This window comes from Vibrio sp. T9, from assembly GCF_003123985.1.
Taxonomy (GTDB): Bacteria; Pseudomonadota; Gammaproteobacteria; order Enterobacterales; family Vibrionaceae; genus Vibrio; species Vibrio diabolicus.
In genome coordinates this window covers 57,444-115,114 of the sequence record NZ_NIGY01000009.1, presented here as the reverse complement: position 1 = coordinate 115,114, position 57,671 = coordinate 57,444, and the positions used below count along the sequence as shown (strand labels likewise).

Below are 57,671 nucleotides of genomic sequence, written 5' to 3'. Positions count from 1 at the left end.
AAAGCGGTAGAGGAAGTGTATCTGACGCAGAGCACATTCCATCAAAAGCTGGTTGATACTTTAGAAGAACACTTCAAATTAGAAGTCGAATATCACACGGAGTCTTTCGATTTCGCTTAATTTGGTTGTTTTCATTTAATACCAAACAAAAAGGTGCGAAAACGCACCTTTTCTCTTGTTAATTCCCTCTTTGATTGTTAAAACATCCTCTCTTTATTTGTTTTTCACTTCAGAAGACATCATGACAACGAATCAACAAAATGCAGTTGTTTCACAACCACAAACTGTCGTTGTGAAACTGGGTACAAGTGTGCTGACAGGCGGCACTCTGGCACTCGACCGTGCTCACATGGTTGAGTTAGCGCGCCAGTGTGCTGAGCTTAAAAAACAAGGCCATTCAGTGGTAATGGTTTCGTCTGGTGCTATTGCAGCAGGCCGTGAGCATCTTGGTTACCCCGCATTGCCCAACGAGATGGCGAGTAAACAATTACTTGCGGCGGTAGGGCAAAGTCGCTTGATTCAAACATGGGAGTCTTTGTTTGGTATTTACGGTATCAAGATCGGCCAAATGCTACTAACTCGTGCTGATTTAGAAGATCGCGAGCGATTCTTAAACGCACGTGACACCATCAATGCGCTCGTTGCGAACGATATTATTCCTATCGTAAACGAAAATGATGCCGTTGCGACCAGCGAGATTAAAGTGGGCGATAACGACAACCTTTCCGCTTTGGTGGGCATTTTGTGTGGCGCAGATAAGCTCTTGCTTTTAACTGACCAAAAAGGTCTGTTTACTGCTGACCCTCGTAAAGACCCGAACGCAGAGCTGATCAAGGAAGTAAAAACCATCGACGATACGCTGCGTAAAATCGCAGGAGGAAGTGGTACAACATTGGGTACAGGCGGTATGGCAACGAAGCTGCAAGCCGCAGACATCGCTCGCCGCGCTGGTATCGAGGTTATTATTGCTGCCGGTAGTGCACCGAATGTTATCTTTGACTCTTTGAGTGCAGAGCCACAAGGCACGCGCTTCCTACCTTGCGCTGAAGCTTTAGAAAACCGTAAACGCTGGATTCTGGCGGGACCTGCGGCATCGGGCGACATCATTATTGATGATGGTGCGGTAAATGCAGTGGTCGGTAAGGGCAGTAGCTTACTTGCTAAAGGGGTAATCAAAGTAAGTGGTGACTTTGCACGAGGCGAAGTGGCGCGTGTAACAAATTCTCACGGTAAGTTGGTGGCTCGTGGCATCAGCGCCTACTCAAGTGATGACCTAACTAAAATTACGGGTAAGCACAGTAAAGATATCATCTCTATTTTGGGGCATGATTATGGCTCTGAGGTGATTCATCGCGATGATTTGGTCGTCATTCAGGAATAGAATTAGAGGGAAGCAAAGTGGATTTAACGAATATGGGTAAAGCTGCTAAAGATGCAGCTTTCGAATTAGCGACAGCGTCAACTGCGCAAAAGAACCAAGCTTTAGCGATCATTGCTGATGAGCTAGAAGCAAACTCCGTTGCTATTTTGGCGGCAAACGCTAAAGACATCGAACTTGGCCGTGAAGCGGGTTTAACCGATGCACTGCTTGATCGCCTTTTGCTGAATGAAGAACGATTGACTGCTATTGCGAATGATGTTCGCAACGTCATTAGCTTGAACGATCCTGTAGGCAGCGAAATCGACAGTAAGGTACTGGAAAATGGGATGTCACTGTCTCGTCGCCGCGTACCACTGGGTGTTGTAGGCGTAATTTATGAAGCGCGTCCTAACGTGACTATTGATATTGCGGCGCTGTGCTTGAAAACCGGCAACGCAAGCATTTTGCGTGGCGGCAAAGAGACATTTTTCTCGAATATGGAATTGGTAAAGGTTATTCAGTCTGCGCTAGCAAAGGCGAACCTTCCTGCCGCTTCGGTTCAGTACATTGAAAAGCCAGATCGTGAGCTAGTCTCTCAACTGCTTAAACTGGACGATTACGTCGACATGATCATTCCACGCGGTGGTGCTGGCCTACACAAAATGTGTAAAGAAAACAGCACGATTCCGGTGATTATTGGCGGCTTTGGTATCAGCCATATCTTTGTCGACGAATCCGCTGATCTAGAGAAGTCCCTGAATGTGGTTGAGAACTCTAAAGTTCAACGTCCATCTGCGTGTAACTCACTAGATACGCTGCTCGTGCATGAAAAAATTGCAGCACAGTTTCTGCCAATGATCGTTGAGCGTATGGACGAAAAAGTGACGTTCGTGGCAGAGCCAAAAGCAAAAGAACTCATGGAGCAAGCGAAACAAGTTCGCGATGCTGTTGAAGGTGACTTTGATACGGAATGGTTGAGCTACACCCTTGGTGTAAAAGTCGTGTCTGATGTGAAAGATGCAATTGATCATATGCGTGTTCATAACGCGAGCCACTCAGATGCGATCATGACCAATAGTTTGGAGAACTCAGAACTGTTCATCAATTCTGCTGGTTCGGCGGCGGTTTATGTGAATGCTTCAACGCGCTTTACAGACGGTGCGCAATTTGGCCTTGGCGCAGAAGTCGCAGTATCCACGCAAAAGCTACATGCCCGTGGTCCAATGGGCTTAGAAGAGCTAACTAGCTACAAGTGGGTTGGTAAAGCGAATTACTTAGCACGCAGTTAACACATTCAACGAGATCTTGAGTGAAAAAGGGGCCTTTGCGCCCCTTTTTGTTTTGTCTAACATACCAATTCCGCTACACTACATGAGCTTTTATCTCGGTTTGAAAGCGTTATACCCAAATAGCTTTAATAGAGTCCGTATAACCATGAACGCGTGGTTATACGTGATTGCTCATGAGGTTATTTGGGTATAGATATGGAGGTGATATGCATTGTCCTTTTTGTTCCGAGAACGATACCAAAGTTATTGATTCCCGCTTAGTGGCTGATGGCCATCAAGTTCGACGTCGCCGTCAGTGCTTGGCGTGTAGCGAGCGTTTTACTACGTTTGAAAGCGCAGAGTTAGTGATGCCTAAAGTGATCAAATCGAATGGCAACCGTGAACCATTTGATGAAGATAAAATGGTTGGCGGTATTCAGCGCGCATTAGAGAAACGCCCAGTGAGTGCTGATTCTATAGAGTTAGCGATCAGCATGATCAAATCACAATTGCGTGCGACGGGTGAACGAGAGGTTCCGAGTGAAATGATTGGTAATTTAGTCATGGACCAACTCAAAGAACTCGACAAGGTCGCTTATATCCGTTTCGCCTCAGTTTACCGCAGCTTTGAAGACATTCGCGAGTTTGGCGAAGAGATTGCCCGCCTAGAAGACTGAGTAGCTCATGACTCAACACACTCCTGAAAGAGCGTTTTCTGATTTAGATTTCGCCATGATGTCACGAGCTATTAAGTTAGCGAGACGTGGCATTTATACCACAGCCCCAAATCCAAATGTGGGGTGCGTCATCGTTCGTGATGAAGAAATTGTTGGTGAGGGCTATCACCACCGCGCTGGTGAGCCGCATGCCGAAGTGCACGCGATGCGCATGGCGGGTGAAAAAGCAGTTGGTGCAACCGCTTATGTGACGCTCGAACCTTGCTCTCATTACGGCCGTACGCCGCCATGTGCTGAAGGGCTAATCAAAGCCAAAGTGGCACGTGTGGTTTGCGCAATGGTAGACCCAAACCCTAAAGTTGCGGGGCGGGGTATCCAGATGTTGCGTGATGCCGGAGTTGAAGTACAAATCGGCTTGTTAGAGCAAGATGCCCTTGCCCTTAACCCTGGTTTTATAAAGTACATGCGTACAGGCATGCCGTTTGTTCAATTAAAAATGGCAGCCAGCTTGGATGGGCAAAGCGCGCTCAGTAATGGGCAGAGCCAATGGATCACCTCCCCAGCGGCCCGCCAAGATGTGCAGCGTTATCGAGCAATGAGTGGTGGCATTCTTTCTACTAGCAAAACGGTGATTGATGATAATGCGTCACTCAATGTGCGTTGGGATGACTTACCTACCAGTGTTCAAGCGCAGTATTTACGAGAAGAACTTCGTCAACCAGTACGTGTAATCTTAGACCGTCAGAACCATTTAACGGATGCGCTCAAGCTGTTCCACACCGATGGAGAGCGAGTTATTGTTAGCCCAGATGGAGAATGTATCCCTCAATTGGACAGCGCTGACCAAATTGACTTATCAACAACATTAAAGCGTATCTCGGATGAGCACCACATCAATCACTTATGGGTTGAAGCTGGAGCCACGCTAGCGAGTGCGATGATAAAGGCTAATCTTGTAGATGAGCTCATTGTTTACCTTGCGCCAAAACTCATGGGCAGCGATGGTCGGGGGCTTATCGGTGCTTTAGGATTAAGCGCTATGGCTGACGTCATTGATTTAAACATTACAGACGTTCGTATGGTCGGGGTAGACATTCGTATCACCGCCACCATCAAACGTAAAGAACTTAGATAAGAAATAGTATGTTTACAGGAATAGTAGAAGCAGTTGGCAAGTTAGCTGCGATTACGCCGAAGGGTGAAGACATCACCGTCACGGTTGAAACTGGTACGCTTGATATGTCAGACGTTAAGTTAGGCGATAGCATTGCGACCAATGGTGTTTGCTTAACGGTAGTTGACTTCGGAAGCCACTATTACAGTGCTGATCTGTCATTAGAAACCTTGAAGAAAACTGGGTTTGCTGAATACCAAGTGGGCGATAAGGTGAATCTAGAAAAAGCCATGTTACCAACAACGCGATTGGGTGGACATATCGTTTCAGGTCATGTCGATGGGGTTGGTGAAATTGTCGAACGCAATTTAGTTGGCCGCGCGATAGAGTTTTGGGTTGCAATGCCTGCGGAAATTAGCAAGTACGTCGCAGAGAAAGGCTCGATTACCGTTGATGGTATTAGCCTAACTGTCAACGACTTACGTAAAAATGCTTTTAAGCTGACGATCGTTCCTCATACGAGTGAAGAAACTACGATTGACCAGTTTCAAGTGGGACGTAAAGTAAACTTAGAAGTTGATGTACTTGCTCGTTATATGGAGCGTTTACTGCAAGGGCAACAAGAAGATAAGGCCGAGTCTCGTATCACGATGGACTTTTTACAGCAAAACGGTTTTGCATAAGTCTTCGGAGTGGCTGCGTGAGGCATGCGATAAAGAGCAGACTCACAGAACACCGCGAGATTCATTGACTTGCTTGGTGCAAAGCTCAAACTATTGACCTAATTAGCATTCACTGCAACATGATTTTTCATTGCTGTCGCAATAACAAATTTAGAATAACGGGATAACAGACTATGCCAATTAGTACGCCACAAGAAATTATTGATGATATTCGCGCAGGCAAAATGGTCATCCTAATGGATGATGAAGACCGCGAGAATGAAGGTGACTTGATCATGGCTGCCGAGCATATTACGCCGGAAGCCATCAACTTTATGGCAACCTATGGCCGTGGCCTGATTTGTTTAACCATGACCAAAGATCGTTGCGAAAGCCTAGGTCTGCCACCAATGGTGCAAGACAATAATGCGCAATACACAACCAACTTTACCGTTTCTATTGAGGCGGCAGAAGGGGTAACGACGGGTATTTCAGCCGCGGATCGCGCACGTACGGTTCAAGCGGCAGTTGCGCCAAACGCCAAAGCTGCGGATTTGGTGCAGCCTGGTCATATCTTCCCGCTCGCGGCCCAAGATGGCGGTGTACTGACTCGCGCAGGTCACACTGAAGCTGGCTGTGATTTGGCTCGCCTTGCTGGTTTAGAGCCAGCATCGGTTATTGTTGAGATCTTAAATGACGACGGCACCATGGCTCGTCGCCCTGATCTAGAGGTCTTTGCAGAGAAGCACGGTATTAAACTGGGCACTATTGCCGACCTAATTGAGTACCGCAATAACACTGAGACAACGATTGAACGTGTGGCAGAGTGCAAGTTACCGACAGAGTTTGGCGAGTTCACGTTATTCACCTACAAAGACACCATTGATAACCAAGTGCACTACGCAATGTGCAAGGGCGATTTGAAAGAAAAAGCGCCACTGGTTCGCGTACATCTTCAAGACGTTTTTACCGACTTACTACGTAGCGATCGTAATGCAGAGCGCAGCTGGACACTAGATAAGGCAATGAAACGCATTGGTGAAGAAGGCGGTGTGCTGGTTGTTCTTGGCCATGAAGAATCGACCGATCTACTTATTCATCGCGTGAAGATGTTTGAAGCGCAAGACAAAGGTGAAGCACCAACGCTTGCTAAAAAACAAGGTACGTCTCGCCGTGTTGGTGTGGGGTCACAGATTCTTGCGGATCTCGGTGTACATGATATGCGCCTTCTGTCATCGACCAACAAAAAGTACCACGCATTAGGTGGTTTTGGTCTGAACGTGGTTGAGTACGTCTGCGAGTAACAACCGAACAATAAGTTCCTAGTCTTTTACGCACTCAACTCGTCAATGGCTAGGAACCGGTGATTTGCCTCCAATTTCCATTAGATATTGCTCACAAATTTGTGCTAGAATCCGGCGATTCTCACTTGATGAACATATTTCACTTATAAATAGAGTTAAAGGAAAGCTTATGAAAGTGATCGAGGGTGGCTTCCCAGCGCCAAATGCAAAAATTGCTATCGTTATTTCTCGTTTCAACAGTTTTATTAACGAAAGCCTACTTTCTGGTGCGATCGATACACTAAAGCGTCACGGACAAGTAAGCGAAGACAACATCACGGTTGTGCGTTGTCCAGGTGCCGTAGAACTACCTCTAGTAGCTCAGCGTGTTGCTAAAACTGGCAAATTCGACGCTATTGTTTCTCTAGGGTCTGTTATTCGCGGTGGAACGCCTCACTTTGACTATGTTTGTAGTGAAATGAACAAAGGTCTAGCACAAGTGTCTATGGAATTCAGCATTCCAGTAGCATTTGGTGTTTTGACTGTTGATACGATCGAACAAGCGATTGAACGCGCAGGAACCAAGGCTGGTAATAAAGGTGCAGAGGCTGCACTAAGCGCACTTGAAATGATTAATGTACTATCTGAAATTGATTCCTAATGGGGGCCAGTGTGAAACCAGCCGCACGTCGTAACGCACGTCAATTCGCTCTACAGGCGATCTACTCATGGCAAATTACTAAAGAGAATGTTGCCAAGATTGAAGAACAGTTTTTGTCTGGCGACAAATACGATGAAGAAGAACTTCATGCATCTGAGCCAGCGCTTGCTGCTCCAGAAACAGACGTAGCTTACTTCCGTGAACTACTAAGCGGTGTTGTACTTAGCCACGCTGAGCTAGATAGCAAAATTCGTCCATACATCTCTCGTCCTATGCAGGATTTAGATATGATGGAACTTGCTCTTCTTCGCCTTGCTATGTACGAGATGACTCGTCGCGAAGATGTTCCTTACAAAGTTGTTATCAATGAAGCGATTGAACTTGCAAAAGTCTTCGCAGCAGAAGATAGCCACAAGTTTGTGAACGGTGTACTTGATAAAGCAGCACCTCACATTCGTAAGAAATAACGATTTCTTCAATGAAAAGGTCAGCACATGCTGACCTTTTTTGTATCAAAAGCTTTTACATCAAAAAGTAAGTGAATTATGTCTGGTGAATTTAATCTGATAGACAAATACTTCGTCGGTCGTCAGAGCCAACGTAAAGATGTCCATCTAGCCGCTGGTGATGATTGTGCTTTGGTCAAAGCGCCAGCTAATGTTCAGATTGCGATTAGCACGGATACATTGGTAGCTGGAACGCATTTCTTAGCCGACGCGAACCCAGCATGGGTCGCACACAAAGCATTGGCTTCTAACATCAGTGATTTGGCTGCGATGGGCGCAACGCCTGCGTGGGTGAGCTTTGCATTAACGATGCCCGAGCCAGATGAAGAATGGCTTGCACCTTTCTGTGATGCATTTTTCGAACTGGCTGATTACTATGGTATCCAGTTAATAGGCGGTGACACCACCAAAGGACCTTTGTGCTTAACGCTGACGGTGCAAGGTTTTGTACCTGAAGACAAAGCGCTCACGCGATCCGGCGCAAAGCCTGGGGATTGGGTATACGTAACGGGAAACCTTGGCGATGCAAAAGCTGGCTTGGATGTGATTCTAGATGACTCTCTGCGCAGCAGAGTCGGCGCGGAAGCACTAGAGCGAGCTCATTACCTTAGTTCTCCGCGTGTGCTTGCTGGACAAGCTCTTGTTGGCTTAGCCTCGTCGGCGATAGATATTTCAGATGGTTTAATCTCTGATATTAAGCACATTTTACAGCGATCTCAGGTTGGGGTGAGTATTGATGTCTCTCAGCTACCGATCTCTTCAGAATTAGTCCAGTTTTTAGATGATAAGATCAGCGCGCAGCAGTATGCTTTAGCAAGTGGCGAAGAATACGAGTTGTGTTTTACCGTGCCGGAGCAAAATCGAGGCTCGTTACAAAGCGCTTTATCTCATACTGGCTGTAAGGTCACATGTATTGGTCAAATCCGACCAAATGGAACCTTCGAGCTGCATGATAACAATCAACCACTTGATTGGGACTTAAGTGGCTTCGACCACTTTAAATGATCTGAGCTAAGCTCTAGCCAAGAGCCTGTTACTATTGAGCAGCTCACAGGCATGACGATTGAAACCAAACTAGCAGTATAGGTTTAAGGATATGACCAACCCTCTTTCTCTGATTTCATTAAAGAACCCGTGGCATCTATTGGCGACGGGTTTTGGCAGTGGATTATCCCCGTTTATTCCAGGAACAATGGGGACACTGGCGGCCGTGCCCTTCTTTTTGTTGTTGGCGCAATTGCCATTTTCGGCGTACGTCATTGTTGTTCTGATTTCGTGTGTGATCGGTATTCAAATCTGCCAAGTGACGTCAGCAGACATGAAAGTACATGATCATGGTTCAATCGTATGGGATGAATTTGCGGGTTTTTGGATTACGATGGGCATCGTCCCTGCGTTAAATATTCCGTTGACCGAGTGGAAGTGGTTGCTCACTGGCTTCATCTTGTTCCGTTTTTTCGACATGGTAAAACCGTGGCCAATTGGGTGGCTAGATAAGCGAGTTCACGGTGGGCTGGGTATTATGGTTGATGATATCGTGGCGGGAATTATGGCCGGTGTTGCCCTGTTTCTAGTCGCAAAATACGCAGGCTGGATGAATTAAACGTTGGACATAAAAAAGGGATGCCATGAGCATCCCTTTTTAAATTCTATTTTGCTAAATAATCCAAGATGGATTTTTCAATCCCTTTTGCATCGAGACCAAGCTCTTCATGCAGTTCATCTTGTGTTCCTTGATGAATAAACTCATCGGGTAAGCCTAGGTTTAAGACTGGCTTAATGATTTTATCTTTCATCATAAACTCAACGACACCTGCACCTGCACCACCTGCGATAACATTTTCTTCTAACGTCACGAGCACGTCATGATCTGCGGCTAATTGACGAATTAATGCTTCATCGAGCGGCTTCACAAAGCGCATATCAGCAACAGTGGCGTTAAGGTATTCTGCCGCTTCTAGCGCGTTACCCAAGAAAGTACCAAAGTTCAGAATAGCAACTTTTTCACCTTGGCGAACCATGCGTCCTTTACCGATTTCTAACGCCGTAAACTCAGTTTCGATTTCTACGCCCATCCCGCTACCGCGAGGGTATCGAACCGCACTAGGGCCAGTATGTTTATGGCCAGTGTAAAGCATTTGTCGACATTCGTTTTCGTCACTTGGCGCCATGATCACCATGTTCGGAATACAGCGCATAAAGCTTAGATCGAATGCGCCTTGGTGAGTTTGGCCGTCTGCGCCAACGAGACCTGCACGGTCGATAGCGAACATTACTGGTAAATCCATGATCGCGATATCGTGGATCAGTTGGTCATAACCACGTTGCAAGAACGTCGAATAGATAGCTACGATTGGATGATCGCCAGCAATTGCCATACCTGTTGCAAGTGTCACAGCGTGTTGCTCAGCAATCGCCACGTCAAAGTATTGGTCTGGGTACTCTTTTGAGAAACGTACCATACCAGAGCCTTCACGCATTGCTGGCGTAATTGCCATTAGCTTAGGATCTTGGGCCGCCATGTCACATAAAAAGTCACCAAAGATCTTTGAGTAAGTTGGCTTACCGCCACTGCTTTTCGGTAGACAGTTATGCGTTGGATCGAATTTAGGAACACCGTGGTAGCCGATAGGGTCTTTCTCGGCAGGCTCATAACCTTTGCCTTTCTTGGTCATGATGTGCAGGAATTGAGGGCCTTTGAGCTCACGCATGTTTTTTAGCGTTTTGACGAGTTCATTGACGTCGTGTCCATCAATCGGGCCAATGTAATTAAAGCCGAACTCTTCAAACAGAGTGCCTGGCACTACCATGCCTTTTAGGTGCTCTTCCGTACGGCGAACCAACTCTTTAATAGGTGGAACACCAGACAACACTTTTTTACCGCCTTCACGGATAGAAGTGTACAAGCTGCCAGAAAGTACTTTCGCAAGGTGGTTATTCAGGGCGCCGACGTTTTCTGAAATAGACATTTCGTTGTCGTTCAAAATCACCAACATATCAGGATGAACGTCGCCAGCGTGGTTCATAGCTTCGAATGCCATGCCGGCTGTAATTGCGCCATCGCCAATCACACTGACAATTTTACGACCTTTGCCTTCTTTTTGTGCGCTGATGGCCATGCCAAGACCAGCACTAATCGATGTCGAAGAGTGACCGACAGATAAGGTGTCATATTCACTTTCTTCACGCCAAGGGAAAGGGTGTAGACCATCCTTTTGGCGAATTGTTGGCATTTTATCGCGACGTCCGGTGAGGATTTTATGCGGGTAAGCCTGATGACCAACATCCCAGATCAGTTTGTCGATAGGGGTGTTGTAAACATAATGCAGAGCGACAGTTAGCTCCACGGTGCCTAAGCCAGACGCTAAGTGTCCGCTAGATTGGCTCACTGAATTTAGCAGATACGTTCGCAGTTCATCACACAGATTTGGTAATGTTTCTTTCGGAAGGAGACGTAATTCTTCCGGTGTATTTGCTAACGCCAGTGTTGGGTACTTTGAAATATCAAGAGTCATATAAATGCGCGCTTATAGTGTTAATTTTTGCGCTCGATGACATATCGGGCGAACTCTTCGAGTAACTGAGTATTGTATGGGATAGCTTCCAATGCTTGAAGTGCTTCCTGTAACAGAGTGTGAGCTTTCTCTATGGCTCCCTCTAAACCCAGCAGGGAAGGATAAGTGCTCTTATTCAGACCTTGGTCGGAACCTTGAGGCTTACCCAGTGTTTCTGTGTCACTGATGATATCAAGAATATCGTCTTGAACCTGAAACGCCAAACCAATTGCTTTTGAGTAGCGCTCCAAGTGAGGTAGAACCTCGATACCTTTCTCACCAGCAGCTAATGCACCTAATTTTACCGCACAATCAATCAGAGCTCCGGTTTTTTTACGGTGTATCTCTTCCATTTCTTCAAGAGAAACTTGGCGATTTTCTGCGCCTAAATCTAAAGCTTGTCCAACACACATGCCGTTGGCGCCAGAAGAATGCGCCAACGCTTTGATCATATTGATGCGTTGAGTCTCGGCTGCCGGGTTTAATTGACCATCGGCAATAATGGTGAAGGCGAGAGTTTGTAGTGCATCACCTGTCAGTATTGCGGTTGCTTCATCAAACTTAATATGACAAGTTGGTTGACCTCGACGCAGTTCATCATCGTCCATGGCAGGCAGATCATCATGAATGAGTGAGTAGGCATGTATACATTCGATAGCAGCGGCAGGAGTGTCTAAGTCTTCTGGTTTACAGCCGAGCATTTGACCTGTGATGTAAACAAGAAAAGGGCGAACGCGTTTTCCACCTAGCAAAAGGCCGTATTTCATTGCTTGAATCAATGGCTGCTCTTGATATGGAAGCTGATCGAGCCACAAGTTCAATTGCTGATTGTTTCTTTGTTGAAAAGACGTCAATGTCTGTTGCATCACATTGCTCACTACTGATGGTTATTCTGAATCTGGTTTGAAGTCACTCAGTGGTGCTTCATCATCTTCGCTGAGAAGAATACTTACGCGCTGTTCGGCGTCGCTAAGTTTAGTTTGGCCAGCACGAGCTAAGGCAATGCCTCGTTCAAACTTACGTAGAGCATCATCTAGGGCAAGATCGCCATTTTCTAATTGATCAACCAAGCTATCAAGCTCTTCAATGGTTGCTTCGAAGGTCATGTTTTCTGGTTTCTTGACCGCCATCTTTTTTTTGCCTTAATCAAGCCTTGGAGAAGATGCACGAAAGTTACCTTAGCCTAGTAACTTGGTCAAATTTAACCTTATATAATTGTCACAAAATTAGCGTTAAACGAGCCTAAGCGCTGAAACCCCATATTTTGGTTAAGGTTGTTAAGTCTAATTTGTGATCCATTAGCTAAGATTTTTCTAAAAATTCTGCGCGAGTTGTCGATACAGGTAATAATCCGCCCAATGGCAGTATTTGAGTATAGCGTGAGGAGTGCTTTGTGGATTTAGCAACCCTATTAGGTTTGATTGGTGGTTTTGCATTCGTCATTATGGCGATGGTGCTTGGTGGCAGCATCGGCATGTTTGTCGATGTCACGTCGATCCTTATTGTCGTTGGTGGCTCAATATTTGTAGTACTGATGAAGTTCACAATGGGACAGTTCTTTGGTGCAACAAAGATCGCAGGCAAAGCCTTCATGTTTAAAGCGGATGAACCGGAAGACTTGATCGCAAAAATTGTGGAAATGGCCGATGCGGCACGTAAAGGTGGTTTTCTTGCTCTTGAAGAGATGGAAATTAATAACACTTTTATGCAAAAAGGCATTGATTTGCTTGTTGATGGCCATGATGCTGACGTGGTAAGAGCGGCCTTAAAAAAAGACATTGCGCTTACGGATGAACGACATACTCAAGGCACTGGCGTATTTCGCGCCTTTGGTGACGTTGCCCCTGCAATGGGGATGATTGGTACCTTGGTTGGTTTAGTCGCGATGCTTTCGAATATGGATGATCCAAAAGCGATTGGACCTGCAATGGCGGTTGCGCTCTTAACCACATTGTATGGCGCGATCCTGTCCAACATGGTGTTTTTCCCTATTGCGGATAAGCTTTCTCTGCGCCGTGATCAAGAAACGCTAAACCGCCGTTTGATCATGGATGGTGTATTAGCGATTCAAGATGGTCAAAACCCGCGAGTGATTGATAGTTACTTGAAGAACTACCTCAACGAAGGTAAACGTGCCCTTGAGATTGACGAGTAACTTGGAGAGTAGTGATGGATGATGAAGATAACAAATGCGATTGTCCGCCACCCGGTCTCCCGTTATGGATGGGGACATTCGCGGATTTAATGTCGCTACTGATGTGTTTCTTTGTTCTTCTGCTCTCGTTTTCTGAAATGGACGTACTGAAGTTCAAACAGATTGCGGGATCAATGAAATTTGCCTTTGGTGTACAAAATCAACTTGAAGTGAAAGACATTCCCAAAGGTACTAGCATCATTGCTCAAGAGTTTCGACCGGGCCGACCAGAACCAACGCCGATTGATGTCATCATGCAGCAAACCATGGACATCACTCAGCAGACGCTCGAATTTCATGAAGGGGAGTCTGACCGAGCTGGTGGCACAAAGCGTGATGAAGGAAAGTTAACCGGTGGTCAATCGCCAGAAACGTCAACGCAAAACAATCAATCTGCAGAAGCGGACATGCAACAGCAGCAATCTGAAGAGATGTCGCAAGAGATGGAAACCTTGATGGAAAGCATCAAGAAAGCCTTAGAGCGAGAGATTGAACAAGGTGCCATTGAAGTTGAAAATCTTGGCCAACAGATTGTCATACGCATGCGTGAAAAAGGTGCATTCCCTGAAGGTTCGGCTTTCTTGCAGCCTAAATTCCGCCCTTTAGTTCGACAAATTGCAGAGTTAGTAAAAGACGTGCCAGGCATTGTGCGAGTATCCGGTCATACGGACAACCGACCGTTGGACTCAGAGCTTTATCGTTCTAACTGGGATCTCTCTTCTCAGCGCGCCGTATCGGTCGCACAAGAGATGGAGAAGGTGAGAGGCTTCTCTCATCAACGTTTGAGAGTGCGAGGCATGGCAGATACTGAACCATTGTTGCCGAATGATTCTGATGAAAATCGCGCGCTTAACCGACGGGTTGAAATCAGTATCATGCAAGGCGAACCACTATACAGTGAAGAAGTGCCTGTAATTCAATAACTAGACTTTAGTTTTAAGTCAGTAGAGAGATAGGAAAGCGAGCAGATTGCTCGCTTTTTTTGTTTTTCCAATCCGCTTGGGTGTATAATCTTGCGCCTTAAAAGTGAGCTCAGACTACTTTTTGTGACTGAAACGCGGTTTTACTGCGTATGAAGCATTGAAGTTGAGTATCACTCTTTGTTGATTGCGAAACTAACCTGCGAATTAGACTATGAAATTTATTGTAAAGCCCCATCCAGAAATTTTTGTAAAAAGTGAATCTGTGCGTAAGCGCTTCACAAAGATTTTAGAGTGCAACATTCGTAACATCATTAAGAGCCGCACGGAATCTGTCGCGGTATTCAACCGTCGTGATCACATTGAAGTGACCTCTGAGAGTAACGAATTCCACGCTGAAGTTCTTGAGGTTTTGACTCATACACCAGGCATTCACCACGTACTAGAAGTGAAGCAGACCGAATTTAAAGACTTGCACGATATCTTCGAACAAGTACTGGAGCTAAATCGCTCTGCACTCGAAAATAAAACCTTTGTTGTACGTGCGAAGCGTCGCGGTAAGCACGACTTTACCTCTATCGAACTAGAGCGTTATGTCGGCGGTGGTTTAAACCAAGCGATTGAGAGCGCAAGAGTTAAGCTGCAAAACCCAGACGTGACGATCAAGGTGGAAGTCTCGAACGATAAGCTAAACCAAGTGCTGGCTCGTCATAAAGGTCTAGGCGGCTTCCCACTGGGTACGCAAGAAGACGTGTTGAGCTTGATCTCTGGTGGTTTTGACTCTGGTGTTTCTAGCTATCTACACATCAAACGTGGCTCAAAAGTACACTACTGTTTCTTTAACCTAGGTGGTCCAGCGCATGAAATCGGCGTTAAGCAGGTTTCTCACTACCTATGGAACAAATACGGCTCTTCAGCAAAAGTTCGTTTCATCTCAGTTGATTTCGAACCTGTGGTTGCGGAAATCCTAGAGAAAGTCGATGACGGCCAAATGGGGGTTATCTTGAAGCGTATGTTCATGCGTGCAGCAGGCATGATCGCTCAGAAGATGAAGATCGAAGCATTGGTAACAGGCGAAGCGCTCGGTCAAGTATCGAGCCAAACGCTAACTAACCTCCGCCATATCGATAACGTAACGGACACGTTGATTCTGCGCCCACTTATCAACTGGGATAAAGAAGACATCATTAACCTAGCACGCGAAATCGGCACGGAAGACTTTGCGAAGACTATGCCAGAGTATTGTGGTGTTATTTCTAAGAAGCCGACAGTAAAAGCGATTAAAGCGAAGCTAGAAGCGGAAGAAGAGAAGTTTGACTTTAGCATTCTTGAGCAAGTAGTTCGTGATGCACGCATGATGGACATTCGTGATATCGCGAAAGAGTCTGAGCAAGCAGCACCAGAAGTCGAGCAGGTTGAAGCGGTAGAAGAGCACGCGGTTGTGCTAGATATTCGTAGTCCTGAAGAGGAAGACGATAACCCGCTCGAAATCGAAGGTGTGGATGTGAAACATATCCCATTCTACAAGTTGGGTACACAGTTTGGTGATTTAGACCAATCCAAGACATATCTATTGTACTGTGACCGTGGGGTGATGAGCCGCCTGCAAGCACTTTACTTGCAAGAGCAAGGCTTCAATAACGTAAAAGTTTACCGCCCATAGTTGACTGATAAAAAGACGTTAAAAGGCGCAAATTGAGACATCAATTTGCGCCTTTTTTGTTTTTGATCGCGTTACAGCTAATCATTACTTAGCATAATATTGAGGCTTATCGCAAAGCCATACACTTTGTGTTGATATAACGATAATTAATCCGAAAGAAGAGTAATAAAGTGATGTTGCTGCCAGATATACGGATGAGATTTTCGATAGATAAAAAAAACACCGCCTAATTTAGGCGGTGTAACAAATTTGACAGACAGGTCAAAAATAAATACAGGAAGTATATGTTTTGTCACAGGGAGTGTGGACAAAACATTATGGTAGAAATCTACCTAACTCGAAATACGAGTTTGCAAACACAACATCGCAACAACGAAGCCAATTGATTTCCAAAGAAATCAAGCCGTTCAGGCTCGTGTTGCGGGGTGAAATATAGAATTTATCTGGCTGTTCGACAACGGACATTTTATAATGTTTCAGATTAAAAAAACTAATCCTATTTGAGGTCCCATATGTCTCGCAGATTGCCTCCATTAAATTCGCTTCGAGTCTTCGAAGCGGCTGCTCGCCATCTCAGTTTTACGCGAGCGGCAGAAGAGTTGTTTGTTACTCAAGCCGCGGTCAGTCACCAAATTAAAGCACTCGAAGAGTTCTTATCGTTGAAGCTCTTTCGTCGCCGTAATCGTTCGCTATTGTTGACAGAAGAAGGACAAAGTTACTTTCTCGACATCAAAGATATTTTCACCTCGATTGCCGAGGCGACAGATAAGGTATTGGAACGTAGTGAAAAAGGGGCATTGACGATCAGTCTACCGCCGAGTTTTGCTATCCAATGGTTGGTGCCTCGTTTGGCCGACTTTAATGCTCAAGAGCCAGATATCGATGTACGTATTAAAGCTGTGGATATGGATGAAGGTTCACTGACTGATGATGTAGATGTCGCTATCTACTATGGCCGTGGGAATTGGCCGGGTTTGCGAGCGGATAAATTGTACCAAGAGTTTCTGATCCCACTTTGTTCACCTTCGTTACTTTTAGGCAACAAACCATTAGAATCTCTAAGTGACCTCAAATTACACACTTTGTTACATGATACTTCGCGTAAAGACTGGAAGCAGTTTGCGCGTCACTACAACATCGAAGGTATCAATGTAAACCACGGTCCTATTTTCAGTCACTCGACAATGGTGCTACAGGCTGCTGCGCATGGTCAGGGGGTTGCGCTTGGTAACAACGTACTCGCCAAGCCAGAAATGGAAGCTGGACGACTCATCGCGCCATTCGACGAGGTGTTGATCTCCAAGAATGCATTCTACGTGGTGTGTCATGAACAGCAGGCAGATATGGGCCGAATCGCAACGTTTAGAGACTGGATGTTGGCGACCGCGAGAAAAGAGCAAGAGGAAGTATTAGATGAGCCAATGGATAGTTGAGGGACCTGAGAGCGGTCCTCTATTTATCTTTGCCCATGGCGCTGGAGCGGGGATGGAACATGATTTCATGACCGCCGTTGCCAAAGGATTAGTTGAGCAAGGAATTCGCGTGGTGCGATTTAACTTCCCGTATATGATTAAGCGAGCGGAAGATGGGAAAAAGCGCCCACCAGATCGTGCGCCAAAGCTGCTTGAAGCCTATGAAGAAGTGATTGCTCACTTTACCTCTCAACCTATTGTCATTGGTGGTAAGTCAATGGGTGGCCGCATGTCGAGTTTACTGGCTGAAAATGAGTTGGTGGCGGGCATTGCCTGTTTAGGGTTTCCATTTCACCCACCGGGAAAGCCAGAAAAGTTCAAAGGCGATCACTTAGCGAATATCGAGAAACCTACGCTGATTCTACAAGGGGAGCGAGACACCTTTGGTAAGCGTGAGGAGTTCGATGACTTTGTCCTTTCATCGCAAGTTAAGGTGAGTTTTTTACCCGATGGTGACCACAGCTTTAAACCGCGCAAGAGCTCAGGCCATACCGAGGCGGGTAACATCGATCTCGCGGTAGAGCAGTTAGCGGCGTTTATCAAAGAGGTGCACCGTGAAAAGTAAGTGGTTACTCTCATTTTCTGGTCTGTCTGGGCTGGTTTCTGTCGCTCTAGGAGCCTTTGCTGCACATGGGCTAAAAGCTCAGCTGGCTCCGTATTTACTTGGCGTATTTGAGACCGGAGTGTTGTACCAATTTATTCACACGTTGGCGATTGTGTTTTGTGCGGTTTTATTGCTATTGAATTTGGGACAAAAAGCACAAAAATATTTTTTCATTGCAGCGATTTGCTTTATCATCGGCATCTTTTGTTTTAGCGGCAGTCTTTACGCGCTGGCGCTGACAGGCATTAAGTGGTTTGGGCCGATTACTCCTATGGGAGGATTGCTGTTCATGATTGGTTGGTGTCTGTTCTTTTTTGCTGCGTTCAATATCAAAGAGGTCTCCAAGTGAAACAACTAATGCTCTATTGCCGTTCTGGCTTTGAGAAAGAGTGTGCTGGTGAAATTCAGGACAAAGCGACACAGCTGGAAGTGTATGGCTTCCCTCGTGTGAAGAGAAACTCAGGTTATGTTGTCTTCGAGTGTTACCAAGATGGAGATGCGGACAAACTTGCGAGAGGTTTGGACTTTAAGTCGTTAATCTTCGCTCGCCAAATGTTTGCGGTAGCGGCTGAGTTTCAATCGCTGCCAAGTGATGACCGCATTAGCCCAATTTTGAATGAGCTAGCAGACATTGAAGCGTTTCCTCGCTGTGGGGATTTGAGAATTGAAACTCCGGATACGAATGAAGCGAAAGAACTACTGAAATTCTGCCGTAAATTTACTGTCCCAATGCGTCAAGCGTTGCGCGGTAAAGGTTTAATGTTGAACAAAGACAACGCGAAGAAGCCAGTACTGCACATTTGTTTTGTGGAGCCTGGCCACTGTTATGTCGGTTATTCTTACACTGACAATAACTCTCAGTTCTTCATGGGTATTCCTCGCCTTAAGTTCCCAGCAGACGCCCCAAGTCGTTCAACGCTTAAACTGGAAGAAGCATTTCACGTCTTTATTCCACGTGAAGAGTGGGATGAGCGTTTGGCTCCAGGAATGTGGGGGGTCGATTTAGGGGCATGTCCAGGCGGTTGGACGTACCAACTGGTGAAGCGCTCGATGTTCGTTCACTGTGTCGATAACGGCATGATGGCAGACAGCTTGATGGAAACCGGCCAGATCAAGCATCATATGGTGGATGGTTTTAAGTTCGAACCAGACCGTAAGAACGTAACATGGATTGTTTGTGACATGGTAGAAAAGCCAGCTCGTGTTGCTCACCTTATGGGCCAGTGGCTGTTAAAAGGTTGGGCGAAAGAGGCAATCTTTAACCTTAAGCTGCCAATGAAAGGCCGCTATGACGAGGTGCTGCAAGACCTTGAAAATCTCAAGCAGTTCCTGATTGATAATAAGGTAAAGTTCAGACTACAAGCTAAGCATTTGTATCATGATCGTGAAGAAATCACGATTCATATCCAGTGTCTATCGAACATTTCGCCGTATTAATTCTATCTCCTAGTCATTTGGGGATAGTCCCGAGAATAGAAAAAGCGCCTTCAAATGGCGCTTTTTTATTGTCTGAGAGCTTTATGGTTTGAAACCATCATCAGACACTATTCCGCTTTATTTGGTCCTGTAAAGCGAATGTCCTGTAAGTTAAAGCCGAGTTCAATGTCGCACTTTAAAGCCGCGACGCGTTTACATAAGCGTGCAGACTCAATGTGCTCGTCTAATTTTTTACGGTATTTCGGTGCGAGGTCTTCACTGGCGTAGGCTGCTTCAATATTCTCAAACTGAGTAAGAATCTCTTTCGCCGCTTTTGGTCCAATGCCTGGAACCCCCGGCACTTGGCTAGAGCTGATCCCCGTTAACCCCCAATAATCGGCCAGTTGGCTCGGTTTTACGCCGAACTCTTTTTCGATAAACGGTTCATCTAACCAACGATGTTGGAAGTAATCACGGATCTGTAGGGTAGGAGAAAGCAGCTGACAGTAGCCTTTATCCGTAGAAACGATGGTGACTTTTTCACCATGACTGGCCACTTTCGTCGCGAGAGTCGCAACCAAGTCGTCCGCTTCATCGCCTTCAGAAAGCAATGAATCAATACCTTGTTCCCACCATGCTTGCTGAATCGCATCTAGACCTTGCATCAGTGGTTCCGGCATTGGTTTTCGATTTTGCTTATAGTCTGGGAGAATCTCAGCTCGCCATCCTCTGTCTTGTTCATGGTGATCGAAAACCGCGATGATGTGTGTCGGGTTGGCTTCTGACAGAATGCGAGTGAGGGTTCTTTGTGTCGTGGTGATGGTTCTTGCTATGTCGGTTGGATCCGGTTGTGCAGAGTGCACACGGCGGATCAGGTTTAGGGCATCAATAATAACAAGATGAATAGACATAATGACTTAGCAATAAAAAAGGGGCGTAATGCCCCTAGTGTAACGAATGCTAGCCTGACTATCGACCACCAATTTCTGGGTGAGCGATGCGGTAACACGGTTCGTAGTCTGAACCGCCAGGTAATTTCATTCGGTGTTGTTCGACAAAGTCTTGTAGTAACTTATCGAGCTTTTTCATTAGCACAGGATCACCGTGAATGGTGAAAGGGCCTCGACGTTCGATTTCTCGAATGCCTTCGGCTTTGACGTTACCAGCCACGATACCGGAGAAGGCTTGACGCAGGTTGGCCGCTAAGACTTGAGGTTCTTGATCTAAGCTTAAATCCAATTGCTCCATCGACTCATGAGTTGGATCGAATGGTAACTGGAAGTTAGGCTCGATTTTTAATGACCAGTTAAAGCTATAAGCATCGCCTTTTTCTTTTCGGTGAAGGCGTACAGAGTCCATGGAGCGCTTCATGATACGTGCCACTTCTGCCGGATCGTCAATGACGATCTCGTAATGCTTTTGACCTTCTTCGCCAAGTGTATCGCGAACAAACTCGTCGATAGAGCGGAAGTACTCTTCACTCTCTTTTGGTCCTGTTAACACGATAGGCATTGGCTGATCGGCGTTGTCTGGGTGCATCATAATGCCAAGAATATACAGCAACTCTTCTGCAGTACCCGGACCACCAGGGAAAATCACAATGCCATGCGCCATACGTACAAAGGCTTCCAAACGCTTTTCGATGTCTGGCATGATAACCAGCTCATTCACGATTGGGTTTGGTGGCTCGGCTGCAATAATCGAAGGTTCGGTTAAACCAAGATAACGTTGCTGAGTATAACGCTGCTTCGCATGTCCGATAGCGGCACCTTTCATTGGCCCTTCCATCGCACCAGGGCCACAACCCGTGCAGATATTAAGTTCACGCAAGCCAAGCTCGTTACCGACTTCACGTGTGTATTGATATTCCACGCCATTGATAGAGTGACCACCCCAACACACGACGAGGTTTGGCTCGATACCTGGTGTGAGTGCTCTGGCATTACGCAGAATACCGAACACGAGGTTAGTGATGTGAATTGGGTTCGTCAGGTTGAGTCGTTGTGCGTCTGCTAAATGCATATTGACATAAACAATATCGCGTAACACGGAGAACAGATGCTCTTGGATACCTTTAATTATTTCGCCATCGACAAAGGCGTGCTCAGGCGGGTTAGTCAGCTCAAGCTTAATACCACGCTCGCGGCGCACTACGTTGACATCAAACGACTGGTGTTTATCGAGTAGCTCTTTCGAGTTATCGGTATGACTGCCGGAGTTCAACACCGCTAACGTGCAGTTGCGGTACAGTTGATAAAGTTCACTCGAGGCCGTGTTCTTTAAGCGCTCTACTTCTAATTGAGATAGCAAGTCCATGCTACCAGCGGGGCTTATATGGGTAATCATAACGCCTCCTTGTGTTGCATTATTTTGAGGGAAAGTACCAACTCACCTTTTTGGGTTATACGTATGGTTTGATGAAAGGCAGTTGGCCGATTTGGTTTTATGGTTATTGACTCCCAAGCAACCTCAAGATGGTACATTCGCGTTCTGTAAATGCATCATCTTGAAGTGACTTGGGTTTTTACAGCTTAGCAGACTGAAAGGGAAGAAATGTGATAACTCGTTGAAAATGGGTGGTTATAAAGCGTAAATTGCGCCAATTCTGGTTTGTTTGTTCGCTTTTTGTACGAAATCTAGCTCCAGTTAAGTTGATTTGTTCCACGTTTTTTAGCGTCCGCAAGCATCTTGCCGAGTCGATCGAGTACATACTCTGGTGTATCGGACTCTTTAAAAGAGGTCGACACAGCCGCTAGGGTGATCATGATATTTTGCTCACGGAACTTAAATGGTAATTGGCTAATATCACGCTGGATATGTTTAATGAGATCCAGTGTGTATTCTTCAGATTGTTCTGGAACGAGTAAAATAAACTCTTCGCCACCAAAGCGAGCTACCGTTTCAGTTTCTGATACGCGTTTATTAATGGTGCGAGCTATGATCTTCAACGCTTTATCACCAGCCGTATAGCCATAGCTGTCATTCACCGCTTTGAAGTTATCAACGTCAAACAACACTACACGCAGATTCTGTTGAGAGCGAATCCAACGCCGATACTCTAGCTCTAGTCGATCATTAAATGCGGTGCGGTTATAGACTTTAGTCAGAGGGTCGAGCAACATGCGCTGAGCTTGGTCATCTAAGCGTCGACGATGATCTTGGGTGGTTTCAAACACGGCTTCGAGCTGGTTCTTACTGTAATTCAAACGCTCTTGCAGCGCTTGTTCTCGTTCTTCCGTCATTTTAAGTCGCTCTGTCAGCGACGCCATTTTCACAAGTAACGGGGCGATTTCTTTTTTTACATCCGCTAGATCTTGAGCTTGGTCGAGCGATAGTTGACTCAATTCAACCAGACTGTTCATTTCTGTGTTGAGCTCTTGGCGGTGCTCAAAGTAGGTATGATGTTGGTCGACGTTCTGATGAACGGTTTTTAGGTTACTTGCGAGAGAAGTGTTCAGCTGATCAAGGAATTGGCTAGATGCTTCGCGCTCGAACTTTGTTGCTTCGACAACCAATTTCAGCGTTGAGAGCGTAAGCTCAATGAGAGACTCTGCACTCACGCCAAGAAGCAGCTTAGCCCGAATATCGAGCAACCTATCTCCAGTTTCTCCCTCAAAATCCAGCTCGGTGATGGTATGTTGTAGATCGCTGGCTAAGCACTCAAGTTGAGACTTATCAGGATTATTCTCAAACTCACTGAGATGCAAACGCGAGTTGGAAGTGATGATTTTCAGAGCGCGTTCGTAAATGCTCAGTAGCTTAGTGGCTTGATCGGCTTTATTGCTGGCATGAGCTTCTGAGAAACTCATTAAGTTCCGTAGTTCACGTTTTAACTGCGCAGGTAAACCTGTGACACGTTGGAGTGTTTCACCACTGTGTTTGATTTGTTCGTCTAGGTAGCCGTTCTGTTTGTCCATCGTCTTCGACTGCTGTTTGAGCATTCTCTCTAATACCGCTAAACGTGGGATAAGAGTACTGATATCTTTTTGATGTTGCAGCTCTTGTTGGATTTCAAACAGGTAATTGGATACCTGGGTATTCGAACCCTGGCAAGCTGAAGACAATGATGCCACAACGCGTTTAAGAACTTGTTGTTCACGTTTGAATTTGAGTGAAGTATCACGATGTGTCAGTCTGAGTTGGTCAAGTTGACAACTCAGCTGATGAAGCTGCGACTGAATATCGGATTCCAAGATTCCCATGAAGTGACTACGGTTAAGTCCATGTACTACTGACAATTATCCGATAATAACAAAAAACGTTATAGCGTCATTAGTTATTATGTCTAACAGGCGTTTAATTATCCATTTTTTAATATTTTCTTGATGTCGTCCTCATTCTTGTAGGACGAATGGATCTTAATCAGACCTTGGCTAATGGCATGCTGACAGGCGGTTCTTATGTTACCCGTTGCAAAGCTCGCGGCGGGTGCGTTATCGATGGCTTTCAAGAAAACCCAGTGGCTTTGCTTATCCTTCAAGCTGACTTCTCGCGCAATGTGAGTCGCAAGTAGCAACAGATCGAGTAATTCCTCGTCGTTAATTGCAGTGTAGGCTCGGGGTAAGAACGGATAATCGCTGATACCCATGCGAATAATACGGTTGACGTTGTGTTGTTGAGCGAACTCATCCACCCAAGTCTGGAATTTCTCGAACATGACTTCGGCAGAAGCATCACGGTCAGCATTCGGTTCTATGTAGAGTAGGTTTGCATCTGAGAAATGGTAAAGACGCGACGGTTTTTCTATCTTTTCCGCTAGGAAGTCACCAAATGCGCGCTCCAGCTCCAGGCCTGCTTTATAACCGTTGTGGACGTACATGCTTCGTAGGAATGGCAAGTCGATCATGACAAAGCGCAGGCGGTCGTTAAGTGGCTCGTGGATCAATTCGCCCATTTGCCATTGCTCGAAAGTTTCGCTCGACTTTTTCAATGAGCGAGACAGTTTCACGTTCAGCATACGCAAGTTACGCAAACGGGAACGAGAGTGAGTGAAGAGATCATTACGCAGTTTTTCGATTTCACTTGCTTGGCGTTGCATGATCACGCCGCGGCGCATAATGAACAAAAACATCACCAACACAGTAATAAACAATGCGAATGAGATTTTCTGGAATTTGCGGTGTTCCCTTTCCACTTGTTCAAGGCGTTCCGATTGGCCGATATAGTGGATGGTTTGTTCAGCAAACTCTTTTTGTTGGCGGAATGCATCCTCACTGATTTGGTTGAGCTGCTTTTGCTCTAAACGCACAAGGTTGGTGTATTTCTTATAAGCCTGCAGAGAAAGTTGGTATTCGCCTGCCTGCTCGTAACCAAGCCCGAGTAAGCGGTAAGACTGCTGCTTAATGAAGTTGTTATTTTCTGGTGACTTTTCAGCAAGAGCTAACGCCAGCTTTGCATTGGTAATGACGTTTTTACTGTCGTTTTGATGATAAGCCAGGCCTGACTGAAGCAACGCTGCCTTTGCTTCAAGCTTAGGAATGTCAGTGTATTCTAAAAGCTCTTTAGAACGGTCTAGGTATTGTTCAGCTAGCGCGTAGTTATAGAGTTGTAGATAGGTAGCCGCCAAGCTTAAGCGAATCTTAATGATCCGATTAATGTTCTTACTGGTGCTTTCATGGTCCAGCACGTTGAAGTAGTGCACTAAGGCAAGGTTAAACTTGCCTTGGTAAAAATAAATGTCACCCATTTGCTCAAGGACATCCGCTAGGATGGGAGAGCTAGGGTAGGAGTCATAGAAGTCTGCGGCTTGAGATAAGTATTCGATCGCTTTGTCGTAAACTCGGCGCTCTTGGAAGAGTCTTGCCAACAGGCGATTAACTTTTGCTAACCTTGCGCCACTGTCACTCTCAATAGATTGCCAATAACCATAAAGCAGTTCCGACAAAGCCAAATTGTATTTCTTGCTATTCAGATAAAACTCGCCGACGGCTGTGTAATAGTCGATCAAGGCTAAGTCAGATCGGCTGTCTTCAAGCATAGTTTTGGCTTGAGAATACAAACTTTCCGCTTTAATCAGATCGCCACTATGTGAAGCGAGGAGCGCTCTTTGCATCACTAATCGATAGCGAACGCTGTCGGTACGTTGCAATACCGCATCGGCTTCATCGAGTTGCTGCTCAATTTGGTTAAGCGTATCTTCCGCTTTTGAATAGTTTTTGTCGTACATCCAAATCATTTGGTTGCGCATTAGCTGGAGATCTAAATCCATGTACGGTAATTGATATTCTTGCGCTAAGCGCTCGGCTTTGTTTAGGTGTTCAATAGCCGAACGAACGTTACCCATGGCGTAGTCTGCCTGAGCGATAATCTTGTGTGCTTCGATGGTGCTGCTTGGTGTGCGAACGCTACGATCGGTCTCGTCACGAGACATAGCAGAAGGGCTGTCACTCTCTTTGCGTTCCGTTAGCTCACGTTGTGACAAGTAGTTGGTTGCCGCTTGTTTTGCTTGTGATGGCTCTATTTCCGCCAATTGTTGTGCTTCGTTGAGTAACGCGGACGATAAAATGGTCGCATGAAGCGGCTGTACAAACAGCAAGCAAAGAAAGCCAATCAACTTGAATAGACGCGAACTGTCCCAAAACATCCTTTCGTTCCCTCGAACTGTTTTTAGATATGGCGGATAACGGTAAAAGGCCTCAACAAGCCTCTTAAATGGAGGTTGAAGCCATTTGATATAGTAACATGCTTGGACAATAAAAACGTCCGGTAACCCTTTAGATTACCGAACTTATTTCTGTCACTAACGCGATTACTGACGAGCCATGCGGTGGTTGTGATCTGGCTTGTCTTGTTCCGTTGAGCGGTACGGGTTGATGTCCAAGCCACCACGGCGCGTGTAGCGGGCGAATACGGTCAGTTTGCTTGGTTGGCAGTATTTCATTAGATCAGTAAAAATACGCTCAACACACTGTTCGTGAAATTCGTTGTGCTCGCGGAAAGATACCAAGTAACGCAGTAATTTCTCGCGATCTATTTTTGCACCTTGGTAGCGAATTTCTACACTGCCCCAGTCAGGCTGGTTAGTGATCAAACAGTTTGATTTCAATAGGTGGCTATGTAGGATTTCTTCCACTTGCTCTTCACCTGCTGCGCCTTCAAGCAAATCGGCATCAAAATCGTAACTGGTGATGTCAATGTCTTGGTCATCAATGCATTCGCCTTCCATTGTCACAATAGGCTGATTGGTGTAGTGAGTAACCGGGTTCACCTCGACCAACACCTTTTCACCGGCACATTCAGATAGGTCTTGCGTTAAACGCTCTTCAACTTCTTCCCAGCTTGCAAAGCGGGTTTGGTTATAGCTGTTTAAGTACAGTTTGAAAGACTTCGACTCAATCAAGTTTGCACTGGTGGCTGGAATGTATACTTCGCCAACGGCCACTTGTGGTAAGCCTTTACTATTTAACCAAGAGAGCTCGTACAGCGTCCAAATGTCGTGGCCCATAAAAGGAAGGCTTTCGCCTAACTGAAGGTCATCTCGGTTTAGGCTACGAGGAACTGGTTGCAGCAAGCTTGGGTCGTATTGGTTCGCATACTCGGTTTTTTTACCTAGTGTTAGGCCAGCAAGCTCTTTAGCGTCAGAATATTTGCTCATACTTTGTGGTCGTTTTCGATTAGAATGGCGAGAATTTTACTGAATCCGCTGGTCAATTGCCATCCGGCAAACACGGCTATCTGATAAATAAGGAATGAGGAGACCTTCATGACCCAAAACGTTACTCAGGCGCTACAAGAGTTCAGCCTGCGCTACCAACAAGCTTGGCAAGCTAAATATAATGAGTTGCCAAGCAGTGAAGAGCTTGCAGATCTTGTTTCTCCTTGTGTCGAAGAGAAGCGTGATGGAAAGGTGCTTTGGAAAGCGGTCGCGCGTAATGAGATGGCCGATTTCACTAATGTGGAAAATGCTATTGAGTTGTCACTGCAAGATGATGTAAAAGCCTTTTATGGTTCTCAATACAGCGCCGATATGGAGGCAACTTGGCAAGGTAATTCGTTGACGCTACTGCAAGTGTGGAGCGATGATGATTTTGTGCGCCTACAAGAAAATATTCTTGGTCATTTGGTGACGCAACGTCGCCTGAAACTTAAACCAACGGTATTTATCGCGGCGACAGATGAGGAAATGGATGTGATCTCGATTTGTAACCTCACTGGTAATGTGATTTTAGAGCGTTTAGGTACGTCTAAACGCGATGTGCTGGCGGATTCATTGGCTGAGTTCTTGAGCAAGTTAGAGGCTGCCGTCTAAATATGTACGTTGTTGAGTTGCAGTTTGAGTGTTTTGATAACACCACCGTCAGCGCGGTAGACAAAGCCATTAATGGCTTGATGGATGCGTTGCGTTACAACGGCCAAGTACTAGGCCGTGAATTCCCGATAGTGATGGGAGATGGCGAGTTTTATGTTCGTGTCGTTTGCCCAGAGCAAGACAGTTTGCATCCACGTTATCACTCAGATTTTGTCAAAGTGTGCATGAACCGTTTGTCAGACGCGTCTTTGCTTGCACCGAAAATGCGTATGCTTGGCCGTGATTTAAATTCAGAACAAGCGGCCGAAGAAGAGACACCTAGCTGGCAAGTGTTGTACACGACTTATGTTCATACGTGTTCGCCATTGCGCAGTGGGGAAACGTTGTTGCCGATTCCTTTGTATCGCAATGAGCCGACGCTAAATGGTGACCATAAAGCCGTCATCAAATGGCAGACAGAATGGCAAGCGTGCGATGAAATCCAAATGGCTGGCGGGTGCCGTGCAGAGCATGCGGCGCTGCACGAGATTTGCGATGTAGACAGCGTGTTGTTCCGCCGCGGTTGGGATTTGCGAGGTCGTATCGAATACATCACCAAGGTTCCTACGTACTATTACCAATATCGTGTCGGTGGTCAGTCGCTGGAGAGTGAGAAAGCGCGCAAGTGCCCAAAATGCGGTGGAGAGTGGCTACTCGATGAGCCACTACATGACATATTTCACTTTAAGTGTGATGACTGCCGAATCGTGTCGAATATCTCTTGGGACCACCTTAAGTAACTAATTGAGGTTACTTAAATGGTTAGATAGAGAAATAAAAGGGCTGATGTTTTCACATCAGCCCTTTTATGTTCAGACTATTATTTTCAGTACGGTTTAGAAAAGTGGGATTACCAACCTTTCACTACGCCGCCTTTGAATAGCTCTTTTGCCGCTTCGTAAACTTCTTCCGTTTGGTAAGCTTTTACGAAGTTTTGTACGTTTTGCGCATTAACATTTTCTTCGCGAGCAACAATTAGGTTTACGTATGGTGAGTCTTTATCTTCAACAAACACACCGTCACGCTCTGGCGATAGGTCGATAGAGCTTGCGTAAGTGGTGTTGATGATAGATAGCGTTACGTCATCCAATGAACGTGGAAGTTGTGGCGCTTCTAACTCAATGATTTCGATATTTTTAGGGTTGCCTACGATGTCACGTACTGTAGCGAGTAGACCAACGCCATCACGCAGCGTAATCAAACCTTGTTGCTCAAGAAGCAGTAGTGAGCGACCTAGGTTCGTTGGATCGTTTGGAACTGCGATGCGTGCGCCATCTTGGATTTCATCGATTGACTTCACTTGCTTAGAGTAACCAGCAATAGGGTAAACGAATGAGTTACCCGCGATAGCCAGTTTGTAGCCGCGGTCTTTCACTTGTTGGTCTAGGTATGGTTTATGTTGGAACGCATTCGCGTCTACTGAACCATCATCCAGAGCGGCATTTGGCGTTACGTAATCGGTAAATGTTACTAATTCAACATCTAGGTTGTACTTTTCTTTTGCTACTTTAGCTGCCACTTCGGCAACTTGTGCTTCAGCACCAGCAATAACGCCAACTTTTACTTTATTTACGTCTACTTCTTTGTCGCCACAACCCGCTAGAACAAGAGCAGAAGCGGCTGTTGCTACAGTCAAAAGACCTTTAAGGCTAAATTTCATCTTTATCTCCTTATAATTTGTATTTTCAATGCTTATCTGTGGTCTACACGGAGCACCACTGCGTCACCGATAGACTGAATAATCTGTACTAGAACAATCAGCATCACGACAGTCACAGCCATGATAGTTACATCGTAGCGGTGGAAACCGTAACGGATGGCTACGTCGCCGAGTCCGCCGCCGCCTACCGTTCCCGCCATGGCCGAGTAGCTAACGAGAGTGACTAAGGTGATCGTTACTGAGTTAACAATAGTCGGCATTGCTTCAGGTAGTAGAACTTTTGTGATGATCTGTGTTGGTGTCGCCCCCATTGACTGCGCCGCTTCCACCAAGCCTGTTGGTACTTCTAACAAAGCACCTTCAATAAGACGTGCAACAAACGGAATGGCGCCAATAGTCAGTGGGACGATTGCTGCGGTTGTACCGATAAAGGTTCCAACTAGCATTTTTGTCACTGGAATAATCGCAACCATCAGGACGAGGAATGGCACAGAACGACCAATGTTAACGACAGCGCCTAAGCTGCTATTTAGTTTGGTGTTTTCAAGTAGGCCGCCTTTCTTAGTAATGTGGAGGATTACGCCTAATGGAATACCCACGGCAAAGCCGACTAATCCGGCAACCGCAACCATGTAAAGCGTTTCCCACGTTGCACCTAAAAGTAGTTTGCTGTTTAAACTCAGCCATTCAGAAATCGTATTAAAGGACATAACCAAGTACCTCTACTTTTACGTTGTGCTTACGCAGGTATTCCAGTGCTGCGTTGTCATCTTCTTCATTACCAAATAGCTCTGCGACCATCATGCCGAATTTCACGCCGCCAGCGTAATCGAGATCGGAGCTTAAAATACTCACATCAATATTGTATTTACGAGAGATTTGCGACATTAGCGGAGCATCGACGGTTGCGCCAGTAAACTCTAAGCGAACTAATGGGTAGCTGCCTTCAACACGCTCTGCTTGCAGACGTGCTTGGTAATCTTCAGGAATGGATAGATCCAGCGTTGAGCGAATGAATTGGTGCGCCAGCTCCGTTTTAGGGTGCGCGAAAATATCGCCAACGGTGCCTTTCTCCACCAACTCACCACCACCGATGATCGCCACTTCGTGACAGATGCTTTTTACCACTTCCATTTCGTGGGTAATCAGTAGAATCGTGATGTTGAGTTTGCGGTTGATCTCTTTCAATAGCTCAAGGATAGATTGAGTCGTTGCAGGATCCAGTGCGCTAGTGGCTTCGTCACACAGTAGTACGCTTGGATCGGATGCCAATGCGCGAGCAATCGCCACACGTTGTTTTTGACCGCCACTTAGGTTGGACGGATAGCTTTCGTGTTTGTCGGCTAAGCCAACAAGTTTTAGTAACTCAGTGACTTTTGTTGTGATTTGCGATTTGTCTTTGCCTGCCAGTTCCAGTGGTAGCGCCACGTTATCAAACACAGTACGAGACGAGAGCAGATTAAAATGCTGAAAGATCATGCCGATGTTACGGCGCGTTTCGACCAACTGCTTTTTGCTGAGTTTTGTTAAATCAATGCCATCAACGATGATGGAGCCAGATGTTGGTGCTTCTAACATGTTTACGCAGCGGATCAGCGTACTTTTACCAGCACCAGATGAACCGATAACACCGAAGATGGTGCCCTTGGCGATGTGTAGGTTAATGTCTTTCAGGGCAAGGATTTCCTTACTGCCTTGGTAGAACACTTTATTGACGTTTTTTATTTCTATCATGTTTCAACCTGCCCAAAGATACGGGGAACTTCGCTGTCAAAAACGGCCTTTGACAGAACTTAATGTTGAGCTTTATCTCACTTCTCAGTTGATGCTATGGGTTAACCAGAATGAAGTCAATAGATATTTTTACGTCTAGACGTCTAAATGTATGGATGTTCTGTTTTGAAGAGAATGAGGAGTAAGTTACGAGGAGAAGATAAGTGGAGAGCCCCCTCAGAATTACCGATTCTTGCCCAACAAATCAACTGTTTTGTCGAGGCCTAGAATGAATTAGATAGTGTTGAAGTTTATAAGGTATGTAATAATCTGATTAAACCGAGTTAATAGAGAAATACGTTTTGGCAAAACCTGCTGTTTTTATCGATCGTGACGGCGTGATCAACGTTGACCACGGCTACGTTCATGACGAACATGATTTTGAGTACATTGACGGTGTGTTTGAAGCGACAAAAGCGCTGAAAGATAAAGGTTACCTGTTGGTGCTCGTAACGAATCAATCGGGCATCGCGCGCGGTAAATTCAGTGAAGACCGTTTCTTGTCTCTGACACAATGGATGGACTGGAACTTCGTTGATAATGGCGTTGAGTTTGATGGTTTTTACTATTGTCCACATCATCCTGAGCATGGCATCGGTGACTACAAGCAAGATTGTGATTGCCGCAAACCTAAACCTGGTATGTTTATCTCTGCTCGCGACTTCTTGAAAATCGACATGGAAAAATCTGTGATGATTGGTGATAAAGCCGAAGACATGATTGCAGCAGAAGCCGCAGGTGTTGGCACTAAGATTCTGGTTCGCACAGGTAAGCCAATCACCGAGCAAGGTGAAGCATTAGCTACAGTAGTGCTCGATAGCATCGCAGATGTGCCAGCGTATTTACAAAAATAACACCACAATTTGCATGTTTAAGGGAAGCGTTTGCTTCCCTTTTCTTTTATTGCTGTTAAAGTTCAGTCACCTAAGCATTTATCCATTCTAGTTTGATCACTTATGAGCAAAAAACTCACCATTCTTGATATCGCGAAACTGGCAGGCGTTGGCAAATCAACAGTAAGCCGTGTGCTTACCAATGATCCAAAAGTGAAACCTCAAACGCGAGAGAAAGTAGAGCAAATCATTCGTGAATCTGGCTATGTACCGTCCAAATCTGCGCAATCAATGCGTGGCGGTAGCCAAAAAGTCATTGGAGTTATTATCTCCCGTCTGGACTCACCATCCGAAAATCGTGCTGTTGGTACAATGCTCAATGCATTGTATTCCGCTGGCTATGACGCGGTGATCATGGAGAGCCAATTTGATCGCGACAAAACCAACGAGCATCTAAACGTGCTTAAGCGTCGCAATGTGGATGGCGTGATTGTGTTTGGCTTTACTGGGTGCGATGAGCAAGCCTTAGCTGAGTGGGGCAATCGCATTGTGGTGATTGCGATGGATACCAATAACGTCTCTTCCATCAATTATGATAACCAAGGCGTGATAGACATGGCTTTGTCTCATCTTGAGCAGCAATCTCTCTCTCGCATTGCTTATATTGGTGTTGATCCTGAAGACAAAACCACAGGCTTGGCGCGTTTAAATGCTTATAAAGCTTGGTGTCAACGTAAACAACTCACACCTTGTTTCCAAACCGGTAAGCTTAGCCATGAAAGTGCTTATCAGTTGGTGGAGCACGTTCTAAAAGCAGACACGCAAGCCATTGTGTGTGCCAGCGATACCATTGCATTGGGCGTAATTAAGCGTCTTCAAGAGTTAGGCCGTGAAGATGTGGTCGTAACAGGCGTGGGTGGTAACGAGTTGCTTTCTTTTCTTTTCCCTAAAGTATTTAGTGTTGACCCAGGTTATACCCTTGCGGGTGAAAAGTCCGCTAAGATGCTGATTAATCAATTAAATGGCGATGAAGAAGTCGTTCATTTCACTCAACATCCTGTTTGCTGTTAACCCGTTCTAAAACGATCTGCTCTAAAATTATACTGTGATCATTCTCAATTAATGGGACTGTTCCCATTTTGTTTTTTGTCTTTGGGTGGCAATATTAAAATTAAGAAATGGGAATGTTCCCATTTATAAAAATAAAATGATGAATCGAATGTATCCAATACAGGGTGGACAAAGTTATGAGTAAGATTGCGCGTAAAGACGTGGAGCGTCTTATTGAGCTGGTCGGGGGGCCGGACAATATTGCCAGTGTAAGCCACTGTTTAACTCGCTTGCGTTTTGTTCTAAATGATACCGACAAAGCGGACACGAAACAGTTAGAGGCCTTGCGTATGGTGAAAGGCTGTTTTACCAACGCAGGTCAATTCCAAGTCGTCATCGGTACTGAAGTTGATGAGGTTTACAAAGTACTGATCGAGCTAAGCGGTAAAAGTGAAGCGAGCAAAGACGAATCCAAGAACGCTGCTCGTCAAAACATGAATATTGTTGAGCGTGGTATTTCCCACCTTGCAGAAATCTTTGTACCGTTGCTGCCTGCGATCATCACTGGTGGTCTGATCCTTGGCTTCCGTAATGTGATTGGCGACATCAAAATATTTGATGGTCAAACCCTAACGGAGATCAGTCAGTTTTGGGCGACTGTTCACTCATTCCTATGGTTAATTGGTGAAGCTATTTTCTTCTTCCTACCCGTTGGTGTGTGTTGGTCGACCGTGAAAAAGCTCGGCGGTACACCGATTCTGGGCATCACGCTCGGTGTGACATTGGTTTCGCCGCAGTTAATGAACGCCTACCTGATTGGTAAGCAAGTACCTGAAGTGTGGGACTTTGGGTTGTTTGCGATTGAGAAAGTCGGTTACCAAGCGCAGGTGATTCCCGCGATGTTAGCAGGTATCGCACTAGCGTTTATCGAAACACGCTTAAAACGCATCATTCCGTCTTACCTTTACCTAGTAGTAGTACCGTTTGTTTCCATCATTGTGTCTGTGATTCTTGCGCACTCTATCATTGGCCCATTCGGTCGTATGTTGGGTGACGGCGTTGCTTTCGCAGCAAAAGCAGCCATGACGGGTGACTTCGCGATGATTGGTTCAACTATCTTCGGCTTCTTATACGCGCCACTTGTGATCACAGGTATCCACCACACAACCAACGCCGTTGACTTGCAGTTGATGCAAGAATTGGGTGGCACGCCGATTTGGCCTTTGATTGCACTATCGAACATTGCTCAAGCATCGGCAGTGGTTGGCATCATTATCATCAGTAAAAAGCAGGATGAGCGTGAAATCTCAGTGCCTGCGGCGATTTCCGCCTACCTTGGCGTAACAGAGCCAGCCATGTACGGCATCAACTTGAAATACAAGTTCCCAATGTTGAGCGCGATGATTGGTAGTGCATGTGCTGCTGCAATTTGTGGTAGTGCGGGCGTAATGGCGAATGGTATCGGCGTAGGCGGCTTGCCGGGTATCTTATCTATCCAGCCGCAGTTCTGGGGCATCTTTGCTCTGGCGATGCTAGTCGCGATGGTGGTGCCTGCCGCATTAACATTAATTCTTTATAAGCGTGCACAAGCGAAAGGTGAGCTTGAAGCGGCAAACGCGTAATTCAATTTGAGGCAGTGATTTGGCTGCCTCCTCCTGTTTTTCTTTTCAAATTTTAAGTTTCCGATTACTGGTAAGTGAGTGTTAGAAATGGCTATGACCAAGCATGATGAGAGCTGGTGGAAAACCGCGACCATCTATCAAATTTACCCAAAAAGCTTTTGTGACAGTGGCAGTAAAGGCACGGGCGACATTCAAGGGATCATTTCTAAACTGGATTATCTAAAACACCTTGGTGTGGATGCGATTTGGCTGACGCCAGTGTATCAGTCTCCTATGGTTGATAACGGTTATGACATTTCCGATTACTACGCGATCAATCCAGAGTTCGGCACTATGGAAGATTTCGATACCTTGCTGGCAGAAGCGCATCAGTTGGGTATTCGTATCATCATGGACATTGTAGTGAACCACACGTCGACTGAGCATCATTGGTTCCAATTCGCGTTAGGGGACAAAAACAGCCCATACCGTGACTACTACATCTGGAAAGATCCGGTTGAGGGCGCAGAACCTAACAACTGGCAATCGAAGTTTGGAGGCAATGCTTGGGAATTGGATGACGCGACAGGGCAGTACTACTTGCACCTTTTTGCTAAAGAGCAGGCGGATTTGAACTGGGAAAACCCAGTGGTGCGTGAAGAAGTCAAAGAAGTCATCAGTTTCTGGGCAGACAAAGGCGTGGATGGTTTTCGTCTCGACGTCATCAACCTGATTTCTAAACAGCAAGACTTCCCAAGTGATGATATTGGCGATGGCCGCCGTTTCTATACGGATGGTCCTCGCGTGCACGAATATCTGCAAGAAATCAGCGAAGCTGTGTTTCAAAAGTACGGCAGCGTGACGGTGGGGGAAATGTCTTCGACCACGCTAGAGCACTGCCAGCAATACTCTTCATTAGATGGCAAAGAGCTGTCGATGGTGTTCAATTTTCACCACCTGAAAGTCGATTATCCGAATGGTGAAAAATGGACCAAAGCGCCGTTTGATTTCATTCAGTTAAAGCAGATCTTCAACCATTGGCAAACGGGCTTAAATGGCAAAGGGTGGGGCGCACTGTTCTGGTGTAACCACGATCAACCTCGTGTGGTCAGCCGCTTAGGTGATGATAAACAATACCGCGTTGAGTCGGCGAAAATGCTGGCGGCGTCTGTACATATGATGCAAGGCACGCCGTATGTTTATCAAGGTGAAGAGATTGGTATGACCAACCCAGGTTACACTGAGATCAGCCAGTACCGTGACGTAGAAAGCACCAACATGTACGACATCATGGTCAACCGCGATGGCGTATCACACGAGGAGATGATGGCGATTTTGGCGCAGAAGTCGCGTGATAACTCACGTACGCCAATGCAGTGGAATAGCCAAAAGCACGCTGGTTTTACCGAAGGCACACCGTGGCTTGAGGTGGCGCAGAATTACTCTGAAATCAACGCAGAAGCAGCGGTTGCAGATTTGAACTCGGTGTTCTACTTCTACAAACGTTTGATTGAGCTACGTAAACAGGTTCCGGTGATCACCGATGGCCGTTATGAAGATTTACTGCCAGAGCATCAACGCATTTTTGCTTACGCTCGCCAGAACGACAAACAAACGCTGCTGTGTATCAATAACTACTACGCCGAAGAGGTGGAATGTGTTTTGCCAGAACGTTTTGAACTGAGTAAAGCGAAAAACTTGCTATCCAATTATCAAAACTCAGCGAGCGCAGTCGCGTCAAACCATCAAGTGTTACGACCTTACGAAACTCGTATTTTATTGATAGAAGAATAAACTCGGGTGTCATCACCCCTAGGATTGATGTTCGAGATGAAGGCTTTGGTGTGCTCCCCAAAGCCTTCTTTTATTGAGATGCCGTATCTCAAAAGATGCGAGCTTATTTTGTTTCAATCGCTGTTAGCTGCACTTTCTCTTCGTTGATTTGTACTTGTTGTACTTTTAGTAGTTCGATTTGCTCAATCAGACCTAAGCTCGGGTTAAACCAACGTTCTGCCGAAGTGGCGAATTCCATTGAGTCCATATCATCGCAGTTTAGGTTGTAAGTATTCTCTTCCGTCAGGTACGCCGCTTCAATTGTCTTGCCTGAAATCGAGAACGTTTTACGTACGCCAGTCTCTCGGATTTGCTGTTGCCAAACCACTTGGCAAGATGCTTTCATTGGCAGGTTTTGTACCCACTCATGTTCTTCAAAGTTGTTTAACAGGTGGTGTACTGCGTTGCCTGTAAGAGTGGTTTGCAGAGACATGGTCTCTTCACCGATATCAATGTTCGGGCTTTTCTCTTTTACGTCGTTACCGTTCAGGCGGAAAATCGGGCTACTGTGCATTAACATGGCAACAAACTGATTGCCAATGGAATAAACGTCGGTGACTTCATGAAGTGCACCATCAGAGCCTGCAAAATAAAGTGTATTGCTCTCTTCTTCGTTATTGAACGGTTCGTCAGAGTAGTAGAACTGTTGAGCGCCGTAGTTCACCAAGTCATTAACCAGCTGGATGATTGCTTCGCTGTTTGGGATTTGTGCCAATGCTGCCAATATTTGCTCGCTATCCATCGCTTGAAAGCTCAGCTTCATGTCACCTTCAGATTGGCCATCCAAGCTAAACGAGTAGCTAAGTTGTGTGTTTGTCTCGGGAGCGAAAATGGAGTTTTGAATCGCGATGTCGAAACTTTCTTGAGGCACTTTGTTTGGATTAGCACTGCCAGAAGACGAACCACCGCCACAGCCGTAAAGAGCCAGAGTTGCTGCTGCGATAAGCGTCATTTTGTTTAGCATGGTTTACATTCCTGATTGATTAGGCCGCTTCATGTTGGGCCGTTGCTTGAATGCGAGCATGCTAAGTTTAGTGAGCTAAAAAGGGCAAAAAACAAAAGCTAATAGGGCTTAATGAAAGCTTAATTTTATATTTAAGTCTTTGTTTTATTTGGGCTTATTTCGTTAGCTACGTTGGTGCAATACTCGTTGATGAGCGCTTTCCATCGGCTGATAATTTCTTGATCGGTCAAACTGACATGCAACGTTTTCCATGGTTGAAGGCAAGTCTCTTTCGATTCAGATTGAGAAAGACGTTCAAACAATGTCTCGGAAGGCAAAACGCGCAGCAGTGCCACCAGTGATTCCATGTAGTTGAGACGGAACTGTTCGAGTTTGTTTTGTTTATAAGCGATGTGAGACACAAACGTATAAATCAGCGCGTTTTGAATACGTGAGTCGCCATCTGGAGTGGTCAGCAGAACTTTTGCTCGGTCTAGGTTGCCTAGTTTGAAATGCAATACGCCCAACCAGAGGCTTAGCTCATCTGGCAAAACATCGAACGACGACTGCACTTGCGTCAAATACGCCTCCAGCTTTTGAGGTTCTTGCTCGTACAAAGCGAGATGCCTTGCGGTTGTGATAGCTGCAAGCTCATCAGCTTGTTGGAGAGGCTGGTTAGAAAAGACATTCTCAAACAGCATTTTTTGGTGAACGTCTGACAGTTGCCATGTACTGGCTGAAGGTGCAGGCAAGTTGAAGTACTGCGCGACATCTGAGTGAATTTGGAAGATATCCGATTGTAGGTCGGATAAGCGCAGTGTGTATTCGTTGCGAAACGCCAGTTTCCCTGTCGCAGGATAAATAAGGTTCATCTGAGCTTTCAAGGTGCCTTGCTCTGCGCCGTCTTTTAACTCTATGTTGAGTTCGTAATCACTGGTCTGCATGTTTCGCGCGCCAGGGAAATACGGCGTATGACCGATAGGATCAAGAAAGTAACTGGGAGCGTCTTGGTTGGCGATGTCGGTGTATGGATATTCGACCTGTTGTTGCAGTAAGACGGCTTTGACCAGTATGCGGTATTTTCGCGCCTGAGAGCCGATTGCATCGACACGGTTGAGCAGCAACTCGACTTTGGGGATAAGTAACTGATGACGTGTTTGTTGTGTTGAAATCTCTTGGCGTTGCCATAACAAGCTTGCGAGCGTCACGCTACAAACCGTAAGTACGGCACATAAGCTATAAGCAAAAATCAGCTTGATGTTCTTACGGTTCGTAACTTGAGATGTAATAGCACGTCGATGGTTTTTCGCTGGTGGCACTAAACGGATATTCGCAGGGTTTAGAAAGTAACCTTTGCGAGGGTAGGTGACCAAGAGCTTAGTCGCATCGTACTCGGGGAGATGCTGTTGTAGCAGCGCACGTAAGGTGCTAATGCGGTTAGTGAGTACATTCTTAGAGATGAATTTGCTCTGCCAAATGGTTTCGATAATGGTATCGGCAGAGAGCGGATGTCCCACGCTTGTTAGCAGCAGCTCTAATAACTCAATGGTACGAGGTTCGAGATCAATCGCGACAGTGTCTTGATGAAGAGTTTGTGTCTTCGGATTATAGACCAACTCGCCAATCGCAATACAACTGTGAGTTTGTTTGGCTTGTTGCAAAAAATCGCGCATACCGCACCGCGTTATTTGGAAATGGCGAAATATTATATAGCGATTGGAGCGCGAAATCTTATAAATTGCGCTCCAATTATCATCAAAAGTTTATGAACCGTAGGTCACGGAATAGCGATGAGGCTTATGGTTCATCGCTAACACGACATTCAGTGCAAACGCGCCCAAAATCGAAAGACCAATTACTTCTGGAGTGACAAAGAAGAATGACGCAAACAGGATGCACGCATCGATTGCCATTTGGCTTTTGCCAACTGAAATGCCAAATTTGTCCTGAATAAATAAACACAGCACGTTAAAGCCACCTAAGCTGGAGCGATGTCGGAACAAGATCAGCATACCGAGTCCCATTAAAAGCCCACCTGCGACGGCACAATAAACTTCATTTACCGATTCGAGCGAGATTAGCAAATAAAGATGATCGGCAAAGATAGAAACCAAAGCGCCAGAAATGGCACTATTAATGGCGAAATGACGGCCGAAGCGTTTCCATGCTAGCAAGTAAAAAGGACTGTTTGCTAAAAAGTACAGCACACCAAACGTAAAAGGTGTAAATTGGCTAATAAGCAGAGCCAATCCTGTCGTCCCCCCTGTTAGGAGGTTTGCGGATTGGAGAAAGAAAACGCCTTGAGCTACCAAAAAGGTACCCGTGAAAATCGCTATCCAGTCTTCTTTTAATGAGTGTTTTTCCATCAATGTTGCAGTCATTAGTGATAAATAAGGCGTGCATAGTAGTAAAAAGATGATCTTTTCGGTAGCTAGAGGGTAAAATTTACGGTAAACCTATGTAATTGCTGTTTTACAGGGTGTAAAGCACAAAATTGACAGGCAATAGATCGTCGTTATGCAATTGCAATGCGGGCGTGATACAGATTGCTTGCCATCATGAAAAAACTGCATGAGAAAAATTGTAAATTTCTCTTTATGACCCAGATCAAATTATGTAGAATGCGCGCCATTAGGGTGACGAAAACGTTTGCGTAGGGTCATTCAACAGTTTTTTTGCAACTTTCAGTACTAATCTGAGTCAGGAGATACAGATGCTTAAGCGTGATATGAACATCGCAGATTACGATGCGGAACTGTTCGCAGCTATCCAGGAAGAAACTCTTCGCCAGGAAGAACACATTGAACTTATCGCTTCTGAAAACTACACAAGCCCACGTGTAATGGAAGCGCAAGGTTCTCAGCTAACGAACAAATACGCTGAAGGCTACCCAGGCAAGCGTTACTACGGCGGTTGTGAGTACGTAGATAAAGCGGAACAACTTGCTATCGACCGTGCATGCAAACTGTTCGGTTGTGAATACGCGAACGTACAGCCTCACTCAGGTTCTCAAGCAAACAGCGCAGTTTACATGGCGCTTCTTAACCCAGGCGATACAGTTCTAGGCATGAGCCTAGCGCACGGTGGTCACCTGACTCACGGTTCTCCAGTTAACTTCTCTGGTAAGCACTACAACGTTATCCCTTACGGTATCGATGAAGCGGGTCAAATTAACTACGACGAGATGGAACAGCTAGCGCTTGAGCACAAGCCTAAGATGATCATCGGTGGTTTCTCTGCTTACTCGCAAATCGTTGATTGGAAGCGCATGCGTGAAATCGCTGACAAAGTAGATGCTTACCTTTTCGTTGATATGGCGCACGTAGCGGGTCTTATCGCAGCAGGCGAATACCCAACACCTGTTCCACACGCTCACGTGGTAACAACAACGACGCACAAAACACTAGCAGGTCCTCGCGGTGGTCTTATCTTGTCAAATGCTGGCGAAGATATGTACAAGAAATTGAACTCAGCAGTGTTCCCTGGTGGTCAAGGTGGCCCTCTAATGCACGTTATCGCTGGTAAAGCAGTAGCGTTCAAAGAAGCGATGGAGCCAGAGTTCAAAGCTTACCAAGCTCGCGTAGTGAAAAACGCAAAAGCAATGGTTGGTCAATTCCAAGAGCGTGGCTACAAAATCGTATCTAACGGCACAGAAAACCATTTGTTCCTTGTGGACCTGATCGACAAAGACATCACTGGTAAAGACGCAGACGCGGCACTAGGTGCAGCAAACATCACAGTGAACAAAAACTCAGTACCAAATGACCCACGCAGCCCATTCGTAACGTCTGGTATCCGTGTTGGTACGCCAGCGATCACTCGCCGTGGCTTCACTGAAGAAGACGCAAAAGAGCTAGCAAACTGGATGTGTGACGTTCTAGATAACATCGGCAACGAAGAAGTTATCGAAGCGACTAAACAGAAAGTGCTCGAAATTTGTAAGCGTCTACCGGTTTACGCCTAACTGTTCTTCATAGAATGAGTCAATTTCGGTGTCGAACATACTCACTTGCTCGCGCAAACTCCGTGTGTTCTCCTAGAACTCGACTCGTCTATTTTGAACATTGATACACTAAAGGTCCTCAATTGAGGGCCTTTTTGTTTGTCTGGCGTTTGGAATGAGATATAGCGAAGAGTGTGTGATAAGGGGATGGCTACCAACACTGTCTCTTTTCAATATATTCAAACCACGTCATTCCGACGAGCCTAGGCGAGATCAGGAATCTTGTTGAGGCACACTCTTTTACTCAGAGTTTCCCTAAAAATCATCAGTACTCTGAAAACTGATTCTGAATCACGCTCGTTCCTCGCTGTTCAGAATGACGGTGGTAGAATGGCTTTTTATCATCATTTGCCAGATACAAAAAAGGTTGGCACTGAGCCAACCTTTCTTTTCAAAACAAGCGAGAGCTTATTTAATCTCGATACCTTGAGCCTGCATATCGGCATGGTAAGAAGAGCGAACAAATGGACCACACGCTGCGTGCGTGAAGCCAAGCTCTAGTGCAACTTCTTTTAGCTCGTCAAACTCTGATGGCGGAACGTAACGCTCTACTGGCAAGTGGTGACGGCTTGGCGCTAAGTACTGACCTAGAGTCAGCATCGTTACGCCGTGTGCGCGTAGATCTTTCAGTACTTCGATGATTTCTTCTTTGGTTTCACCAAGACCCATCATCAAACCAGATTTGGTCGGTACATCTGGATGCTGCTCTTTGAACTTCTTAAGAAGCTCCAGCGACCACTTGTAGTTTGCACCTGGGCGAGCTTTACGGTAAAGACGTGGCGCTGTTTCTAGGTTGTGGTTGAAGACATCTGGCGGGTTATCTTTCATTAGATCAAGCGCTACGTCCATACGACCACGGAAGTCAGGAACCAGAGTTTCAATCTTAATATGAGGGTTCAACGCACGGATCTCGCGGTTACAATCGGCAAAGTGCTGTGCACCACCATCACGCAGATCGTCACGGTCTACAGAAGTGATTACTACGTATTTCAGCTTCATATCGGCGATGGTTTTCGCCAGTTTTTGAGGCTCTTCTGCTTCCGGTGGTAATGGGCGGCCATGAGCAACGTCACAGAAAGGACAACGACGAGTACAAATGGCACCTAGGATCATGAAGGTAGCTGTACCGTGGTTAAAACATTCCGCTAGGTTAGGGCAAGATGCTTCTTCACATACGGAGTGAAGTTTATTCTTGCGCATCGCCGCCTTGATGTCTTGAATTCGTTGGCTGTCGGCTGGTAGCTTGATCTTCATCCAATCAGGCTTACGTAGCACTTCTTTCTGCTCTGTAGGCATGTTCTTTACGGGAATCAATGCCATTTTATCGGCGTCACGATATTTAACGCCTTTTTCCATCTGGATTGGTTTGCTCATGCTTTATTACCTTGAGAAGGTGCTTCTGTGCTGAATTCTACTTGCTCATAGTCGAGCAAAGTAACGAGTTCTTCTATTAATTGTTTTTCTACGGCTTCTACATTGTCTGGGCCGCCAAATTGGCTGACCTGAACCATTTCCATACCTTCATAACCACAAGGGTTAATACGCAGAAACGGTGTTAAATCCATATTTACGTTCAAGGCTAAGCCATGAAACGAGCATCCTTTACGAATGCGTAAACCGAGAGAGCATATTTTTTTACCGTCAACGTAAACGCCTGGTGCGTCAGGTCGCGCGGCCGAATCGATATTGTATGCTTTTAGCGTGTTGATCACGAGGTTCTCGATAGTGGTAACGAGATCTCGTACACCTAATTTTTTGCGGCGTAAGTTGATCAAGAAATAGGCGACCAACTGACCAGGGCCATGATACGTAACCTGGCCTCCGCGATCACTTTGTACAACAGGAATGTCACCAGTGTTAATAAGGTGCTCAGCTTTACCTGCCTGACCTTGCGTAAATACTGGGTTATGTTCTACCAACCAGACTTCATCAGGGGTTTCTTCTGTGCGTTGGTCGGTGAACTCATGCATCGCCTTCCATACAGGCTCATAGTCTTGGCGGCCAAGTCGTTTTACAACAAGTTGGTGTTGCATGGGAATTCCTGTTGCTAATATATAAAGTTTTTGGATTATAAACCGGATAACCCTGATGCTCTACCGCTGAGTAACAGATTTTTAACTGAAAGCGATGTAAAGTTTTGTTATCTGGTTGATAAATAAAAAGAAAGCAGCCGAAGCTGCTTTCAAAAAAAATTTAATCTATCAAAAAATTATAGAACCATGCGCACGATGTCAATTTCACCTAACTCTTTGTATAGCGTCTCAACTTGCTCGATAGACGTTGCAGTGATGTTGATTGATACCGAGTGGTAGTTGCCCTTAGCACTTGGTTTAACGGTCGGGCTGTAGTCACCTGGAGCATGGCGCTGAATAACTTCAAGAACAAGCTCTGGAAGTTCAGGCTTTGCATGACCCATTACCTTGTAAGTAAATGAACAAGGGAACTCAAGCAGGTCTTTTAATTTTGCATCAGAGTTGATGGTTAGCATATCGATAACTCCAGTAGATATTCGTTGCGGTGCGAAATAGTACAGTCAAATTAGGGGGAACTCAAGACGAGGATCTCAAACTTAAAAAGCCGCCCTTTCAGGCGGCTTTGCGAATAAGTTTGCTACTCTCACGTTCTTCTTAGAAGAAGCTCTTGAATAACAATACGATGTAATCCCACATGCGGCTAAATAGACTACCTTGCTCTACGGTTTCTAGTGCCATTAGTGGGTATTCGGCAATATCTTCACCATCGATCTGATAGTATAGCTTACCAACTACATCACCTTTATTAATTGGGGCTTCTAGCTCTTTTTCAAGGACGAAGCTGGCTTTTAGGTTTTTCGCTTCACCACGTGGTAGTGTTACGTAAGTATCTTGGTCAAGGCCCAACGCTACAGTGTCTTTGTTACCCATCCACACTTTTTCTTCAACGAACGTTTCACCTGCTTTGTGCGGCGCTACTGTTTCGAAGAAACGGAAGCCGTAGCTTAGTAGCTTTTTGCTTTCTGACTTACGAGCATTGGCATCTTTAGTACCCATAACGACCGCAACCAAGCGCATTTGACCTTCAGTTGCTGAACTTACTAGGCTGTAACCCGCATTACTTGTGTGACCCGTTTTGATGCCGTCAACGTTCATGCTCTTATCCCAAAGTAGACCGTTACGGTTGTATTGGGTGATGCCGTTGTAAGTAAATTTCTTCTCTGAGTACACGCGGTACTCATTTGGTACGTCACGGATCAGGGCTTTACCTAGCAATGCCATGTCGTATGGTGTCGAGTACAGCTCGGCGTTATCTAGACCATGAACGTTGGCAAAGTGCGAGTTCGTCATACCTAGTGTGTTGGCCCAAGCGTTCATTAGGTCAACAAACGCATCTTCTGAGCCTGCAATGTGTTCAGCCATTGCTACACAGGCATCGTTACCAGACTGGACAATGATACCGCGGTTTAGGTCACGTACTTTTACAGTTGTGCCTACTTCAATGAACATTTTTGATGATTCAGGGAAGTTTTTCGCCCATGCATTTTTACTGATGGTGACATCGTCATCTTCTGAGATATTACCACGCGCTAGTTCTTGGCCGATTACGTAGCTTGTCATCATCTTAGTCAGACTAGCTGGAGACAATTTTGTGTTCATCTCTTTCTCTGCCAGTACTTTACCTGAATGGTAATCCATCAGTACGTAGCCCTTCGCCGCGATTTGAGGGGCATCTGGAACAACGATAGGTGATGCAAGAGCAGATTGAGCGAAAGTTGCAGAAAGGGCAACCGAAGAAACGAGAATAGATTTCACAAACTTATTTTTATTCATGGTAATTCAAATTTTTGGGTTAACTGCGGACATCTTATCAGAATCCCCAGCTATGTAAGAGGGGATCGAGGAGAAATTCATGACACTAGGTCATTTGGCAGTGTTGTGTTTTTTAATAAATGCAGACGAATAGCCGAGCAACTTTACTTTATCTAGAGTGGCTTGCGTCAGGGAATAGTCAGTAAATGGCCCTAACAACAAGCGATAAGACTCTTTCGCATTTTCTAGGAAAGTTTCTGTATCCAATTTTTGACCAAGCTCGGTGCCTAAAGTTCGCGCGCGCTCTTCATTTTTTGATGATGCCACTTGAATAACGTACTTAGGGTGCGCTTCTAATGATTTTTTATCCGTGGGCTGATTGATACTGATTACTTCAATTTCCACGTTCGCTGTACCTGTTTTTATCACATCTAACTTATGTGCTGCGGCATAGCTTAAATCGATAATACGGCCATCGTGAAACGGACCTCGGTCATTAACTCGTACTACGGTAGTTTTGCCGTTGTCAGTGTTGGTGACTTTTACGTAACTTGGTAACGGTAGCGTTTTATGCGCAGCCGTCATTGAGTACATGTCATAGATTTCGCCATTAGAAGTCAAATGACCTTGGAACTTCTTCCCATACCAAGACGCTCGGCCTTTTTCCTTAAAGCCTTTGGCATCGCGAACTATCTTGTAGTCTTTTCCGCGCAAGTGGTAATCCTTGTTGCCACCTAAGCTGTAAGGTTCATATTTAGGGTGCGCATCCTCGATGTGTTCGACTGAAAGCGGTGTATCAGGTGCAACATCGGATTCGAGTTCGTAACGGCCGTCTTGCGTTTTTTGGCTGGTGGATGAACAGCCTGCCAAAATAAGAGCTGAGAAAACCAAGGAATATAAAGCGCGTTTTTGCATGTCTAGGTCGCCTTAGAGAATGCTTTTCGGTGCGTATGAATTGACATCAGAATACCAAAGCCAGCCATCAAGGTTACCATTGATGTGCCGCCATAACTAATGAGTGGCAACGGTACACCTACTACAGGTAGGATGCCACTTACCATGCCAATATTTACAAAAATATACACGAAGAAGCTGAGTACAATACTGCCTGCCATCATTCGTCCAAATGCGGTTTGCGCTTGGCTGGCGAGGTATAAACCTCGTCCAATAATAAATAGATAGATGGCTAAAAGGCAAAGGAAGCCAATCATACCCCATTCTTCAGCAATTACTGCAAAGATAAAGTCAGTGTGTCGTTCAGGAAGAAATTCCAGTTGTGACTGAGTACCTTGCAACCAGCCTTTACCGGAAATACCACCGGAGCCAATCGCAATTTTACTCTGAATAATGTGGTAGCCCGCACCAAGCGGATCTGACTCTGGATTAAACAGAGTACGAACTCGTACTTTTTGATACTCACGCATCAAGAAAAACCACAAAATCGGAATGAAACCACCCAGTGCAATTGCAGCACCAGCGATGATTTTCCAACTAATGCCCGCGAGGAAGATAACAAAAATACCGGAAGCGGCGATTAGGATAGAGGTCCCTAAGTCAGGCTGCTTTGCAATGAGGATGGTTGGCAAGCAGACCATAATCAGTGCAACGATGAGTGTTTTTAGTGTTGGCGGAAGGGGCTGTCGACCAACATAGCGTGCCACCATTAATGGCACCGCGAGCTTCAATAACTCGGAAGGTTGAAAGCGCACAAAACCGAGGTTAAGCCAACGCTGTGCGCCTTTCGAGGCTTCACCGAAAAACAGCACGCCAAAGAGCAGTATGACGCCGCCGACGAACATCAAAGGTGCCAAGCTCTCGTAGGTTCGTGGAGAAAGCTGCGCAAGAACGATCATCACAACGAGTGAAAGCACCATCCGCATAGCTTGGCGATCCATCATCAGTAAACTTTGGCCACTAGCGCTGTACATGATCACGAGGCCAAACCCCATCAGGGCCAATATGCCAAGTAGGAGTGGTAAGTCGATATGGAAGCGTTCAAACAGGGCGCGATTTTTACCTGTAGAGGGATCCATCTTCATTACTGTTTTACCTCTTTCTTCGCATTGTTTTCAGGCTCAATTTCTTCTGGGCCAAGAACGACTCGGTCAAAAATTTTCCTTACTACTGGGGCACCGTTGCTAGAACCACCGCCGGCGTTTTCTAGTACTACAGTGACGACCACTTTAGGATCATCAAATGGTGCGAAGCCAGTAAATAACGCATGGTCACGTAAGTGCTCGGCGATCTCATCTGCGTTGTACTCTTCGTTTTCACCCAGACCGAAGACTTGCGCAGTACCTGATTTACCCGCTGTTTGATAACTCATTTTGTAGAATGATCGGCGAGCTGTTCCGCGCGTGCCATGGTTTACACGACGCATGCCTTCTTTCGCCATATCCCAGTACTTTTTCGGTACGTTCTTGATTGGCGGGTAAGTCACGTATTCTGTTGTTTGTTGTTCTTCGAAGTCGTTGCCGTTCTCTATCGTCGCTTTTAGTAAGTGAGGTGCAATCACTTCTCCCTCATTTACTAATACGGAGGTCGCTTTGGCGATTTGCATTGGTGTTGCTGTCCAATAACCTTGGCCGATACCCACAGGGATCGTATCGCCTTTGTACCACGGGGTTTTATGGCGAGACATTTTCCAGTCACGAGTCGGCATATTCGCCTTACTTTCTTCGTAGATATCGATGCCAGTGTAATCACCAAAACCGAACATCATCATCCAATTCGAGATACGGTCAATACCCATGTCATAAGCGATTTGATAGTAGAAGGTATCAACAGACTCTTCGATCGACTTAATGATATCGACGCGTCCGTGTCCCCAACGCAGCCAGTCACGGAATGGGCGAGTGTTGGAGTTTGGTATGCGCCAATAACCTGGATCATTTCGCGTAGTGTTCGGTGTGACGACACCTTCTTGTAGCGCGGCTACCGCCATAAATGGTTTGATGGTAGACGCGGGTGGATAAATGCCAAGTGTGGTTCGGTTGACCAAGGGACGGTTTTTATCGTTCAAAAGGGCGCGATAGTCTTTACCTGAGATTCCGTGCACGAACGAGTTAGGGTCGTAGCTAGGGCTTGAAACCATAGCCAGTACGCCGTTGTCTCTAGGATCGATCACTACAGCACTGCCTCGGCGGCCATCCAACAATTGGTGTACGTACAGCTGCAAGTTGATATCAAGGTTTAAAACGATGTCTTTTCCGGGTACAGGTGGAACGTACTTTAACGTACGAATTACTCGGCCGCGGCTGTTTACCTCGACTTCTTGATATCCGGCCGTACCGTGTAAGAGGTCTTCGTAGTATTTTTCGATACCCAGCTTACCAATGTCGCGAGTGGCTTGATAGTTTGCGTCTTTTTCTTCTCGGATCAGGCGCTGCATGTCGCGATCATTGATTCGAGAAACGTAACCAATCACGTGGGTTAAGACTTCGCTGAAAGGGTAATAGCGCTTTAAGGTCGCACTTATTTCTACACCAGGAAAGCGGTACTGATTGACGGAGAATACCGCTACTTGTTTTTCGTTCAGTTGGGTAAGCAGTGGGACCGACTTAAATCGACGAGTCCGTTTACGCTCTTGGTGGAAACGTTCAATCTGATCTGGGGTAATTTCCAGAATGGTTTGTAGTTCTTGGATGGTTGCATCAATGTCTTTAATTTTTTCTGGAGTCAGTTCTAAGTTAAAGACGGGACGGTTCTCTGCCAGTAAAACACCATTTCGATCATAAATCAGACCTCGGTTAGGCGCGATAGGAACCACTTTGATACGGTTATCGTTCGAGCGGGTTTGATAATCTTGAAACTGGTTCACCTGAATGTTGTACATGTTGGCGACCAGAGCTCCCATCAAGAGAACAATACCGATAAAAGCGACAATAGCGCGGCTGGCAAACAGACGCGCTTCGGCTTGATAATCTCGGATTTGACTGCGGCGCTTACGAATCATTAACGCTTGGCTCTAAAGTTAAACAACGATTATTCGCGGTGGTAAGGATGGTTCGCGGTGATGCTCCACGCTCGGTACAAGCTTTCTGCCATTACGATACGCACTAAAGGGTGGGGTAGCGTTAAGGCAGACAATGACCAGCTTTGGTCTGCTGCAGCTTTGCATGCAGGAGCGAGTCCTTCAGGACCGCCGATTAAGATTGATACATCACGGCCATCTAATTTCCAAGCTTCTAACTGCTCAGCGAGTTGAGGAGTGTCCCATTTTTTACCTGGGATATCTAACGTGACGATACGGTTGCCTTTTGGTACCGCAGCGAGCATCGCTTCCCCTTCTTTTTGCAGGATACGAGCGATATCGGCATTTTTTCCACGTTTGCCAGCAGAGATTTCAATCAACTCCAATGGCATATCATGTGGGAAACGGCGACGATATTCTTGAAAGCCTTCCTCAACCCATTTTGGCATTTTTGTGCCAACAGCAATTAGTTGAATTTTCAAAAGGTTAACCCCAGAGTTTTTCTAGCTGGTAGAGTTCGCGGTGCTCTTCTTGCATCACGTGAAGCATGGCGTCGCCCATATCTAGGACTACCCATTCACCTTCGTTTTCACCTTCCATTCCTAGTGGCTCGAGACCGGCTTTTTTCACTTCTGTTGCAACGTGGTCAGCGATGGATGAAACGTGGCGTTTGGATGTGCCAGTACAGATGATCATGTAATCTGTAACGCTTGATTTATCTTCCACATTTAGGACGATAATGTCTTCCGCTTTCATGTCGTCGGCTTTGTCAGCTAAAAAGTCTTTCAGTTCTTCGCGAAGCACTCGGTTTTCCTCGGTTTGTCTCTTATCTCTACAGTGTTTTACATTCTTGCTTGCAAAACAGGTCGCGCACTATATCACGCTTTGATTTTTAAATTGCCAGCTTAATATCAGGAGAGCAGGTTTCTAAGCTCAACTGATGAATAGTTGGCCATACAGACTCGTCATATTGAGTTTTGGCTTTTATCTCTGCTTGAGCCAACAAGGAGAGCAATGCACAAATACGACTCGCCGATAAGCGGGTCAGTGCTGCGTTATAGAGTGGACGCTTGTTTTGCCAAACTCGATATTTCTCAAATACCTGGTTCATTCCCATTTGAGTTAAGTCTTGATGCATATTTAAAAGTTGGCTCAACTCTTTTTGTACACTTCGAATCAAGATCACGGTCTCGACCCCTTCCGCCTCAAGTTGGCGAAGAATACGTTGTGCACGGTTTGCTTTACCTGCCAGTAAGGCGTCGATCCAGTTAAACGTAGTGAAGTGATTATGGCGACTTAGGGCTTCCTCTAAACGTATGATAGTCAGCTCACCATCCGGGTAGAGTAGGGCCAATTTCTCTAAGCTTTGTGACAATGCAAATAGGTTACCTTCATGCCATTGAGCCAACATTTGCAGTGATTGTTGATCGGGTTTTAGGCCCAACGTGCAGCAACGTGCCTGAATGAACATAGGTAAGCGTTGTAGATCTGGCGACAAACAGCTTACCCAGTCGCCTTTTGAGCTTAATGCTTTGAACCATTTCGCATTTTCTTGGGCTTTGGTCAGTTTGCTACCAACAATGACGAGCATGATGTCATCATGCAGCATATCACACAGTGTTTGCAGCTCTTTGCTGACGGCGGTTGTCACGCCACTCTCTGGAATTTCAAGCTCGATCAATTGACGGTTTGAGAACAGGCTCATCGCTTGGAAGCAATCGTAAACTTGATTCCAGTCGATGCTTGCGTCTACCGCAAAACGGTGTTTTTCCTCAAAACCTTGTTGAAACGCTGCCTTTTGGATTGCTTGGCGGCTCTCTTGAATCAGTAACGGCTCATTACCAAAGATTAGGTAAACTTGTTTAACGTGTTTAGTTAAATGATCCGTTAATTTATCGGCATAAATTCGCATAGTGATTAAGAGTTTGTGTTCGCTGGCTCAGAGATTTGTCCTGCTTCATATTCGGCACGAATACGGCCCAACTGGCGCATCATCTGTTTTGCAGCTTGCAAGCGCATCTCGTCTTCAATTACGTCACGTTCAACAGATTTTGCAAGTGCCGTCAACGGGTTGTCTAGGTAGTTGCGGTTTACTGTTGTCGTAAAGTTTTTAGAGCCATAGCCAGGAATCGTCACACGGTATTTTACTACGTATGTCAGCTCTTTTTCTGCTGCACGGCTATTTTGATACAGAGACAGTGTACGCTCATCGATAGTCGCTTCCGTCAAATGAAGGTTGGGTACAGTCGATGATGGTTGAACAAGTTCAACTTTGTTCAGTTCGAGTTGAGAGCGAACATAGCGAGTTAATTCACTGTATTCATCGTAGCTGGAGAAAGACATAGTGTGCAGCTCTTCCGGTACGGAATACTCGCCGCGAAGGTGAAAACCACAGGCAGAAAGAAGCCCCGCTAATACCAATACCACTGGTAGTTTAATCAAAGAGAAAAAGCGCATTGATTGTATTCATCCTAAATTGAAGGGGTTATTTACCTTAAACCACTCATGTGAATGGTTTGAGGTAAATAAACAGGGTAGCGAACTACCCTGTTTAATGACTCTTGGTTAACAAATAAGTTCGCTAAACAGAGACAAATTGCAAGCTGTGATTAGTTTGCAACGATGTTCAGCAGTTTACCTGGAACGTAAATGACTTTACGAATAGTCAGGCCATCAGTGAACTTAACCACGTTTTCGTCGTTTAGACCAAGCTGTTCGATATCGTCTTTAGAGATATCCGCTGGGACTGTTAGCTTCGCACGTAGCTTACCGTTAACTTGAACAACGATAGTTTTTTCGTCTTCAACTAGCGCTTTTTCGTCAAACGTCGGCCATGCCGCGTTATCAATGTCTGTTTCACCTAGTGCTGCCCATAGCTCGTATGAGATATGCGGAGTGATAGGGTAAAGCATGACAACAATAGCTTTCAGTGCTTCGTCAAGGATTGCACGATCTTGCGCAGATTCTTGAGGCGCTTTCGCTAGTTTGTTCATCAGCTCCATGATCGCTGCGATCGCGGTGTTGAATGTTTGACGACGAGCGATATCGTCCGTCACTTTCGCGATAGTTTTGTGAACGTCACGGCGAAGTGCTTTTTGATCACCAGAAAGCGCTGCGGTATCTACTGCTTCTGCTGCGCCTTTCGCTGTGTGCTCTTTCACTAGTTTCCAAACACGTTTCAGGAAGCGATTCGCACCTTCTACGCCAGACTCTTGCCATTCAAGCGTCATGTCCGCTGGAGACGCGAACATCATGAATAGACGTACTGTGTCAGCGCCGTACTTGTCTACCATTTCTTGAGGGTCGATACCGTTGTTCTTAGACTTAGACATCTTGATCATGCCTGAGTGCGTTACATCGCGACCTTCAGTGTCTTTAGCAGAAGTAATGCGGCCTTTACCATCACGTTCAACGGCTACGTCTGTTGGAGCTACCCACTCTTTACCGCCTTTCTCGTTCTCGAAGTAGAACGCGTCTGCCAGTACCATGCCTTGACACAGTAGCTGCTTGAACGGTTCGTCAGACGTTACGTAGCCCGCGTCACGTAGCAACTTGTGGAAGAAGCGAGAGTACAGTAGGTGCATACAAGCGTGCTCGATACCGCCGATGTACTGGTCTACTGGTAGCCAGTAGTTTGCTTTTTCTGGATCTAGGATGTCGTCTGCTTGCGGTGAACAGTAACGCGCGTAGTACCAAGAAGATTCCATGAACGTATCGAACGTATCTGTCTCACGTAGAGCAGGTTCGCCGTTGAATGTGGTCTTCGCCCATTCTTTATCTGCTTTGATTGGGCTGGTTACGCCGTCCATTACCACGTCTTCTGGAAGAATCACTGGTAGTTGGTCAGCAGGTACTGGGTGAACTTCACCGTCTTCAGTCGTTACCATTGGGATTGGTGCGCCCCAGTAACGTTGACGAGATACACCCCAGTCGCGTAGACGGAAGTTTACAGTCTTAGTGCCTTTGCCTTCTGCTTCTAGCTTCGCTGCAATTGCATCGAACGCCGCTTGGAATTCTAGGCCGTCGAATTCACCTGAATCGAACAGTATGCCTTTCTCAGTGTATGCTGCTTCAGAGATGTCTAGCTCGCTGCCATCAGCAGGCTTGATAACTGGCACGATGTCTAGACCGTACTTCGTTGCGAACTCGTAGTCACGTTGGTCGTGTGCAGGTACTGCCATTACCGCGCCTGTACCGTAGTCCATCAGTACGAAGTTTGCTACGTAAACAGGAACTTCACGGCCGTTCAATGGATGAATAGCAGTAAGGCCAGTAGCCATACCTTTCTTCTCCATTGTCGCTAGCTCAGCTTCTGCAACCTTGTTGTTCTTACATTCGTCGATAAACGCTGCAAGCTCTGGATTGTTCTCTGCAGCAAGAGCTGCAAGAGGGTGGCCGGCTGCGATGCCCACGTAAGTCACACCCATTAGCGTATCTGGACGTGTTGTGTAAACTTCTAGGTCTTGTTGACCCTTAACTTCAAACTTCAGCTCAACGCCTTCAGAGCGGCCAATCCAGTTGCGCTGCATGGTTTTCACCATTTCAGGCCAACCTTCAAGCTTGTCTAGGTCGTCTAGTAGCTCTTGAGCATATTCAGTGATTTTGATGAACCATTGAGGGATTTCTTTTTGCTCTACAGGCGTATCACAACGCCAGCAACAACCGTCTTCAACCTGCTCGTTTGCAAGAACAGTTTGGTCGTTAGGACACCAGTTAACAGAAGACGTCTTTTTGTAAACTAAACCTTTCTCGTAAAGTTTAGTGAAGAACTCTTGTTCCCAGCGGTAGTACTCCGGTGTACATGTTGCGAATTCACGGTTCCAATCGTAACCAAAGCCTAGAAGCTTAAGTTGGTTCTTCATGTATTCGATGTTTTCGTAAGTCCAAGGTGCTGGCGCAGTTTTGTTTTTTACTGCTGCGTTTTCTGCAGGTAGACCGAATGCGTCCCAACCGATTGGTTGCATCACGTTTTTGCCTTGTAGGCGTTGGAAACGAGATACTACATCACCGATAGTGTAGTTGCGCACGTGACCCATGTGCAGTCGACCACTTGGGTATGGGAACATGGATAGACAGTAGAATTTTTCTTTATTTGGGTCTTCACTTACAACAAAGGTTTTGTTGTCATCCCAGTGCTTTTGAACTTTTTGTTCAATATCTTGTGGGTTGTATTGTTCTTGCATCGATGGTATCCGTTATCTTGGAATTTGTGAGTTCGGTTAGAACAGACTTAAATAGATCGTCATAGAATACCTAAAGCTAGGGATCACAACAATAGCCAATCTGTACCCATGCGCCCTTAAGTGACGCAGGTAGGAGAAAGATGGAGGTCAGTTATGCCTAAACGTAAAACAGGTTATGAGGAAATGCTCGAGGATGTGATTGAAACCTTGAAGCACAGTCCGGAAGAAGTTAACAAAGCGATTGAGACGTCGGGCAAAGTGGTGGATGCTGCTAATGACTTGACCAAAGATGAATTGGCTTTAATCAAAGCGTACCTTAAAGCAGACTTAAAAGAGTTTTCAGAGAGTTACGAGGACAGTAAAAGCGGCCCGTTTTACTTAACGATTGCGGATTCGATATGGCAAGGGCTGTTAGAGATTACAGACCGAACTAAAGTTGAGTGGGTTGAGTTGTTCGATGACTTAGAGCATCAAGGGCTATATGAAGCAGGAGAGGTGATAGGCTTAGGTACTTTGGTCTGTGATGAGTGTGGTCACAAGACAACGTATAACCACCCAACTGTAATCATTCCGTGTATTAAATGTGGTCACAAAGGCTTTACTCGCCAGTCATTAAAGCCATAAATGGCGCGTAACGACTGTATAATGTAATGAATAAAAAAGAGGCTTGGTCGCCTCTTTTTTGTCTTTTCTACTTTCAAGCTGTTATCAGCTCTGTTTTCTTCTTAAACCGAAAGCCAGCGCTAAACTTAACCCTACCCAAATATACAATGGCCAAGTACCAACGATTCGATATGGCGTTTTCCCATCGGTTGGGGTGAGCTCTGCGCGCAGTACTGCAGTTTCAAACTGCGGTACTTGCTCAACGATTTTACCCTTGTGATCGGTTACCGCTGTTAATCCGTTGTTAGTCGAGCGGATGAGCGGTTTACCTAATTCTAAGGCACGCATACGGGCGATCTCCATATGCTGAAGAGGGCCGATAGAGTGACCAAACCATGCGTCGTTCGATAGCGTTAGAATGAAGTCTGTTTCGTCAGTCACATTTTGACGCACTTGCTCATTAAAGATGATCTCATAGCAAAGCGCTGGTGCCATGTGCATGCCATTCGCAACGATGTTGGGCTGCACAAAAGCCCCACGGCTAAACGACGACATCGGTAAGTTAAAGAATGGCGCTAATGGGCGCAAAATATCTTCAAATGGTACAAACTCACCAAACGGTAATAGGTGATGCTTATGGTAGCGTTCGCTCAAGTCGAAACTGTAGTCACCGTATGGTGTGATGCCAAGGGACAGGATACTGTTGTAGAACTGTCGATCTTCAGCTTGGTTGACGACACCAGTGATGATTGCGCTGTTATTCATTTTTGCTGCACTGTCGATATTGCTCAAAAATGAAGGCACTTCAATTTCAAAAGCAGGAATTGCAGCTTCTGGCCAGACGATAATATCAGCGTCCCAGTTTTCACGAGTGAGATCGGCGTATTTCATGATGGTTGGCCAACGTTGGCTTGGCAGCCACTTAAGGTTTTGGTCAACGTTACCTTGAATCAGCGCGAGCTTAGTCGTGTCTTCTGGCCGAGGTGTTACCCAATCGTAGTTACGAATCCCAAAGCCTGTGCTGAGTAGTACCGCAGGAATAATCACCATCAGCCACTGTTTATGAACCCAAGCATAGGCTAATGCCCCCGCACTAATAAGGATAAACAGAGTGAGCAGTTCCACGCCACCGATAGGCGCAAAGCTTGCTAGTGGAGCATCAATCTGGCTGTAGCCTAGCCATAGCCACGGGAAGCCGGTCATCACCCAACCACGCAACCAATCACTGATTAGCCATAAAGCGGGCGCAGCGAGAAGTGCTTTTGTGAGCGTAAATTGAGGAAAGAGTTTGTTGTTGAGCCAAGCAAATAAGCCGGAATAAACAGCCAAGTAGGCGACAAGCAAGCCCATTAAAAATAAATTAGCAATCAGTGGCATGCCACCAAAGCCGGAGATACTGACGTACACCCAGCTGACGCCAGTTGCAAATTGACCCAACCCCCAAGCATAGCCAATCCACAGTGCGCGTTTCGGAGTTTGGTTAGCAAGAAGAATCAGTAGAATAGCTGGGCTAAGAATGGCAACAGGCCACAACTGGTAAGGTGCAAAAGCGAGCGTAGTAGAGGCGCCAACAAAAGCGGCCACTAAGGGCCGCTTGAGGCGATGAAAGAGTTCATTCATCATTATAATTTTCTGAGATTCCCAATGGGTATCGCGTTACTCTTGAGTGGCTTCAACCAGTGTTTCTTCGTCTGGGATCGTCACTTGGAGTTGAATGACACGACGGTTATCGGCAGCGGTGACTTTGAAGTTGTAACCTTCAATTTCAACCAGTTCACCACGAGAAGGTAAGTGACCAAAGGCAGTCATGACCATGCCACCAACGGTATCTACTTCCTCATCGCTGAAGTTAGTTCCAAATGTCTCATTAAACTCTTCGATGGTTGTCAGCGCTCTGACAGCAAACGTATGCTTGCTAAGCTTACGAATGTCTGTCTCTTCGCTTTCATCGAATTCATCTTCGATATCCCCGACGATTTCTTCAAGGATATCTTCAATGGTCACAAGACCAGAAACACCACCGAATTCATCGACAACAATGGCCATATGATAACGTTCTTCACGGAACTCTTTCAGCAGTCGATCAACGCGTTTACTTTCCGGTACCACAACGGCTGGTCGAATAACTTCTTCGATATCAAATGGATTACTGCCTGAGCCTAAGTATTTAAGTAAGTCCTTCGCAAGAAGAATGCCTTCCACATGGTCTTTATCTTCGCTGATCACAGGGTAGCGAGAGTGTTGAGCATCGGTAATCAAGGCAACCAAGGTATCAAGGTCGTGAGTACGCTCAACCGTAACCATTTGCGAACGCGGGATCATAATGTCACGCACGCGCATTTCGGAGATTTCCATAACACCTTCAAGCATATCGCGGGTGTCATGGTCAATCAGGTCATTGACTTCAGAGTCACGGATAACATCCACAAGCTCTTGGCGATCTTTTGGCTCGCCCTGAAATAATTGACCTAGACGTTCAAAGAAGGACTTTCTACTCGGACCTTCTGCCTTTTCTTTCTTATCTTCGTTAGAAGAGGGAGAATTATCTTCGTTCATTGTTTCTCAATTAAGTAACGCTATCAGAAGTGTGATAGCACACATAGAGAGGCGAACACGAGAATCATTTAGGTGGTTCGCCTTTCCCTGCTGAATAGCCAATGGCTATTCTTTTTCAGCAATGTAAGGGTCTTCATAGCCCATACCTTGCATGATTTCGGTTTCGAGGGACTCCATCTCTTCGGCTTCGTCATCCTCAATATGATCATAACCTAGCAGATGCAAGCTGCCATG

The 57,671-nt window shown here is 45.8% G+C and carries 55 protein-coding genes (2 of these 55 cut by a window edge); 26 read left to right on the top strand and 29 right to left on the bottom strand.

Annotated elements, in window-relative coordinates; all coding sequences use genetic code 11:
- From crl to pgpA, 11 genes are all read left to right on the top strand, one after another.
- Window positions 1–120 carry the final stretch of a sigma factor-binding protein Crl gene (gene crl / locus CBX98_RS19115; RefSeq protein ID WP_005391414.1) on the top strand. 270 nt of this gene lie to the left of the window's left edge, so the window shows 120 of its 390 coding nt (coding positions 271–390); its start codon lies off the left edge, out of view; its stop codon occupies window positions 118–120.
- Window positions 121–241: 121 nt separating this feature from the next.
- Window positions 242–1,381 carry a glutamate 5-kinase gene (gene proB, locus CBX98_RS19110; RefSeq protein ID WP_005391413.1) on the top strand — a complete coding sequence of 380 codons (1,140 nt, stop codon included), beginning with the start codon at window positions 242–244 and terminating at the stop codon, window positions 1,379–1,381.
- Between the two features lie 17 nt (window positions 1,382–1,398).
- Window positions 1,399–2,649 (top strand): glutamate-5-semialdehyde dehydrogenase, encoded by a 1,251-nt coding sequence (locus CBX98_RS19105; protein WP_104969126.1) that lies wholly within the window; start codon window positions 1,399–1,401, stop codon window positions 2,647–2,649.
- Between the two features lie 206 nt (window positions 2,650–2,855).
- Complete coding sequence (gene nrdR, locus CBX98_RS19100; RefSeq protein WP_005381578.1) at window positions 2,856–3,305, top strand: transcriptional regulator NrdR; 450 nt, start codon at window positions 2,856–2,858, stop codon at window positions 3,303–3,305.
- Between the two features lie 7 nt (window positions 3,306–3,312).
- A complete protein-coding gene (gene ribD / locus CBX98_RS19095; RefSeq protein WP_109170000.1) occupies window positions 3,313–4,440 on the top strand; it encodes a bifunctional diaminohydroxyphosphoribosylaminopyrimidine deaminase/5-amino-6-(5-phosphoribosylamino)uracil reductase RibD in 1,128 nt (375 codons plus the stop codon).
- 8 nt (window positions 4,441–4,448) lie between these two features.
- Window positions 4,449–5,102, top strand: a complete 654-nt coding sequence (locus CBX98_RS19090) for a riboflavin synthase (protein ID WP_053811835.1) — start codon at window positions 4,449–4,451, stop codon at window positions 5,100–5,102.
- 173 nt (window positions 5,103–5,275) lie between these two features.
- Entirely contained in the window at window positions 5,276–6,385 is a 1,110-nt protein-coding gene (gene ribBA / locus CBX98_RS19085; RefSeq protein WP_109169999.1) for a bifunctional 3,4-dihydroxy-2-butanone-4-phosphate synthase/GTP cyclohydrolase II, read from the top strand.
- 169 nt (window positions 6,386–6,554) lie between these two features.
- Complete coding sequence (gene ribE / locus CBX98_RS19080) at window positions 6,555–7,025, top strand: 6,7-dimethyl-8-ribityllumazine synthase (RefSeq protein WP_109169998.1); 471 nt, start codon at window positions 6,555–6,557, stop codon at window positions 7,023–7,025.
- A complete protein-coding gene (gene nusB, locus CBX98_RS19075) occupies window positions 7,025–7,492 on the top strand; it encodes a transcription antitermination factor NusB (protein WP_005381571.1) in 468 nt (155 codons plus the stop codon). Before ribE ends, nusB begins: the two co-directional genes overlap by 1 nt.
- A gap of 78 nt (window positions 7,493–7,570) precedes the next feature.
- A complete protein-coding gene (gene thiL, locus CBX98_RS19070; protein ID WP_109169997.1) occupies window positions 7,571–8,536 on the top strand; it encodes a thiamine-phosphate kinase in 966 nt (321 codons plus the stop codon).
- Between the two features lie 91 nt (window positions 8,537–8,627).
- On the top strand, window positions 8,628–9,134 hold the full coding sequence (gene pgpA, locus CBX98_RS19065; RefSeq protein WP_104974415.1) for a phosphatidylglycerophosphatase A: 507 nt from the start codon (window positions 8,628–8,630) through the stop codon (window positions 9,132–9,134).
- A gap of 46 nt (window positions 9,135–9,180) precedes the next feature.
- On the opposite strand, the gene dxs is transcribed toward pgpA, so the two are convergent.
- From dxs to xseB, 3 genes are read right to left on the bottom strand one after another with little or no spacing between them, the layout of a single operon-like run.
- Window positions 9,181–11,046 (bottom strand): 1-deoxy-D-xylulose-5-phosphate synthase, encoded by a 1,866-nt coding sequence (dxs, locus tag CBX98_RS19060; RefSeq protein WP_047010153.1) that lies wholly within the window; start codon window positions 11,044–11,046, stop codon window positions 9,181–9,183.
- Window positions 11,047–11,066: 20 nt separating this feature from the next.
- Complete coding sequence (gene ispA, locus CBX98_RS19055) at window positions 11,067–11,951, bottom strand: (2E,6E)-farnesyl diphosphate synthase (RefSeq protein ID WP_005391389.1); 885 nt, start codon at window positions 11,949–11,951, stop codon at window positions 11,067–11,069.
- Between the two features lie 21 nt (window positions 11,952–11,972).
- On the bottom strand, window positions 11,973–12,215 hold the full coding sequence (xseB, locus tag CBX98_RS19050) for an exodeoxyribonuclease VII small subunit (RefSeq protein ID WP_005381566.1): 243 nt from the start codon (window positions 12,213–12,215) through the stop codon (window positions 11,973–11,975).
- Window positions 12,216–12,478: 263 nt separating this feature from the next.
- Between xseB and pomA the strand changes: the two genes are divergently transcribed.
- From pomA to rlmM, 7 genes are all read left to right on the top strand, one after another.
- Window positions 12,479–13,240 (top strand): flagellar motor protein PomA, encoded by a 762-nt coding sequence (pomA, locus tag CBX98_RS19045; RefSeq protein ID WP_005381564.1) that lies wholly within the window; start codon window positions 12,479–12,481, stop codon window positions 13,238–13,240.
- A 14-nt stretch (window positions 13,241–13,254) separates the two neighbouring features.
- Window positions 13,255–14,202, top strand: coding sequence for a flagellar motor protein MotB (locus CBX98_RS19040; RefSeq protein WP_006741833.1), 948 nt, complete (start codon window positions 13,255–13,257; stop codon window positions 14,200–14,202).
- A gap of 211 nt (window positions 14,203–14,413) precedes the next feature.
- Window positions 14,414–15,862, top strand: a complete 1,449-nt coding sequence (gene thiI, locus CBX98_RS19035) for a tRNA uracil 4-sulfurtransferase ThiI (RefSeq protein ID WP_031780206.1) — start codon at window positions 14,414–14,416, stop codon at window positions 15,860–15,862.
- Between the two features lie 512 nt (window positions 15,863–16,374).
- Window positions 16,375–17,295, top strand: a complete 921-nt coding sequence (locus CBX98_RS19030; protein ID WP_005391378.1) for a transcriptional regulator GcvA — start codon at window positions 16,375–16,377, stop codon at window positions 17,293–17,295.
- Window positions 17,276–17,899 carry an alpha/beta fold hydrolase gene (locus tag CBX98_RS19025; protein ID WP_109169996.1) on the top strand — a complete coding sequence of 208 codons (624 nt, stop codon included), beginning with the start codon at window positions 17,276–17,278 and terminating at the stop codon, window positions 17,897–17,899. The genes CBX98_RS19030 and CBX98_RS19025 overlap by 20 nt, the downstream gene beginning before the upstream one ends.
- The gene (locus CBX98_RS19020; protein WP_005391376.1) at window positions 17,889–18,287 is read left to right on the top strand and encodes a DUF423 domain-containing protein; all 399 of its coding nucleotides are present in this window, start codon (window positions 17,889–17,891) and stop codon (window positions 18,285–18,287) included. Before CBX98_RS19025 ends, CBX98_RS19020 begins: the two co-directional genes overlap by 11 nt.
- Window positions 18,284–19,375, top strand: coding sequence for a 23S rRNA (cytidine(2498)-2'-O)-methyltransferase RlmM (gene rlmM / locus CBX98_RS19015; protein ID WP_005391375.1), 1,092 nt, complete (start codon window positions 18,284–18,286; stop codon window positions 19,373–19,375). The genes CBX98_RS19020 and rlmM overlap by 4 nt, the downstream gene beginning before the upstream one ends.
- 107 nt (window positions 19,376–19,482) lie before the next feature.
- Here rlmM and xni read toward each other — a convergent pair whose 3' ends face one another.
- From xni to queF, 5 genes are all read right to left on the bottom strand, one after another.
- A complete protein-coding gene (gene xni, locus CBX98_RS19010; RefSeq protein ID WP_005391374.1) occupies window positions 19,483–20,265 on the bottom strand; it encodes a flap endonuclease Xni in 783 nt (260 codons plus the stop codon).
- Between the two features lie 58 nt (window positions 20,266–20,323).
- On the bottom strand, window positions 20,324–21,700 hold the full coding sequence (gene ppnN / locus CBX98_RS19005) for a nucleotide 5'-monophosphate nucleosidase PpnN (RefSeq protein WP_005391372.1): 1,377 nt from the start codon (window positions 21,698–21,700) through the stop codon (window positions 20,324–20,326).
- Window positions 21,701–21,990: 290 nt separating this feature from the next.
- Complete coding sequence (locus CBX98_RS19000; protein ID WP_109169995.1) at window positions 21,991–23,556, bottom strand: GGDEF domain-containing protein; 1,566 nt, start codon at window positions 23,554–23,556, stop codon at window positions 21,991–21,993.
- A 98-nt stretch (window positions 23,557–23,654) separates the two neighbouring features.
- Window positions 23,655–25,937, bottom strand: coding sequence for a hypothetical protein (locus tag CBX98_RS18995; RefSeq protein WP_005391368.1), 2,283 nt, complete (start codon window positions 25,935–25,937; stop codon window positions 23,655–23,657).
- 165 nt (window positions 25,938–26,102) lie between these two features.
- Entirely contained in the window at window positions 26,103–26,948 is an 846-nt protein-coding gene (queF, locus tag CBX98_RS18990; protein ID WP_109169994.1) for an NADPH-dependent 7-cyano-7-deazaguanine reductase QueF, read from the bottom strand.
- 108 nt (window positions 26,949–27,056) lie between these two features.
- On the opposite strand from queF, the gene syd reads away from it, so the two are divergent.
- The gene (gene syd / locus CBX98_RS18985) at window positions 27,057–27,602 is read left to right on the top strand and encodes a SecY-interacting protein (protein ID WP_005391362.1); all 546 of its coding nucleotides are present in this window, start codon (window positions 27,057–27,059) and stop codon (window positions 27,600–27,602) included.
- A gap of 2 nt (window positions 27,603–27,604) precedes the next feature.
- Window positions 27,605–28,381 (top strand): Zn-ribbon-containing protein, encoded by a 777-nt coding sequence (locus CBX98_RS18980; protein WP_048626099.1) that lies wholly within the window; start codon window positions 27,605–27,607, stop codon window positions 28,379–28,381.
- Between the two features lie 110 nt (window positions 28,382–28,491).
- On the opposite strand, the gene CBX98_RS18975 is transcribed toward CBX98_RS18980, so the two are convergent.
- Genes CBX98_RS18975 through metN form a run of 3 tightly spaced genes read right to left on the bottom strand, consistent with a single transcriptional unit; the run spans window position 28,492 to window position 31,035 of the window.
- Window positions 28,492–29,301: a MetQ/NlpA family lipoprotein gene (locus tag CBX98_RS18975; protein WP_005391357.1), complete on the bottom strand. Its 810-nt coding sequence runs from the start codon at window positions 29,299–29,301 to the stop codon at window positions 28,492–28,494.
- 32 nt (window positions 29,302–29,333) lie between these two features.
- A complete protein-coding gene (locus CBX98_RS18970; protein ID WP_109169993.1) occupies window positions 29,334–30,011 on the bottom strand; it encodes a methionine ABC transporter permease in 678 nt (225 codons plus the stop codon).
- Window positions 30,001–31,035, bottom strand: coding sequence for a methionine ABC transporter ATP-binding protein MetN (gene metN, locus CBX98_RS18965; RefSeq protein WP_047010146.1), 1,035 nt, complete (start codon window positions 31,033–31,035; stop codon window positions 30,001–30,003). Before metN ends, CBX98_RS18970 begins: the two co-directional genes overlap by 11 nt.
- A gap of 341 nt (window positions 31,036–31,376) precedes the next feature.
- On the opposite strand from metN, the gene gmhB reads away from it, so the two are divergent.
- The 4 genes from gmhB to treC all read left to right on the top strand — a co-directional run bounded on the left by gmhB (window position 31,377) and on the right by treC (window position 36,352).
- Entirely contained in the window at window positions 31,377–31,928 is a 552-nt protein-coding gene (gene gmhB / locus CBX98_RS18960; RefSeq protein WP_042762556.1) for a D-glycero-beta-D-manno-heptose 1,7-bisphosphate 7-phosphatase, read from the top strand.
- 102 nt (window positions 31,929–32,030) lie between these two features.
- Window positions 32,031–32,978: a trehalose operon repressor TreR gene (gene treR / locus CBX98_RS18955; RefSeq protein ID WP_109169992.1), complete on the top strand. Its 948-nt coding sequence runs from the start codon at window positions 32,031–32,033 to the stop codon at window positions 32,976–32,978.
- Between the two features lie 176 nt (window positions 32,979–33,154).
- The gene (gene treB, locus CBX98_RS18950; protein ID WP_109169991.1) at window positions 33,155–34,579 is read left to right on the top strand and encodes a PTS trehalose transporter subunit IIBC; all 1,425 of its coding nucleotides are present in this window, start codon (window positions 33,155–33,157) and stop codon (window positions 34,577–34,579) included.
- 87 nt (window positions 34,580–34,666) lie between these two features.
- Window positions 34,667–36,352: an alpha,alpha-phosphotrehalase gene (gene treC / locus CBX98_RS18945; protein WP_109169990.1), complete on the top strand. Its 1,686-nt coding sequence runs from the start codon at window positions 34,667–34,669 to the stop codon at window positions 36,350–36,352.
- Between the two features lie 103 nt (window positions 36,353–36,455).
- Here treC and CBX98_RS18940 read toward each other — a convergent pair whose 3' ends face one another.
- From CBX98_RS18940 to CBX98_RS18930, 3 genes are all read right to left on the bottom strand, one after another.
- Window positions 36,456–37,355, bottom strand: coding sequence for a hypothetical protein (locus CBX98_RS18940; protein ID WP_109169989.1), 900 nt, complete (start codon window positions 37,353–37,355; stop codon window positions 36,456–36,458).
- Window positions 37,356–37,486: 131 nt separating this feature from the next.
- On the bottom strand, window positions 37,487–39,007 hold the full coding sequence (locus CBX98_RS18935) for a winged helix-turn-helix domain-containing protein (protein ID WP_109169988.1): 1,521 nt from the start codon (window positions 39,005–39,007) through the stop codon (window positions 37,487–37,489).
- A 90-nt stretch (window positions 39,008–39,097) separates the two neighbouring features.
- On the bottom strand, window positions 39,098–39,700 hold the full coding sequence (locus tag CBX98_RS18930; protein WP_029803292.1) for a YitT family protein: 603 nt from the start codon (window positions 39,698–39,700) through the stop codon (window positions 39,098–39,100).
- Window positions 39,701–40,047: 347 nt separating this feature from the next.
- Here CBX98_RS18930 and glyA point away from each other — a divergent pair, with 347 nt between their 5' ends.
- On the top strand, window positions 40,048–41,298 hold the full coding sequence (gene glyA, locus CBX98_RS18925) for a serine hydroxymethyltransferase (protein ID WP_005391333.1): 1,251 nt from the start codon (window positions 40,048–40,050) through the stop codon (window positions 41,296–41,298).
- A 447-nt stretch (window positions 41,299–41,745) separates the two neighbouring features.
- Here glyA and lipA read toward each other — a convergent pair whose 3' ends face one another.
- The 12 genes from lipA to leuS all read right to left on the bottom strand — a co-directional run bounded on the left by lipA (window position 41,746) and on the right by leuS (window position 54,278).
- A complete protein-coding gene (gene lipA, locus CBX98_RS18920; RefSeq protein WP_005391329.1) occupies window positions 41,746–42,711 on the bottom strand; it encodes a lipoyl synthase in 966 nt (321 codons plus the stop codon).
- A complete protein-coding gene (lipB, locus tag CBX98_RS18915; protein ID WP_005391320.1) occupies window positions 42,708–43,370 on the bottom strand; it encodes a lipoyl(octanoyl) transferase LipB in 663 nt (220 codons plus the stop codon). The genes lipA and lipB overlap by 4 nt, the downstream gene beginning before the upstream one ends.
- Window positions 43,371–43,546: 176 nt before the next feature.
- Window positions 43,547–43,825: a DUF493 family protein YbeD gene (gene ybeD / locus CBX98_RS18910; protein ID WP_005384135.1), complete on the bottom strand. Its 279-nt coding sequence runs from the start codon at window positions 43,823–43,825 to the stop codon at window positions 43,547–43,549.
- A gap of 139 nt (window positions 43,826–43,964) precedes the next feature.
- Window positions 43,965–45,143: a serine hydrolase gene (locus CBX98_RS18905; RefSeq protein ID WP_012842069.1), complete on the bottom strand. Its 1,179-nt coding sequence runs from the start codon at window positions 45,141–45,143 to the stop codon at window positions 43,965–43,967.
- Window positions 45,144–45,233: 90 nt separating this feature from the next.
- On the bottom strand, window positions 45,234–46,037 hold the full coding sequence (locus CBX98_RS18900) for a septal ring lytic transglycosylase RlpA family protein (RefSeq protein ID WP_012842068.1): 804 nt from the start codon (window positions 46,035–46,037) through the stop codon (window positions 45,234–45,236).
- Between the two features lie 2 nt (window positions 46,038–46,039).
- Entirely contained in the window at window positions 46,040–47,161 is a 1,122-nt protein-coding gene (gene rodA, locus CBX98_RS18895) for a rod shape-determining protein RodA (RefSeq protein WP_005391317.1), read from the bottom strand.
- Entirely contained in the window at window positions 47,161–49,077 is a 1,917-nt protein-coding gene (gene mrdA, locus CBX98_RS18890; protein ID WP_005391316.1) for a penicillin-binding protein 2, read from the bottom strand. The genes rodA and mrdA overlap by 1 nt, the downstream gene beginning before the upstream one ends.
- 29 nt (window positions 49,078–49,106) lie before the next feature.
- The gene (rlmH, locus tag CBX98_RS18885) at window positions 49,107–49,577 is read right to left on the bottom strand and encodes a 23S rRNA (pseudouridine(1915)-N(3))-methyltransferase RlmH (RefSeq protein ID WP_017821762.1); all 471 of its coding nucleotides are present in this window, start codon (window positions 49,575–49,577) and stop codon (window positions 49,107–49,109) included.
- Window positions 49,578–49,581: 4 nt separating this feature from the next.
- Entirely contained in the window at window positions 49,582–49,899 is a 318-nt protein-coding gene (rsfS, locus tag CBX98_RS18880) for a ribosome silencing factor (protein ID WP_005373015.1), read from the bottom strand.
- An 88-nt stretch (window positions 49,900–49,987) separates the two neighbouring features.
- Window positions 49,988–51,007, bottom strand: a complete 1,020-nt coding sequence (holA, locus tag CBX98_RS18875) for a DNA polymerase III subunit delta (RefSeq protein ID WP_109169987.1) — start codon at window positions 51,005–51,007, stop codon at window positions 49,988–49,990.
- A gap of 5 nt (window positions 51,008–51,012) precedes the next feature.
- Window positions 51,013–51,552: an LPS assembly lipoprotein LptE gene (gene lptE, locus CBX98_RS18870; protein WP_005373019.1), complete on the bottom strand. Its 540-nt coding sequence runs from the start codon at window positions 51,550–51,552 to the stop codon at window positions 51,013–51,015.
- Window positions 51,553–51,704: 152 nt separating this feature from the next.
- Entirely contained in the window at window positions 51,705–54,278 is a 2,574-nt protein-coding gene (gene leuS, locus CBX98_RS18865) for a leucine--tRNA ligase (RefSeq protein ID WP_109169986.1), read from the bottom strand.
- Window positions 54,279–54,431: 153 nt separating this feature from the next.
- On the opposite strand from leuS, the gene CBX98_RS18860 reads away from it, so the two are divergent.
- Entirely contained in the window at window positions 54,432–54,902 is a 471-nt protein-coding gene (locus CBX98_RS18860; RefSeq protein WP_005373024.1) for a zinc ribbon-containing protein, read from the top strand.
- 84 nt (window positions 54,903–54,986) lie between these two features.
- Here CBX98_RS18860 and lnt read toward each other — a convergent pair whose 3' ends face one another.
- The 3 genes from lnt to ybeY all read right to left on the bottom strand — a co-directional run.
- Window positions 54,987–56,504, bottom strand: coding sequence for an apolipoprotein N-acyltransferase (lnt, locus tag CBX98_RS18855; RefSeq protein ID WP_109169985.1), 1,518 nt, complete (start codon window positions 56,502–56,504; stop codon window positions 54,987–54,989).
- A gap of 33 nt (window positions 56,505–56,537) precedes the next feature.
- Window positions 56,538–57,437, bottom strand: a complete 900-nt coding sequence (corC, locus tag CBX98_RS18850) for a CNNM family magnesium/cobalt transport protein CorC (RefSeq protein ID WP_005384118.1) — start codon at window positions 57,435–57,437, stop codon at window positions 56,538–56,540.
- 105 nt (window positions 57,438–57,542) lie between these two features.
- Window positions 57,543–57,671 carry the end of an rRNA maturation RNase YbeY gene (gene ybeY, locus CBX98_RS18845; RefSeq protein WP_005391311.1) on the bottom strand. 336 nt of this gene lie beyond the right edge of the window, so 129 of the gene's 465 nt are visible here — the last part of the coding sequence; its start codon lies beyond the right edge, outside the window — the gene reads right to left on this strand; its stop codon occupies window positions 57,543–57,545.

Excerpts from the sequence above, each read along its gene's own strand:
- proB (WP_005391413.1), top strand. The coding sequence starts at position 242 with ATGACAACGAATCAACAAAATGCAGTTGTTTCACAACCACAAACTGTC.
- nrdR (WP_005381578.1), top strand. The coding sequence starts at position 2,856 with ATGCATTGTCCTTTTTGTTCCGAGAACGATACCAAAGTTATTGATTCC.
- ribD (WP_109170000.1), top strand. The coding sequence starts at position 3,313 with ATGACTCAACACACTCCTGAAAGAGCGTTTTCTGATTTAGATTTCGCC.
- CBX98_RS19090 (WP_053811835.1), top strand. The coding sequence starts at position 4,449 with ATGTTTACAGGAATAGTAGAAGCAGTTGGCAAGTTAGCTGCGATTACG.
- ribBA (WP_109169999.1), top strand. The coding sequence starts at position 5,276 with ATGCCAATTAGTACGCCACAAGAAATTATTGATGATATTCGCGCAGGC.
- ribE (WP_109169998.1), top strand. The coding sequence starts at position 6,555 with ATGAAAGTGATCGAGGGTGGCTTCCCAGCGCCAAATGCAAAAATTGCT.
- nusB (WP_005381571.1), top strand. The coding sequence starts at position 7,025 with ATGGGGGCCAGTGTGAAACCAGCCGCACGTCGTAACGCACGTCAATTC.
- thiL (WP_109169997.1), top strand. The coding sequence starts at position 7,571 with ATGTCTGGTGAATTTAATCTGATAGACAAATACTTCGTCGGTCGTCAG.
- pgpA (WP_104974415.1), top strand. The coding sequence starts at position 8,628 with ATGACCAACCCTCTTTCTCTGATTTCATTAAAGAACCCGTGGCATCTA.
- dxs (WP_047010153.1), bottom strand. The coding sequence starts at position 11,046 with ATGACTCTTGATATTTCAAAGTACCCAACACTGGCGTTAGCAAATACA.
- ispA (WP_005391389.1), bottom strand. The coding sequence starts at position 11,951 with ATGCAACAGACATTGACGTCTTTTCAACAAAGAAACAATCAGCAATTG.
- xseB (WP_005381566.1), bottom strand. The coding sequence starts at position 12,215 with ATGGCGGTCAAGAAACCAGAAAACATGACCTTCGAAGCAACCATTGAA.
- CBX98_RS19040 (WP_006741833.1), top strand. The coding sequence starts at position 13,255 with ATGGATGATGAAGATAACAAATGCGATTGTCCGCCACCCGGTCTCCCG.
- thiI (WP_031780206.1), top strand. The coding sequence starts at position 14,414 with ATGAAATTTATTGTAAAGCCCCATCCAGAAATTTTTGTAAAAAGTGAA.
- CBX98_RS19030 (WP_005391378.1), top strand. The coding sequence starts at position 16,375 with ATGTCTCGCAGATTGCCTCCATTAAATTCGCTTCGAGTCTTCGAAGCG.
- CBX98_RS19025 (WP_109169996.1), top strand. The coding sequence starts at position 17,276 with ATGAGCCAATGGATAGTTGAGGGACCTGAGAGCGGTCCTCTATTTATC.
- xni (WP_005391374.1), bottom strand. The coding sequence starts at position 20,265 with ATGTCTATTCATCTTGTTATTATTGATGCCCTAAACCTGATCCGCCGT.
- ppnN (WP_005391372.1), bottom strand. The coding sequence starts at position 21,700 with ATGATTACCCATATAAGCCCCGCTGGTAGCATGGACTTGCTATCTCAA.
- CBX98_RS19000 (WP_109169995.1), bottom strand. The coding sequence starts at position 23,556 with ATGGGAATCTTGGAATCCGATATTCAGTCGCAGCTTCATCAGCTGAGT.
- CBX98_RS18995 (WP_005391368.1), bottom strand. The coding sequence starts at position 25,937 with ATGTTTTGGGACAGTTCGCGTCTATTCAAGTTGATTGGCTTTCTTTGC.
- queF (WP_109169994.1), bottom strand. The coding sequence starts at position 26,948 with ATGAGCAAATATTCTGACGCTAAAGAGCTTGCTGGCCTAACACTAGGT.
- syd (WP_005391362.1), top strand. The coding sequence starts at position 27,057 with ATGACCCAAAACGTTACTCAGGCGCTACAAGAGTTCAGCCTGCGCTAC.
- CBX98_RS18980 (WP_048626099.1), top strand. The coding sequence starts at position 27,605 with ATGTACGTTGTTGAGTTGCAGTTTGAGTGTTTTGATAACACCACCGTC.
- CBX98_RS18975 (WP_005391357.1), bottom strand. The coding sequence starts at position 29,301 with ATGAAATTTAGCCTTAAAGGTCTTTTGACTGTAGCAACAGCCGCTTCT.
- CBX98_RS18970 (WP_109169993.1), bottom strand. The coding sequence starts at position 30,011 with ATGTCCTTTAATACGATTTCTGAATGGCTGAGTTTAAACAGCAAACTA.
- metN (WP_047010146.1), bottom strand. The coding sequence starts at position 31,035 with ATGATAGAAATAAAAAACGTCAATAAAGTGTTCTACCAAGGCAGTAAG.
- treR (WP_109169992.1), top strand. The coding sequence starts at position 32,031 with ATGAGCAAAAAACTCACCATTCTTGATATCGCGAAACTGGCAGGCGTT.
- treB (WP_109169991.1), top strand. The coding sequence starts at position 33,155 with ATGAGTAAGATTGCGCGTAAAGACGTGGAGCGTCTTATTGAGCTGGTC.
- treC (WP_109169990.1), top strand. The coding sequence starts at position 34,667 with ATGGCTATGACCAAGCATGATGAGAGCTGGTGGAAAACCGCGACCATC.
- CBX98_RS18940 (WP_109169989.1), bottom strand. The coding sequence starts at position 37,355 with ATGCTAAACAAAATGACGCTTATCGCAGCAGCAACTCTGGCTCTTTAC.
- CBX98_RS18935 (WP_109169988.1), bottom strand. The coding sequence starts at position 39,007 with ATGCGCGATTTTTTGCAACAAGCCAAACAAACTCACAGTTGTATTGCG.
- CBX98_RS18930 (WP_029803292.1), bottom strand. The coding sequence starts at position 39,700 with ATGGAAAAACACTCATTAAAAGAAGACTGGATAGCGATTTTCACGGGT.
- glyA (WP_005391333.1), top strand. The coding sequence starts at position 40,048 with ATGCTTAAGCGTGATATGAACATCGCAGATTACGATGCGGAACTGTTC.
- lipA (WP_005391329.1), bottom strand. The coding sequence starts at position 42,711 with ATGAGCAAACCAATCCAGATGGAAAAAGGCGTTAAATATCGTGACGCC.
- lipB (WP_005391320.1), bottom strand. The coding sequence starts at position 43,370 with ATGCAACACCAACTTGTTGTAAAACGACTTGGCCGCCAAGACTATGAG.
- ybeD (WP_005384135.1), bottom strand. The coding sequence starts at position 43,825 with ATGCTAACCATCAACTCTGATGCAAAATTAAAAGACCTGCTTGAGTTC.
- CBX98_RS18905 (WP_012842069.1), bottom strand. The coding sequence starts at position 45,143 with ATGAATAAAAATAAGTTTGTGAAATCTATTCTCGTTTCTTCGGTTGCC.
- CBX98_RS18900 (WP_012842068.1), bottom strand. The coding sequence starts at position 46,037 with ATGCAAAAACGCGCTTTATATTCCTTGGTTTTCTCAGCTCTTATTTTG.
- rodA (WP_005391317.1), bottom strand. The coding sequence starts at position 47,161 with ATGAAGATGGATCCCTCTACAGGTAAAAATCGCGCCCTGTTTGAACGC.
- mrdA (WP_005391316.1), bottom strand. The coding sequence starts at position 49,077 with ATGATTCGTAAGCGCCGCAGTCAAATCCGAGATTATCAAGCCGAAGCG.
- holA (WP_109169987.1), bottom strand. The coding sequence starts at position 51,007 with ATGCGAATTTATGCCGATAAATTAACGGATCATTTAACTAAACACGTT.
- lptE (WP_005373019.1), bottom strand. The coding sequence starts at position 51,552 with ATGCGCTTTTTCTCTTTGATTAAACTACCAGTGGTATTGGTATTAGCG.
- leuS (WP_109169986.1), bottom strand. The coding sequence starts at position 54,278 with ATGCAAGAACAATACAACCCACAAGATATTGAACAAAAAGTTCAAAAG.
- CBX98_RS18860 (WP_005373024.1), top strand. The coding sequence starts at position 54,432 with ATGCCTAAACGTAAAACAGGTTATGAGGAAATGCTCGAGGATGTGATT.
- lnt (WP_109169985.1), bottom strand. The coding sequence starts at position 56,504 with ATGATGAATGAACTCTTTCATCGCCTCAAGCGGCCCTTAGTGGCCGCT.
- corC (WP_005384118.1), bottom strand. The coding sequence starts at position 57,437 with ATGAACGAAGATAATTCTCCCTCTTCTAACGAAGATAAGAAAGAAAAG.